This window comes from Natronococcus amylolyticus DSM 10524, from assembly GCF_000337675.1.
GTDB lineage: Archaea > Halobacteriota > Halobacteria > Halobacteriales > Natrialbaceae > Natronococcus > Natronococcus amylolyticus.
Genome location: NZ_AOIB01000020.1, coordinates 56587 through 112009 on the forward strand (window position 1 = coordinate 56587; position 55423 = coordinate 112009).

Annotated in this window: 57 protein-coding genes (1 of these 57 cut by a window edge); 37 read left to right on the forward strand and 20 right to left on the reverse strand. The window is 67.4% G+C overall.

The window, feature by feature from the left end:
* A protein-coding gene (gene dph2 / locus C491_RS08625; RefSeq protein WP_005555268.1) for a diphthamide biosynthesis enzyme Dph2 crosses the window boundary here: on the reverse strand, positions 1-508 show its beginning. Its footprint begins 542 nt before the window's first position; the window shows 508 of its 1050 coding nt (coding positions 1-508); the start codon lies at positions 506-508; its stop codon lies beyond the left edge, outside the window.
* Between the two features lie 137 nt (positions 509-645).
* Between dph2 and C491_RS08630 the strand changes: the two genes are divergently transcribed.
* The 4 genes from C491_RS08630 (at position 646) to C491_RS08645 (ending at position 3923) form a co-directional block, all read left to right on the forward strand.
* A complete protein-coding gene (locus C491_RS08630) occupies positions 646-1557 on the forward strand; it encodes a DUF7139 domain-containing protein (RefSeq protein ID WP_005555270.1) in 912 nt (303 codons plus the stop codon).
* Positions 1558-1637: 80 nt separating this feature from the next.
* Entirely contained in the window at positions 1638-2687 is a 1050-nt protein-coding gene (locus tag C491_RS08635) for a disk-shape morphogenesis protein volactin (protein ID WP_005555272.1), read from the forward strand.
* A 200-nt stretch (positions 2688-2887) separates the two neighbouring features.
* A complete protein-coding gene (locus C491_RS08640; RefSeq protein WP_005555273.1) occupies positions 2888-3289 on the forward strand; it encodes a hypothetical protein in 402 nt (133 codons plus the stop codon).
* A 10-nt stretch (positions 3290-3299) separates the two neighbouring features.
* Positions 3300-3923, forward strand: coding sequence for an METTL5 family protein (locus tag C491_RS08645; RefSeq protein ID WP_005555274.1), 624 nt, complete (start codon positions 3300-3302; stop codon positions 3921-3923).
* Here the strand turns inward: C491_RS08645 and C491_RS08650 are convergent.
* Positions 3920-5683, reverse strand: a complete 1764-nt coding sequence (locus tag C491_RS08650) for a rhomboid family intramembrane serine protease (protein ID WP_005555275.1) — start codon at positions 5681-5683, stop codon at positions 3920-3922. The genes C491_RS08645 and C491_RS08650 overlap by 4 nt on opposite strands.
* 92 nt (positions 5684-5775) lie before the next feature.
* Between C491_RS08650 and C491_RS08655 the strand changes: the two genes are divergently transcribed.
* Positions 5776-6060, forward strand: a complete 285-nt coding sequence (locus tag C491_RS08655; protein ID WP_005555276.1) for a DNA-directed RNA polymerase subunit L — start codon at positions 5776-5778, stop codon at positions 6058-6060.
* 57 nt (positions 6061-6117) lie between these two features.
* On the opposite strand, the gene C491_RS08660 is transcribed toward C491_RS08655, so the two are convergent.
* Complete coding sequence (locus C491_RS08660) at positions 6118-6942, reverse strand: hypothetical protein (RefSeq protein WP_005555277.1); 825 nt, start codon at positions 6940-6942, stop codon at positions 6118-6120.
* A gap of 128 nt (positions 6943-7070) precedes the next feature.
* On the opposite strand from C491_RS08660, the gene C491_RS08665 reads away from it, so the two are divergent.
* A complete protein-coding gene (locus C491_RS08665) occupies positions 7071-7499 on the forward strand; it encodes a TIGR03668 family PPOX class F420-dependent oxidoreductase (protein WP_005555278.1) in 429 nt (142 codons plus the stop codon).
* Here C491_RS08665 and hisF read toward each other — a convergent pair whose 3' ends face one another.
* Positions 7500-8318 carry an imidazole glycerol phosphate synthase subunit HisF gene (gene hisF / locus C491_RS08670; protein WP_005555279.1) on the reverse strand — a complete coding sequence of 273 codons (819 nt, stop codon included), beginning with the start codon at positions 8316-8318 and terminating at the stop codon, positions 7500-7502. It abuts the gene before it with no gap.
* 116 nt (positions 8319-8434) lie between these two features.
* Here hisF and C491_RS08675 point away from each other — a divergent pair, with 116 nt between their 5' ends.
* Positions 8435-8623 carry a DUF7550 family protein gene (locus C491_RS08675; protein WP_005555280.1) on the forward strand — a complete coding sequence of 63 codons (189 nt, stop codon included), beginning with the start codon at positions 8435-8437 and terminating at the stop codon, positions 8621-8623.
* On the opposite strand, the gene C491_RS08680 is transcribed toward C491_RS08675, so the two are convergent.
* The gene (locus tag C491_RS08680) at positions 8620-8844 is read right to left on the reverse strand and encodes a ribbon-helix-helix domain-containing protein (protein WP_005555281.1); all 225 of its coding nucleotides are present in this window, start codon (positions 8842-8844) and stop codon (positions 8620-8622) included. The genes C491_RS08675 and C491_RS08680 overlap by 4 nt on opposite strands.
* Positions 8845-9012: 168 nt before the next feature.
* Positions 9013-9312 (reverse strand): hypothetical protein, encoded by a 300-nt coding sequence (locus C491_RS08685; protein WP_005555282.1) that lies wholly within the window; start codon positions 9310-9312, stop codon positions 9013-9015.
* Positions 9313-9549: 237 nt separating this feature from the next.
* Here C491_RS08685 and C491_RS08690 point away from each other — a divergent pair, with 237 nt between their 5' ends.
* From C491_RS08690 to C491_RS08760, 15 genes are all read left to right on the forward strand, one after another.
* Entirely contained in the window at positions 9550-10149 is a 600-nt protein-coding gene (locus C491_RS08690) for a sulfite oxidase-like oxidoreductase (protein ID WP_005555283.1), read from the forward strand.
* A gap of 55 nt (positions 10150-10204) precedes the next feature.
* Positions 10205-11554: an isochorismate synthase gene (locus C491_RS08695; RefSeq protein WP_005555286.1), complete on the forward strand. Its 1350-nt coding sequence runs from the start codon at positions 10205-10207 to the stop codon at positions 11552-11554.
* Complete coding sequence (gene menD, locus C491_RS08700; RefSeq protein WP_005555287.1) at positions 11551-13332, forward strand: 2-succinyl-5-enolpyruvyl-6-hydroxy-3-cyclohexene-1-carboxylic-acid synthase; 1782 nt, start codon at positions 11551-11553, stop codon at positions 13330-13332. The genes C491_RS08695 and menD overlap by 4 nt, the downstream gene beginning before the upstream one ends.
* Positions 13333-13572: 240 nt before the next feature.
* Entirely contained in the window at positions 13573-15387 is a 1815-nt protein-coding gene (gene ggt, locus C491_RS08705; RefSeq protein ID WP_049891645.1) for a gamma-glutamyltransferase, read from the forward strand.
* Positions 15388-15477: 90 nt separating this feature from the next.
* A complete protein-coding gene (locus tag C491_RS08710) occupies positions 15478-15909 on the forward strand; it encodes a nucleotidyltransferase domain-containing protein (protein WP_152421297.1) in 432 nt (143 codons plus the stop codon).
* Positions 15909-16328 (forward strand): type VII toxin-antitoxin system HepT family RNase toxin, encoded by a 420-nt coding sequence (gene hepT, locus C491_RS08715; protein ID WP_083909296.1) that lies wholly within the window; start codon positions 15909-15911, stop codon positions 16326-16328. Before C491_RS08710 ends, hepT begins: the two co-directional genes overlap by 1 nt.
* A gap of 109 nt (positions 16329-16437) precedes the next feature.
* Complete coding sequence (locus C491_RS08720; RefSeq protein ID WP_005555295.1) at positions 16438-17331, forward strand: 1,4-dihydroxy-2-naphthoyl-CoA synthase; 894 nt, start codon at positions 16438-16440, stop codon at positions 17329-17331.
* A gap of 108 nt (positions 17332-17439) precedes the next feature.
* Positions 17440-18744: a DUF7405 family protein gene (locus C491_RS08725; protein ID WP_005555297.1), complete on the forward strand. Its 1305-nt coding sequence runs from the start codon at positions 17440-17442 to the stop codon at positions 18742-18744.
* Between the two features lie 13 nt (positions 18745-18757).
* Positions 18758-20164 (forward strand): DUF7350 domain-containing protein, encoded by a 1407-nt coding sequence (locus C491_RS08730; RefSeq protein ID WP_005555299.1) that lies wholly within the window; start codon positions 18758-18760, stop codon positions 20162-20164.
* A complete protein-coding gene (locus tag C491_RS08735; RefSeq protein ID WP_005555301.1) occupies positions 20161-20988 on the forward strand; it encodes a cohesin domain-containing protein in 828 nt (275 codons plus the stop codon). Before C491_RS08730 ends, C491_RS08735 begins: the two co-directional genes overlap by 4 nt.
* A gap of 104 nt (positions 20989-21092) precedes the next feature.
* On the forward strand, positions 21093-22034 hold the full coding sequence (locus C491_RS08740) for a 1,4-dihydroxy-2-naphthoate polyprenyltransferase (protein ID WP_005555302.1): 942 nt from the start codon (positions 21093-21095) through the stop codon (positions 22032-22034).
* Positions 22031-23080: a mandelate racemase/muconate lactonizing enzyme family protein gene (locus tag C491_RS08745; RefSeq protein ID WP_005555304.1), complete on the forward strand. Its 1050-nt coding sequence runs from the start codon at positions 22031-22033 to the stop codon at positions 23078-23080. Before C491_RS08740 ends, C491_RS08745 begins: the two co-directional genes overlap by 4 nt.
* Positions 23068-24636 (forward strand): class I adenylate-forming enzyme family protein, encoded by a 1569-nt coding sequence (locus C491_RS08750; protein WP_005555306.1) that lies wholly within the window; start codon positions 23068-23070, stop codon positions 24634-24636. Before C491_RS08745 ends, C491_RS08750 begins: the two co-directional genes overlap by 13 nt.
* Before the next feature lie 48 nt (positions 24637-24684).
* Complete coding sequence (locus C491_RS08755; protein WP_005555309.1) at positions 24685-25449, forward strand: NRDE family protein; 765 nt, start codon at positions 24685-24687, stop codon at positions 25447-25449.
* Between the two features lie 69 nt (positions 25450-25518).
* Entirely contained in the window at positions 25519-25869 is a 351-nt protein-coding gene (locus C491_RS08760) for a helix-turn-helix transcriptional regulator (protein ID WP_005555312.1), read from the forward strand.
* A gap of 18 nt (positions 25870-25887) precedes the next feature.
* On the opposite strand, the gene C491_RS08765 is transcribed toward C491_RS08760, so the two are convergent.
* The 3 genes from C491_RS08765 to gatC form a co-directional block, all read right to left on the reverse strand.
* Positions 25888-26301 carry a hypothetical protein gene (locus C491_RS08765; RefSeq protein ID WP_005555314.1) on the reverse strand — a complete coding sequence of 138 codons (414 nt, stop codon included), beginning with the start codon at positions 26299-26301 and terminating at the stop codon, positions 25888-25890.
* Between the two features lie 72 nt (positions 26302-26373).
* Positions 26374-27645 carry an Asp-tRNA(Asn)/Glu-tRNA(Gln) amidotransferase subunit GatA gene (gene gatA, locus C491_RS08770; RefSeq protein WP_005555316.1) on the reverse strand — a complete coding sequence of 424 codons (1272 nt, stop codon included), beginning with the start codon at positions 27643-27645 and terminating at the stop codon, positions 26374-26376.
* Positions 27642-27920: an Asp-tRNA(Asn)/Glu-tRNA(Gln) amidotransferase subunit GatC gene (gatC, locus tag C491_RS08775; RefSeq protein ID WP_005555318.1), complete on the reverse strand. Its 279-nt coding sequence runs from the start codon at positions 27918-27920 to the stop codon at positions 27642-27644. Before gatC ends, gatA begins: the two co-directional genes overlap by 4 nt.
* Positions 27921-28111: 191 nt before the next feature.
* Here gatC and C491_RS08780 point away from each other — a divergent pair, with 191 nt between their 5' ends.
* Positions 28112-29086 (forward strand): transcription initiation factor IIB, encoded by a 975-nt coding sequence (locus C491_RS08780; RefSeq protein ID WP_005555320.1) that lies wholly within the window; start codon positions 28112-28114, stop codon positions 29084-29086.
* Between the two features lie 46 nt (positions 29087-29132).
* Here C491_RS08780 and nirK read toward each other — a convergent pair whose 3' ends face one another.
* Entirely contained in the window at positions 29133-30239 is a 1107-nt protein-coding gene (gene nirK, locus C491_RS08785; RefSeq protein ID WP_005555322.1) for a copper-containing nitrite reductase, read from the reverse strand.
* 161 nt (positions 30240-30400) lie between these two features.
* Between nirK and C491_RS08790 the strand changes: the two genes are divergently transcribed.
* The 7 genes from C491_RS08790 to C491_RS08820 all read left to right on the forward strand — a co-directional run bounded on the left by C491_RS08790 (position 30401) and on the right by C491_RS08820 (position 37696).
* On the forward strand, positions 30401-31315 hold the full coding sequence (locus C491_RS08790; protein WP_005555323.1) for an alpha/beta fold hydrolase: 915 nt from the start codon (positions 30401-30403) through the stop codon (positions 31313-31315).
* Positions 31316-31448: 133 nt separating this feature from the next.
* A complete protein-coding gene (locus C491_RS08795; protein WP_005555325.1) occupies positions 31449-32126 on the forward strand; it encodes a helix-turn-helix domain-containing protein in 678 nt (225 codons plus the stop codon).
* Positions 32127-32407: 281 nt separating this feature from the next.
* A complete protein-coding gene (locus tag C491_RS08800) occupies positions 32408-34198 on the forward strand; it encodes a 4Fe-4S ferredoxin N-terminal domain-containing protein (RefSeq protein ID WP_005555327.1) in 1791 nt (596 codons plus the stop codon).
* Positions 34195-35574 carry an NrfD/PsrC family molybdoenzyme membrane anchor subunit gene (gene nrfD / locus C491_RS08805; RefSeq protein WP_005555329.1) on the forward strand — a complete coding sequence of 460 codons (1380 nt, stop codon included), beginning with the start codon at positions 34195-34197 and terminating at the stop codon, positions 35572-35574. Before C491_RS08800 ends, nrfD begins: the two co-directional genes overlap by 4 nt.
* On the forward strand, positions 35571-35885 hold the full coding sequence (locus C491_RS08810; RefSeq protein ID WP_005555331.1) for a hypothetical protein: 315 nt from the start codon (positions 35571-35573) through the stop codon (positions 35883-35885). The genes nrfD and C491_RS08810 overlap by 4 nt, the downstream gene beginning before the upstream one ends.
* Before the next feature lie 166 nt (positions 35886-36051).
* Positions 36052-37143: an Mrp/NBP35 family ATP-binding protein gene (locus C491_RS08815; protein WP_005555333.1), complete on the forward strand. Its 1092-nt coding sequence runs from the start codon at positions 36052-36054 to the stop codon at positions 37141-37143.
* A gap of 223 nt (positions 37144-37366) precedes the next feature.
* Positions 37367-37696: a cupin domain-containing protein gene (locus C491_RS08820; RefSeq protein WP_005555335.1), complete on the forward strand. Its 330-nt coding sequence runs from the start codon at positions 37367-37369 to the stop codon at positions 37694-37696.
* Positions 37697-37917: 221 nt separating this feature from the next.
* Here the strand turns inward: C491_RS08820 and C491_RS08825 are convergent, their stop codons facing one another.
* The 3 genes from C491_RS08825 to C491_RS08835 all read right to left on the reverse strand — a co-directional run bounded on the left by C491_RS08825 (position 37918) and on the right by C491_RS08835 (position 39959).
* Complete coding sequence (locus C491_RS08825) at positions 37918-38112, reverse strand: cold-shock protein (RefSeq protein ID WP_005555336.1); 195 nt, start codon at positions 38110-38112, stop codon at positions 37918-37920.
* An 84-nt stretch (positions 38113-38196) separates the two neighbouring features.
* On the reverse strand, positions 38197-39276 hold the full coding sequence (locus C491_RS08830; protein WP_005555338.1) for an asparagine synthase C-terminal domain-containing protein: 1080 nt from the start codon (positions 39274-39276) through the stop codon (positions 38197-38199).
* Positions 39273-39959 (reverse strand): PHP domain-containing protein, encoded by a 687-nt coding sequence (locus tag C491_RS08835; RefSeq protein ID WP_005555340.1) that lies wholly within the window; start codon positions 39957-39959, stop codon positions 39273-39275. The genes C491_RS08830 and C491_RS08835 overlap by 4 nt, the downstream gene beginning before the upstream one ends.
* 339 nt (positions 39960-40298) lie before the next feature.
* Between C491_RS08835 and purL the strand changes: the two genes are divergently transcribed.
* Both purL and C491_RS08845 read left to right on the forward strand, forming a co-directional pair.
* Entirely contained in the window at positions 40299-42566 is a 2268-nt protein-coding gene (purL, locus tag C491_RS08840; protein ID WP_005555342.1) for a phosphoribosylformylglycinamidine synthase subunit PurL, read from the forward strand.
* Positions 42567-42692: 126 nt separating this feature from the next.
* Positions 42693-43274 (forward strand): response regulator transcription factor, encoded by a 582-nt coding sequence (locus C491_RS08845; RefSeq protein ID WP_005555344.1) that lies wholly within the window; start codon positions 42693-42695, stop codon positions 43272-43274.
* On the opposite strand, the gene C491_RS08850 is transcribed toward C491_RS08845, so the two are convergent.
* Together C491_RS08850 and C491_RS08855 are read right to left on the reverse strand one after the other, a co-directional pair.
* Positions 43244-45082: a sensor histidine kinase gene (locus C491_RS08850; RefSeq protein ID WP_005555346.1), complete on the reverse strand. Its 1839-nt coding sequence runs from the start codon at positions 45080-45082 to the stop codon at positions 43244-43246. The two genes, C491_RS08845 and C491_RS08850, sit on opposite strands and share 31 nt — an antisense overlap.
* A 132-nt stretch (positions 45083-45214) precedes the next feature.
* A complete protein-coding gene (locus tag C491_RS08855) occupies positions 45215-46201 on the reverse strand; it encodes an ornithine cyclodeaminase family protein (RefSeq protein WP_005555348.1) in 987 nt (328 codons plus the stop codon).
* 110 nt (positions 46202-46311) lie between these two features.
* Here C491_RS08855 and C491_RS08860 point away from each other — a divergent pair, with 110 nt between their 5' ends.
* The 3 genes from C491_RS08860 to C491_RS08870 all read left to right on the forward strand — a co-directional run bounded on the left by C491_RS08860 (position 46312) and on the right by C491_RS08870 (position 48927).
* Complete coding sequence (locus C491_RS08860) at positions 46312-47406, forward strand: NAD(P)/FAD-dependent oxidoreductase (protein WP_005555351.1); 1095 nt, start codon at positions 46312-46314, stop codon at positions 47404-47406.
* Positions 47407-47448: 42 nt separating this feature from the next.
* A complete protein-coding gene (locus C491_RS08865; protein WP_005555353.1) occupies positions 47449-48615 on the forward strand; it encodes an NAD(P)/FAD-dependent oxidoreductase in 1167 nt (388 codons plus the stop codon).
* Positions 48616-48702: 87 nt separating this feature from the next.
* Positions 48703-48927: a hypothetical protein gene (locus tag C491_RS08870; protein WP_005555355.1), complete on the forward strand. Its 225-nt coding sequence runs from the start codon at positions 48703-48705 to the stop codon at positions 48925-48927.
* Positions 48928-49359: 432 nt separating this feature from the next.
* On the opposite strand, the gene C491_RS08875 is transcribed toward C491_RS08870, so the two are convergent.
* The 4 genes from C491_RS08875 to C491_RS08890 all read right to left on the reverse strand — a co-directional run bounded on the left by C491_RS08875 (position 49360) and on the right by C491_RS08890 (position 53035).
* Entirely contained in the window at positions 49360-50556 is a 1197-nt protein-coding gene (locus C491_RS08875; RefSeq protein WP_005555356.1) for a GNAT family N-acetyltransferase, read from the reverse strand.
* 45 nt (positions 50557-50601) lie between these two features.
* Positions 50602-51759, reverse strand: coding sequence for a pyridoxal phosphate-dependent aminotransferase (locus tag C491_RS08880; RefSeq protein ID WP_005555358.1), 1158 nt, complete (start codon positions 51757-51759; stop codon positions 50602-50604).
* A complete protein-coding gene (locus tag C491_RS08885) occupies positions 51756-52241 on the reverse strand; it encodes an Lrp/AsnC family transcriptional regulator (protein WP_005555360.1) in 486 nt (161 codons plus the stop codon). Before C491_RS08885 ends, C491_RS08880 begins: the two co-directional genes overlap by 4 nt.
* A 92-nt stretch (positions 52242-52333) precedes the next feature.
* Positions 52334-53035 (reverse strand): hypothetical protein, encoded by a 702-nt coding sequence (locus C491_RS08890; protein ID WP_005555362.1) that lies wholly within the window; start codon positions 53033-53035, stop codon positions 52334-52336.
* 169 nt (positions 53036-53204) lie between these two features.
* Here C491_RS08890 and C491_RS08895 point away from each other — a divergent pair, with 169 nt between their 5' ends.
* Entirely contained in the window at positions 53205-53768 is a 564-nt protein-coding gene (locus C491_RS08895) for a thioredoxin family protein (RefSeq protein WP_005555364.1), read from the forward strand.
* Between the two features lie 99 nt (positions 53769-53867).
* On the forward strand, positions 53868-55034 hold the full coding sequence (locus C491_RS08900) for a mechanosensitive ion channel family protein (protein WP_005555366.1): 1167 nt from the start codon (positions 53868-53870) through the stop codon (positions 55032-55034).
* 115 nt (positions 55035-55149) lie between these two features.
* Here C491_RS08900 and C491_RS08905 read toward each other — a convergent pair.
* The coding region (locus C491_RS08905) for a cupredoxin domain-containing protein (RefSeq protein WP_005555368.1) at positions 55150-55423 on the reverse strand (274 nt) is incomplete at its 5' end.

Here is a 55423-nt window from a genome sequence, read left to right on the forward strand (position 1 = left end):
TCTGTACCTCGTACCCTCGCTCTTCCAGGAACTCGGTCATCTCCTCGTAGCGGTTCATGTGCTGGGCGGTGGTGACGAGGCCGACGCCCTCCGTTTCGTCGGGATCCTCGAGCGTGTCGAGGGCTTCCTCCATGATCGGCTGGACCTCGACGTTCGAGAACAGCGGCACGTAGATCACCTTGTCCGTGTCCTTCATCGGCGAGTGGCCGAAATGAGCGAACACGTCGGTACGTTTCATCAGGTAGGTGTCGAGGTCGCAGGCGCCGTAGCAGGGCTGACCCGAGAGCATGAACGTCACGTCGTCGTCGGCCAGCTCCCGGAGGTCGTCGGCCACCTTCGGGCCGCGGCGTTTCAGTCCCTCGGGGAACTGCAGGCCGACGGTCTCGGCGTCTCGTTCCTCGATCGCCTCGATGATCCGCTCGAGTTCGTAGTCCCACTCCCGGTCGTGCTTGAGGCTCATCCCCACGTTTCTGAGGTCTCCCTCACTGTACTCCGACTCCTGGCTCATTGTCTCCGGTTACGGCCACGGACGTATAACGGCGGCGCTTCCCGGACGACTGCCGACTGCTCCGATGAGAGCACACTCTCTATTTTATATATTACTAAACCAAAAAGTCATGGTGGTGGAGTTAAAATCAGGGAGGCATGACAACGGAACAGCCCCCTGACGGCTACCTCCTCGAGCTCTACCGGCGGTACGTCGGCGAGCCCGAGGGGTACACCGACGTCTACGTCGGGTTCGGCCTCTTCTTCGGCGGAATCGGCATCGGAGCGACGGCCCTCCTGCTTTTCCTCTGGGGAAGCACTCACGAGGCACGGACCCTCGAGAGCGCCTACTACGACCTGCTCCAGCCGGCGTACGCGCTGGGGCTGCTGTCGCTGCCGGCGACGATGCTCGGCGTGGTCGTCCTGTTGCCCTCCGATCGGCGGACGCTGTACGCCGCGGCCGGCGGTGCGGCGATCACGGTCCTCGCCGCCGCCGGCTTCGTGTACGCGTACCCGTATCACTGGTACTTCGTCGGCGACGTCGACTACACGGTAGAGATCGTCACCGCGTACGCGGTCGGTCTTACCGGGCTCGTCGCCTCGACCGGGGCCGCGCTGGTCGGCCACTACCTCGAGCTGGCGCGCCGGGCGGAGTCGGCCAAAGCTGACGAGGACGACGAGGCCGACGACGGGCTCACGATGGCGGACATCCGCGAGGACATCGACGCGGCGATGGCCAGCGTCGACCTCTCCTGGGGCGGCGTCGAGAAGACCGACCACAAGCGCCTCGAGTTCGACGACGACGGGTTCGACGACGTCTCGATGGATCCCGGAGAGGGGACGACGACGACCCGTTCGTCGGGAGTCGACGACGCCGTCGCGGGTCTGAAGGGACTTCAGGGCCGGGAGACGAAGACGACGGCCTCGAGTTCGACCGTCGACGACCAGACGGCGAAGCTGACCGAGCTCCGCGAGCGAAAGCGAAAGGAGCGAAACGGAGCCGATACCGGCTCGAACGGCGTCCTCGGCGGGATCGTCGCTCGCGTCCGCACGCTGCTCGAGCGATCGTAGGCCGCCGTTCTCTCTGCACAATTCATAAATCAATACATTCTCGCCATTAAACTTATAACCTAATAGGTACGTTTGCCGGTATGGCCAAAGGCCTAGACGTCGGCACGATGAATATCCTGTCGGCACAGCAGGACGGAAACGACACGGTGTTCGTACAGCAACGCAACTCCTTCGTGGAGATCGGCTACTCGGATATGGCCGAGCAGATGCTCGCCAGAAGCGAGGTGTTGCACATCCGCAAGGACGACAAGGTGTACGTCGTCGGCGACGACGCCCTGAACTTCGCGAACATCTTCAACAAGGAGACCCGCCGCCCGATGAAACACGGGATCCTCTCGAACGACGAGCAGAGCGCGATCCCGATGATGAAACTCATCATCCAGCAGGTCGTCGGCGAACCCGACCGCCCCGGCGAGAAGGTGTACTTCTCGACGCCCGCGGATCCGATCGATTCGGAGCTCTCGACGCTGTACCACCAGAAGACGATCGAGTCGTTCCTCGACGATATGGGGTACGACGCCGAACCCATCAACGAGGGGATGTCCGTCATCTACAGCGAGCTCGCGGACAACAACTTCACCGGACTGGGAATCAGCTTCGGCGCGGGGATGACGAACGTCTGTCTCGCCTACTACGCGGTACCGGTGATGAAGTTCTCGGTCGCCCGCGGGGGCGACTGGGTCGACGAGCAGGCCGCCCGCGCGACGGGGACGCCGGTCGACAAGGTCACCTCGATCAAGGAGGACGACTTCGAACTCGACTTCACGACCGACGTCGGTGGCGTGGAGGGCGCGCTGTCGATCTACTACGAGAACCTGCTCGACTACGTCATCGAGAACATCGTCAGCGAGGTCGACGAGGAGGACATCGAGGAGGGACTCGACATCCCGGTCGTCGTTACGGGCGGAACTTCGAGCCCGCTCGGGTTCGAGAAGCTGTTCCGCGACCATCTCCGCGAGGCGAGCATCCCGTTCTCGATCAGCGGCGTCTCCCACGCCAGCGAACCGCTGTACAGCGTCGCTCGAGGGGGACTCGTCGCCGCCCGATCCGACGAGGACGTCGATCACGAGGAGTCCGAACCCGAACCCGAACCGGAGCCGGAAGCGGAACCGGCGCCCCCGAGCGAGTGAGGCCCTGCGGGCTGTCTCCGCACTGAACGTTTTCTCGAGCCGGCCCGTTCGTGCTCCGGGTCGGGTTCGACACGCCGTTTTTGCCGCCCGAGTAGCTCCGCTGTCGTCTCAGTGGCCGTTCGAAGCGTGCGGTCCCAGAAGAAGGTATTACTACTGTGCATCAGAAATGTTTTTGTATGCAGGCCATGTATGCACTCGCAATGAGCACGACGTCCGGCCCCGAACTCGAGTCGCCGATCGACCGCTGTCGACCTGCAGACGTCACGCCCGTCGCGATCGAGGCGACCGCACTGGAATCGACCGCGCCGGAGTACCTCCGGGATCTCAAGCGCGACCTGCACGGCGAGGGGCTCTCGCCGACCGAACTCACCCTCGAAGCCCGTTTCGACAAGGACTGCTCGCTCGCCACCCAGGACGAAGCTGACCGCATCCGGAGCTACGTCCGCGCGGGGGCGTTCCTCGGCGTCGACGCCGTGACGGTGTCGGCCGACACCGTCGCGAACGCCGAGAAAGTCCGACCCGCGCTCGCGGCCTGCGCCGAGCGTGCGGATCGCGAGGGGATCGCGCTCGAACTCGACGCACCCATTACGCTCGAGCGCTGACGCCGGCGTAATGTCCGGTCCCTCCCGGCGAACGCTCGCCCGACGGCTCGAGTCGCTAGTCGACTTCGCCGAGCCCTCAGCCTCGCTCGAGCAGTACCTGACGCCGCCGGAGATCGCCGCCCACATCTGTCACCTCGCCGGACTCCAGAACGACCTCGAGCGGCGCGTCGTCGACCTCGGTACTGGCACCGGGATGCTCGCGGTCGGAGCCGCGCTCTCGGGGGCCGACCGCGTCGTCGGGATCGACGTCGACGCCGACGCGCTCGCGCTGGCCCGCGAGAACGCCGGGCGTGTCGGTGTCGATGACCGCGTCGACTGGCTCCGTGGCGACGCGACGCGAGTCCCACTTGCTTTCGGGGGGGCGACCGTCGTCTCGAACCCCCCATTCGGCGCCCAGCGGGGCAACCGCCACGCCGATCGGGCCTTCCTCGAGACCGCCCGGGAGATCGGGGCCGTCTCGTACACGATCCACAACGAGGGGAGCCAGTCGTTCGTCGAATCGTTCGTCGCCGACGCCGGCGGTACCGTCACCCACGCGTTTCGCGCCGAGTTCCCGATCGAGAGGCGCTTCGACTTTCACACCGAGAGCGAGCGCACCCTCGAGGCCGAGGTCTTCCGGATCGAGTGGGATTAGTCGTACGTCTCCTCGGCCGCGACCGGAACCTCGGTTCCGTTCGAAACCGCGTAGATCGCCCCGTTCTCGCGTTCGAACGTGAGCCCGTCCGCGATTGTCGATTCGTTCTCATCGGGTACCGGCACGGTCGTACTCTCCTCTTCGTCTGACTCCGCTACCTCGAGCAGGAACTCGCCGTCCTCAGTCGCGACGGTCACACTCCGGCCGTCGATCCGCGCGTCGGCGCTCGACTCGCTCGACTCGTGGGCGAGCTGGCGGTCCTCGCCGCCGCCCTCGATCCAGACCTGGTAAACCGTCTCGTTGCCGACGGGTTCCCAGCCGGTTCGCTCGACCGTCACGCCCTCCCGCCAGCCCGGTCCGCCGACGTACACCGTCTCCTCGCCGCTGAACGCGAGCTGCTGGCTCGACACCGCGTCGAGCCAGACCTGATGGCGGTCGTTCGAGACGATCACCCCGCTCGACTCCATCGAGACGGCCTCCTCGAGCGGACCGACGGCGACGGGCGAGACGAGTTGGTTCTGAGCGCCCTCCTCGTAGGTGACGATGTAGCCCTCGATCTCGACGGCGGCGTCGGCGGTCGTCTCCCCGTCGATCACGAGGAGGTTCGTCGGGACGGCGACCCCCGCCAGCGAGGCGGTAACGAGCAGGACGGCCAGAAACGCCGCCCGCTTGTGGTGTCGGCGTCCGGCGTTCGCTCCCCCGGCGATCGCGGTGACGCGCTCGAGGCGGTCCCCGGTTCGGTCCGCACTCTGCCGGGCGAGCTCGAGCGCGCGGTCGGCCGTCGTTCGGTCGACCGATCCCTCGCTTCGGCGGAGGCGACGCGGGAGCAACGGGGTCGCGGAGCCGGTGACCGCAACCGTGACGATGACCGCGAGGATCGCCACGACGACGATCCCGGGGCCACGCAGCAGAACGAACGTGTTCTCGCCGCCGAACCAGTAGATCGCCCACAGCGACTTGCCGAAGCCGAACAGCAGGACGGCCAGCCAGAGATGGAGGGGGTTCGGGCGTCGGCTCCGTCGCTCGAGCACCAGCACACCGAGGACGATCCCGATGAAAAAGCCGAGGCCGTGGCCCTGGATGGCGATCGTCGCCCACGACGGCGGCTCTGGAGGGGTCGCCTCGGCGACGTGAACGGTGATCGGACTCTGAAGGGCCTGCAACACCGTCAGCAGCGCTCCCTGCAGGCCGACCGTCCCGATCAGGGTTGCGATCGGGTAGTGGACGATCGCGAAGCCGGCGAACGCGAAGACGATCCCCGAGAAGCCGATCACCGGGCCGAGTGCGAAGAGGCTGGTCGCGAGTCCGACGGCGACGACCACGAGGGGGAACACGACCAGCGCGCGCACTCGAGGGTCGGCCAGCCGCGAGTCGCGTTCGTCGGTTTCGGGGTAGTGTCCCCAGGCGTACTCGGCGATCGGCGCGACGACCGCGGCCCCGGCCAGGTTGCCCAACAGGTGGCTCGGGCCGGCGTGAGAGAACGACGCGGTGAGCATCCCCAGCGGGGCGAAGTACGACCAAGCACGGTAGGGGATCGTGACGGGATCGGCGAAGTCGGTGATCCCGTCCTGGACGAACAGGTAGACACAGCAGACACCCGTGAGAACGATGATCGACCCCCAGGGAACGCCCCACACGAGTCGGGCCCGTGCGGCCTCGCCCCAGGGCCGCTCCGGGCGGTAGAGCCGTCTGACGACCGCCACCGAACCCAGCAGCGTCGCCAGCACGACGAGTCCGAAGCCGACCGCGATCGGATCCATACCCAGTGGTTCGACCGAACCCGTATAGGAATTGCTGCCGTGCGGGGGTCGAAAAGGAAAGGTACAAGCGCCCGACGGCCCCACTGGCGGGTATGGAACTGCGGGTCACCGAGAGCAGTGAGAACGAACTCTCGATCGAGATCGCCGGCGAGGACCACACCTTCATGAACGTGCTGAAGGGGACGCTCCTCGAGCGCGAGGACATCGCCGCGGCGACCTACGACGTCAACCCCGAGCAGTCGGGCGGCCAGACCGAGCCGATCCTGACGATCAAGACCGAGGGCGGCGTCGACCCCCTCGAGGCGCTCGAGGCGGGCGCGACCGACGTCCGGGAGAAGACGACGGCGTTTCGCGACGCGTTCGAATCGGCCGCGTAGACCGGTTTTCGACTGCTCTCTTCGGTACTGCTTCCGAACGAGGAGCAACGCCTTCGATCAACAGGCCGCGTAGACGACGTGGACCGTCCCGTCGACGACGTGGATGTCGAGCCCCTCACCAGGCGGCCCGGCCAGGATCGCGTCGCCGTCGTCCGCTCCCGCTAGCGCGGCCGCGACGTCGTCGGCGAGTGCGGCCTCGTCGTCGTAGTCGTCGACCGGGGACTCGAGTGCGAACTGGACGCCGACGAACTCCGCCTCGCAGTCGACCCCGAACTCCCCGGGATCGGCGGGGCTCGGCTCGGCGTCGTCGTACTCGCTCGCGACGAACGCCCGATTCTGGTACTCCGCGAACGCCGCGAGATCGTCGCCGTACGAACTCGAGCCGTCGGTTCGTTCGGCCTCGAGTCGCTCGTGGACCACGAGTTCGGTCTCCTCGAGGTCGATCCCTGCCGTCTCGGTCCCCTCGCCGGGGGCGTCGGGCGGCGATGGCGAGCCGAGTCCCGGCAGCACCGACGGCGAGATGATCCCCGTTGCAAAGAGCAGGACGACGATGCCGATCACGGCGAACACCGGCAGGTAGGGTTTCGCCACGTCGAGCCAGCCGGGGACGTCGAGATCGCGGTCGACGCCGTCGTAGCGCTGCTCGACCTTCTCGAGGTCGTGGCCGTTACAGCGCGAACACGGCGGATTGTTCTTGACGTGGTCCCGACCACAGTTCTGACAGCGCCAGACGTACGTCGTCCCGGTGTCGACGGTATCCGTCCGCGGCTCTGCCTCGTCCTCTCGGACGACCGCCTTCTCGAAGCTGTTGTGTCCGCACTCGCGACACGGGGGGTTGTTCTCGTCGTGTGGTTCCCCACACCAGGTACACCGCCACTTCACTGGTAGAAGGGCACGACCGCGACGAGATAAGCGTACTGGATCGCGAGGTCTTCGCCCGGGACCGCCATCGCATCCGTGTGCTCGCAGCGCGGGAACAGCCTTTCGGCGCTCGCCGCCGTCCTCGGCGTATGCAACCGGAAGAACGGGCGTTCCTCGAGCGCGCCCGCGTCGGACGGCTGGCGACGGTCGACGACGGGGGCCGACCCCACGCCGTCCCGATCTGTTACGCCCTCCCCGACGGATCGCGGCTCGTCTCCGCGGTCGACGAGAAGCCGAAGTCGACCCGAGAGCTCCGTCGCGTTCGAAACGTCAGGTCGAACCCGCGGGTGGCGGTGGTCGTCGACCGGTACGTCGAGGACTGGGCGCGGCTCGCGTGGGTACAGGTCCGCGGTCGGGCACGCGTCCTCGAGTCGGACGCGGCGGACCACGACGCTGCCGTTTCCGCACTCGAGACGAAGTACGACCAGTACGCCGACCACGACCTCTCCGAACGACCCGTCCTCGAGATCGAGATCGGTTCGACGGTCTCGTGGGGGAGTCTCGAAGAGGCGCCGTAGCTACTCGAGCCGGATGGGGACGCCGCGCTCGTTCAGGTACTTCTTCGTGTCCTCGATCGAGTACTCGTCGAAGTGGAAGATCGAGGCCGCCAGCCCCGCGTCGGCGTCGGCCTCGGTGAACACCTCGTACATGTCCTCAGGGCCGCCACAGCCCGAGGAGGCGATGACGGGGGTGTCGACGGTGTCACAGACGGCCTTCGTCAGCGGTACGTCGTAGCCGTTCTTGGTGCCGTCCTTGTCGATCGAGTTGACGAACAGCTCGCCGGCACCCCGCTCTTCGGCCTCGGCGGCCCACTCGAGGACGTCGATCCCGGTCCCCTCGCGACCGCCCTTCTTGGTGCACTCGAACCAGCACGATTCGCCGTCGACCTCGACGTAGTGCTCGCCGTCCTCGTCGAACCGACGGCGGGCGTCGACGCTGATGACGATACACTGGCTGCCGAAGGCGTGGGCGCCCTCGGTGATGAGCTCCGGTCGCTCGAGGGCGCCGGTGGTGATCGAGACCTTGTCGGCTCCCGCTCGCAGCGTCTCCTTGATGTCGTCGGTCGTCCGGATCCCCCCACCGACGGTCAGGGGAATGAACACCTCGTCGGCGACGTCGCGGACGACGTCGAGCATCGTCTCGCGGCCCTCCGCCGACGCCGTGATGTCCAGAAAGACGAACTCGTCGGCGCCGGACTCGTTGTACGCCTTGGCCATCTCGACGGGGTCGCCGGTGTACTCGAGGTCCTCGAAGTGGACGCCGGTGTACACCGCCGGGTTCCCGTCCTCGTCGAGGTCGACGTCGATACACGGGATGACGCGTTTCGTCAGAGTCATTCGTTGTGCGAGGGTTGGCACCCCGGGTAGTAAAGCCGTCTGGATCGGGCAGTCACCGCTCTTCGTCGTCGGCGCGTGTAGGTGTCTTTAAGAAGCCGACTCGAGTAGACGCGAGTATGGCAGACGACAGCGAGACAGATCCGGCGGTCGATCACGACTCGGGAGCCGACGTCGGCCACGACCTCGAGGCCGAGCGAACTACTGCACCGATGGGTGAGTACACCGCACGCGACGTTGGCATCGGCTTCGTCGTCGCACTGGTTGGCCTTCTGGTGACGGTCGGGATTCCCCTGCTCGCGATCTAGAAGACGTACTCGTCGTCGTGGCCCATCATCCCGTCGTCCTCGAGGCCACTGCCCATACCCTCGTCTTCGTCTTCCATCGGACCGCTCGTCTTGTACGCCTTGATTCCCGTCGACAGGAGGTCCTCGATCGCTTCCTCTCGGTTGACGAACTCTCCCCGCTCGACCATCTGTGCGATCTGCATCTCGAGATGTTCGGGGATGGTGATCTCTACTTTCGGCATCTGATTCGGCTTTCGGCGAGGGGGTATTTAGCTCTGGCGGGGAATCTACGCCGACGTGAAAGAAAAGATCTCTCGGGTGCAACTATTGTTTCCGGTCCCGTGACGTCGAGAGGCGGTTCGCGGCGCCCGCTATCGGTTTCGTCGACGAACCGCCCGCAGTGGTGACGGTTACTTGTTACCCATCATCGAGTCGATGGCGCTCTTGAGCGTCGTTCCGGGTCGAGTGATCGCATCCATCTGCTGGCGCATCTTTCGCTGGTTGAAGTAGCTCGCGAACGCGAGGATGGTGGGCGGCCAGAGGCCGACGAAGATCCCTCTCTCTCGGTCGCCGCGCATGAAGAAGTAGTACCACGAGAGGCCCACCGAGGCGACGGCCGCCATGAACGCGGGTCCCATCGCTTGTTTGCCGACTTCCTCGGTTGCACGCCCGGAGACGTCCCGTTCCGTTAGCTGTTGTTTGCCTTCCATACACTGCTTCGGTCGACGAGGCCGTACTAAGGGGTGGCGAGGGTTTCGAGACGTACCATCGGATTACCGAACGATTTCGATCGTTTCGAACGGTTCCGGCGTCCCCGGCGTCCGTCGAATCGATCGTTTCCGTCGCGATAGGAACCACCCCGACCGAACCGTCGCCACCCTCGATACGGACGATCCGGCAACCGCCCGCAACGTCAGACCTACGTGATCGCAACTCAAGGATCGAACATGGACGACGTAACCGACGTCACGGAGCTCTACCTCGAGTTCGGCGACGAACGCCTCCCGCCGGGTCAGCGCGAGACGACGGCGTTTCCGGTGCTCTCGAAGAGCGGGACGCCGGAGTTCGACCCCGAGACGTGGGAGTTCACCGTCACGGGGGCCGTCGAGGAGGAACTCGCCCTCTCCTGGGCGGAGTTCCGCGAGCTGCCGACCGTGACCCAGCGTCAGGACTTTCACTGCGTTACCGGCTGGAGCAAGTTCGACTGCGAGTTCACGGGCGTTCCCTTCACCGAACTCGCCGAACGCGCCGGAGTGCGAGACGATGCCGTCCACGTCATGTTCTCGGCGCTGGACGACTACACGACCGACCTCCCGCTCGAGGACTGCATGCGCGAGGAGGTGTTGTTGACCTGGGCGTACGACGGGGAGGAGCTGCCGGCCGACCACGGCGGCCCGCTCCGTGTCGTCACGCCTCACAAGTACGCCTACAAGGGCGCCAAGTGGGTCGACGGGATCGAGTTCCTCACCGACCCCGAGCCGGGGTACTGGGAGCGACGCGGCTACTCCGAGACGGCCGATCCCTGGAACGAGGAGCGATACAGCTAGACTCGTTTCTGGCGAATAGTTAGGCTGAAGGCGGGCCAGTCCTGACGTTCCGTCGATGGACCGAACGTTGGGCGGGCGACAACCGACTGGCGACTCGAGGCCCGCAGACGGGAGCGACGACACCGGGCTGGCGAGTCGGAGTCGCGAACTCGAGGACGTTTCCTTCGGCGCGATCAGCGAGGCCGACGGCACCTGTCGCGTCCAGTGGGCGACCCCGGAGGGGCTCGAGGTCGTCGGACGCGGCGTCGCGGCTCGGCTTACGGCCCGCGGCCCCGAGCGGTTCGAGACGATCCGCGAGCGGGCCGCCTCGGTCTTCGAAGGGCTGGATCACACCGGCCCGGACGCCGCCCGCCCGCGCGCGTTCGGAGGCTTTTCGTTTCACGACGGCCACGAGTCGGTCGCTCCCTGGACAGGGTTCGAGGCCGCCTCGTTCGTCGTCCCCGAAGTACTGGTGAGTCGGAGCGACGAGGGGACGTGGCTCACCGCGGTTGGCGACGACGCCACAGAAGCGACGCGCCGACTCGAGGAGTGGCACGACGGCCTGCTCGAGCTGCCGGCGATGCGTCCGAGCGGCACGGGTCCCGGCGTCGCCTCGACCCGGCGGACCACGCCCCTCGAAAGCTGGCGAGAACAGGTCGAGCAGGCGCTCGATCGGATCGAGGACGGCGAGCTCACGAAGGTCGTCCTCGCGCAGGCGCTGTCGGTCGACCTCGAGGGACCGATCGACGTCCCCGCGACCGTCGAACGGCTGCGCCGGCAGTATCCGAACTGCTACCGGTTTCTCGTCGGCAACGCGACCGGCGGCACGTTCTTCGGCGCCCCGCCGGAGCGGCTGGTGTCGAAACGCGGTGACCGGGTCGAGACCGAGGCACTGGCCGGTTCGGTACCCCGCGGCGAGACTCCCGAGGAGGACGACGAACACGCCGAGCGGATGCTCGACAACGAGAAGTTCCGGCGCGAGCACGGACTCGTCGTCGAGTCGATCCGCGACCAGCTCGCTCCCCTCGCGAGCAAGCTCACGGTCGACGACCGGACGATCCGCCGCCTGGCGACGATCCAGCACCTGCAGACCCCGATCGAGGCGACCCTCGAGGCCGATCAACACGTCCTCGAGCTCGTCGAGGCGTTGCATCCGACGCCAGCTGTCGGTGGCGTCCCCCCCGAGACGGCTCTCGAGACGATCCGCGAGACCGAATCGTTCGACCGGGGCTGGTACGCCGCGCCGATCGGCTGGTTCGACGCCGACGGCGACGGCGAGTTCGCAGTCGGCCTTCGATCGGGCGTGGCGACCGACGAAACCGTGACGCTGTTCGCGGGCAACGGGATCGTCGCCGACAGCGATCCCGACGAGGAGTGGGAGGAAGTACAGCTGAAGTTCCGCCCCATCCTCGACGAGCTGCGATGAGTGCGCCCAACCGCGCGACGCTGTGGGGTCGGACGCTCGTCGACGAGCTCGCGAAAGGCGGGCTCGAGGCGGTCTGCATTTCACCGGGGAGCCGATCGACGCCCCTGACGGTCGCCTTCGCCGAGAGCGATATCGAGGTCTTCTCGCACTTAGACGAGCGCTCGGGGGCCTACTTCGCACTCGGTCGGGCCCGACGCACGGGGGAGCCGACCGCGCTGGTCTGTACCTCCGGCACTGCGGCCGCGAACTTCCACCCCGCGGTCATCGAGGCCGACCAGGCCAGGGTCCCGCTGCTCGTGCTGACCGCCGACCGCCCCCACGAGCTGCGCGACAGCGGCGCCAACCAGACGATCGACCAGGTCAAGCTGTACGGCGACGCCGTCCGCTGGTACGCCGAACTCCCCGACCCCGAGGCCGACGAGCGGAAGGTCCGGAGTCTGCGGACGACCGCGGCCCGCGCGCTCGCCGAGACGGTCGGGAGCCCCGCGGGCCCGGTCCACCTCAACTGCCCGTTCCGGAAACCCCTCGAGCCGACCGAGACGGAGGAGATCCCCGACTCGTTCGCCGAGACGCTCGCCGGACGGGGGCGGGAGAGCGCGTTTGTCGAGGCCCATACCGGGCGGCCGACCCTCGAGCCCTCGAGCGACGCGGTCGGCGACCTCGCGGACGCGCTCGCGACGGCCGACCGACCACTGATCGTAGCGGGTCCGGCCGACCCCGTCGACCTCGTCGAGCTCGAGCCTGCGACGGTCCTCGCCCTCGCCGACCGCGTCGGCGCCCCGGTGCTCGCCGACCCGCTCTCGGGGCTGCGGTTCGGCGAGGATGTCTCGGACGGTCCGGTCTACGGCGGCTACGACGCCTACGTCGACGCCCTCCCGGAGCCCGATGTCGTCGTCCGGTTCGGCGCCTCGCCGACCTCGAAACCGATTCGACAGGTCCTCGCGGCGGCCGATGCCGACCAGTACCTGCTCGACCCCGCCGGGGAGTGGCGCGAGGCGACGTTTACCGCGACCGATCTACTGGCTGCAACGCCGGAGTCGGTTTTCGAGGGCATTCTCGAGCGCCTCGAGGAGGTCGACGAAGCCGTCGGTTCGGACGACGAGTGGCTCGAGCGTTTCGAGCGGGCCGAACGCGCCCACTGGGAGGTTCTCGAGGGCGGTCTCGAGGCCGACGCGCTCGAGCGCGACCCCTTCGAGGGGGCCGTCCTCGCGACCGTCTTCACCGAGGCGCCCGACCCCGCGACGATAGTCGTCGCCAACAGCATGCCGATTCGGGATGCAGACCGGTTCGCTCGGCCTCGCGCGGCCGATCTCACCGTACTCGGAAACCGCGGCGCCAGCGGGATCGACGGCACCGCGAGCACGGCCCTCGGTGCCGGCAGCGCGACCGACGACCCGCTCGTGCTCGTCACCGGCGACCTCTCGTTCTATCACGACTCGAACGGGCTGCTGGCCGTCGATCGCTGCGGCGTCGACGCGACGATCGTCCTGCTGGACAACGACGGCGGCGGCATCTTCCAGAAGCTGCCGATCGCCGACTTCGAGCCGCCGTTCACCGACCAGTTCGAAACGCCTCACGGCCTCGAGTTCGAGCCCCTCGCGGCGCTGTACGGCCTCGAGTTCGAGCGCGTCGCACCCGCCGACTTCGCAACGGCGTACCGACGGTCGCTCGAGCGGGCTGGAACGCAGGTGCTCGCTCTCGAGTTCGATTCGCAGGCGAACCACCGGCGCCGCGAGGAGCTGGAGACGCGGCTCGAGGCCGCGCTCACGACCGACTGAGTCTCGACGTGTGGTCGAAACGGATCGAGTACACCGTATTCCGGTATACCGACTCCAGTCGATCGGCTCCGAACGCTGACGATCGAATTCAACCGTCGGTTTTGCTTCAGGGCAGGATAGGGCCGGACAACTGTAGCTGCTCGAGCGGTCTCGACGGCGGATTTTCTTCCCGATCGGGAGGTCGTAGTTTCCGAAACGGTTTTGCGTACGAGTAGTGAGTGTCCGGATGGCAGAAAAGTCATGTCACGAGATGACAACCCACGGCGAGCGGAGGGACAGACGGGCAAACGGGCGACCTCCTCGAGGCTTCGGCGTCGGGCCTTCCTCTCGAGTGCGGGGGTCGCCGCGGGGGCGATGGCGTTCGGGACGCCGACGGTCGCGGCCGACGACTACCAGTCGGTTACCGACGTTCCCGGTTTTAGCTGCGACGATCCGCAGTTCACCTGCGGACGGGAGGTCACCGCAGCGGACGGGATGGTCTCGACGGTCGACCCGATCGCCTCGGGGGTCGCAGCGCAGATCCTTCGGGAGGGCGGGAACGCGATCGACGCGGCCGTCGCGATCCAGTACGTCCTGACCGTGACCCAGCCCCACGGCTCGGGGATCGGCGGCGGCGGGTTCATGGTCGTCTACGACGCCGACTCGGACACGGTCGAGTGTGTGAACAGCCGAGAGCGCGCCTCCCAGACCGCGTCGCCGGAGCTGTACCACTACGACGGCGAGTACGACCAGGATATCGAGACCGGCGAGGCGATGGGGACGCCGGGGACGGTCAAGGGCCTCGAGACGGCCCGCGAACGGTACGGGAGCTGCTCGCGCCGGCGGCTGATCGACCCGGCGATCCGCCTCGCACGCGACGGGTTCACCGTCGACTGGTTCCTCGCCGAGGAGATCGCCGAAAACACCGACAAGTTCAACGACGCGGCCACCGAGACCTACAGCGACGACCAGGGGAACCTCTACGAGGAGGGCGACACGATGACCAACCCCGACCTCGCCGAGACCCTCGAGTGTATCCAACGGCGAGGGGCCGACGGCTTCTACGAGGGCCCGGTTGCGGCGGACATCGCCGCGACGATTCGGGAGTACGCCCGCGACCCCGACCAGGTCGTCGACGAGGACGACCTCTCGAGGTACGACGTCACGATCGACGACCCGGTCCGCAAGGAGTGGCGCGACGTCGAACTCGTCGGCCAGCCGATGCCGAGCTCCGGCCCGACGGTCGTCGCGATGGTCCTGCGGATGCTCGAGTTCCTCGAGGTCGAGGAGTACGATATCCGCTCGGCGGAGAAGTATCACCTGATCGCCGAGTCGATCTACTCCGCCTGGGCCGATCGGATGGAGTACATGGGCGACGACGAGTTCGTCGACGTCCCCGTCGACGCCCTGCTCGACGACGACTACCTCCGGTCGCGGGCCGACCCCATCGAGTTCGGGGGGACGGTCTTCCCCGACGACGACGAGATGGGGCCGGGCCAGCCCGGCGAGACGACCCACTTCTCGGTCATCGACAAGTGGGGCAACGCCGTCTCCTACACGTCGACGATCGAGCAGTTCATGGGCTCGGGCAAGATGGTGCCCGGACGCGGGTTCCTGCTCAACAACGAGCTCACCGACTTCGACGACGAGCCGGGCGGCCCGAACGAGCCCGACGCCTGGAAGCGCCCGCTGAGCAGTATGAGTCCGATGATTGTGCTGCGGGACGGGAAACCGGAGTTTACGGCCGGCTCGCCGGGCGGCTGGGCGATCGTCAGCGCGACCTTCCAGTCGATCCTCCACCGCTACGACTACGGACTGAGCCCGCTCGAGTCGATCACCGAGCCGTCGATCTACACCCACCACTTCGGTGGTATCGAGTGGGACGAAGGTGTCCCGTCCGAGGCGCGGGAAACGCTCGTGGACTGGGGCCACGAGGTCGACAACGAGCCGAGCGAGATCGGCAACGTCCAGGTCATCGCCAGCGAGGACGGCGTGCTGACGGGTGCGGCAGATCCGAACCGCGACGGACAGGCCGTCGGCTTCGACCGCGCTCCCGGGCAAAGAAGCGACGACTGACGGACAGGGCGTCCCCGGTCGGATAACACCGACTGTGTAGCGCACATCACTGGCGGAATTCTTTTGTGGAGATATGCCGTCTATTCGGATATGAACGGGAATGACGGGCGTTCACGAGTGCTCGCCGCTCTAGAGGAGTCCGTCTGCTCCGATACGGATATCGAGTTCGTAGTTACCTTCGGCTCGCAGACTACTGGCAAATCGACTCCCGCATCCGACTTCGATGTCGCCCTCAAATTCACGGACGATCTTTCCTCTCACGAACGGTTCAAGAGGCGGTGTTTCCTCTCCGGCGACCTCCAGCAAGACGACGCGCCGTTTGTCGACCTTTCCGATATCGAGGAGCTTCCGCTAGATGTGGCGAACGATGCTGTCAACGGCAATCTCGTCTGTGGTGACGAACAGGTGTTTCGACAGTTCAAAACGGACATCGAAGCGGCGTTCTCTCAACAGCGGGACGATCTCCGACAACAACAACACGACGTAATCGATCGGATCGCGGAGGGCGGATTGCGTGGCTGATGAACGGGTCGTCTCGATCAAACTCGAGCAGATCGAGCAGTACCACGGCGAACAGAGAGAAGCAGGAGACTCTCTCTCGGAGCGATATCCTCACTGATACGACCGAACAACGCGCAGTCGAGCGGATGTTCGAGAACGCGATTCAGGCGTGTGCCGATCTCGCTCAACACATCGCCTCGCACGATTTCGATTTCGACGGAAACACTTCCAAGGGGGCGATCCGCGTTCTCGGAGAGGAAGGGGTTATCGACGAGCAAACGATGAATACGCTCGTCGCTGCCGTTGGATTCAGGAACGTTCTGGCCCACGAGTACGGACACGTCGACTATGCGGAGGTCTATGAGACGCTTCGGAGTGGGTTGGCGGTTTACGACACGTACAGTCAGCAGGTCGCTCAGTGGATCCGAAACAATCAGTGAGAGATCCGTAACGAATTGATCAATCGTTTGCCGTCTCTCGGGATAGACGGACGTTCCTCTCGACCGGCGACGCGAACCTATTTGGCGCGACGGCGACCACACTCGAGCGATGGTTTCGGAACTCTTCGACGAGGAGCGCTGGGAGCCGATCGAGGACGTCGATCGGGACTTTCGCGACATCACGTACCACCGGGCGGTCGACTCGGGAACGGTCCGGATCGCCTTCGATCGGCCCGACGTTCGCAACGCCTTCCGGCCGGGAACGGTCGACGAGCTGTACGACGCCTTAGAGCACGCCAAGCGCCAGACGGACGTCGGCTGCATCCTGCTGACGGGCAACGGCCCCTCGCCGAAGGATGGCGGCTGGGCGTTCTGTTCGGGCGGGGATCAGACGATCCGCGGCGAGGACGGCTACCAGTACGAAGGTGACGAGGAACGAGCCTCCGAACAGGGCCGGCTGCACATCCTCGAGGTCCAGCGGCTGATCCGCCACATCCCGAAGGTCGTGGTCTGTGTCGTTCCCGGCTGGGCCGTCGGCGGGGGGCACTCGCTGCACGTCGTCTGCGACCTCACGCTCGCGAGCGAGGAACACGCGAAGTTCCTCCAGACCGACCCCGACGTCGCGAGCTACGACGCCGGCTTCGGCTCGGCGTATCTCGCCAAACAGATCGGTCAGAAGAAGGCCCGCGAGGTGTTTTTCCTCGGGAAGACCTACGACGCCGAGGAGGCCGCAGAGATGGGAATGGTCAACGAGGCTGTTCCCCACGCTGAGTTAGAGGAGACCGCCCTCGAGTGGGGCGAACGTATCAACTCGAAGAGCCCGACGGCGATGCGGATGCTCAAGTACGCGTTCAACATGACCGACGACGGGATGGTCGGCCAGCAGGTGTTCGCGGGCGAGGCTACCCGACTGGGCTACATGACCGACGAGGCGGCGGAGGGCCGGGACGCCTTCGTCGAGGGCCGCGAGCCCGACTTCGACGACTACCCCTGGCACTACTGAGGAAAGATTGCCGCTATCGGCAACGATCGTCTCCATACCGTCGCCGACGGCGGTCGAAACCGACGGCGTGAGAAACCCATATGGCGCCTACGCCCCGACACTGGGGTAGTGTCCCTCCCCGATCGATCCGCGCTCTCCCGCCGCGAGTACGTTCGCGCGCTGGTCGCTACCGGCGGAGCGACGGCGCTGAGCGCCTGTCTCGAACTATCGGACAGCGAGAACGAGGACGAAGACCAGGTTCCCGCGGGCGTCGACGACCCGTCGTCGCTGCCCGAACGCCAGCACGCCTGGGACGAGTCGCTCCCGGCAGACGGGGACGAGAACGTTCGCCCGGCCGAACACCACGTCCTCGTCGCGCTGTCGCTGGACGACGGCGTCGCGAACGGAGACGGTATCGATCCCGATGCCCGGGAGACCGTCGAGGACGCCCTCCGGACGCTCGAGCGGGCCTACGAGCGAAGCAACGACGGCCTGTTGTTCACGGTGGGGTACACGCCGTCGTACTTCGATCGGTTCGAGGAGCCGCTGCCGGAGTCGGTCCACCTCCCCGAGCCCGAGCCGCTCCGCGAGGGTGAGACGCCCGCGTTCGACGAGTTCGACGCTCTCCTGCACCTCGCGAGCGATCGGCCCGAGGTCGTCCTCGAGGCCGAGGAGGGGCTGTTCGGCGAGCGGGAGTCGGTCAACGGGGTCGAACCCGAGGCGGAACTCTCGGGAGTTTTCGACCGCGAGGACGACCGCCGTCGGACGGGATTCGTCGGTGACGGGCTGCCGGCCGAGCGGACAGACGTCCCCGGCGTTCCGGAGACCATCCCCGAGGACGCACCCTTCTTCATGGGGTTTCGCTCGGGGTTCGTCGACAGCCAGGCGAGCGAGGACCGCGTGACGCTCGAGTCGGGGCCGTTCGCGGGCGGGACGACCCAGCAGGTGTCCTCGATGGAAATCAACCTCGAGCAGTGGTTCGACCAGGAGAACCACTACCAGCGCGTCTCGAAGCTGTTCAGCCCCGAACACGCCGACGAGGAGGCCGTCGGCGAGGTCGGGGAGGCACTGGGCGCGACGAACGGGCTGACCGACGAACGCATCGCGGCGACCGAGGACGACGCTCGAGGGCGAGGCGTCGTCGGCCACGCTCAGAAGGCCGCGCGGGCTCGAGAGGACGGCGAGCCCCCGCTCCTGCGACGGGACTTCAACACCGTCGACGGCGATCGACCCGGTCTCCACTTCCTCTCACTGCAGCGGGAGATCGCCGACTTCGTCCGGGTTCGCGAGGCGATGAACGGGACGGATCTGGACGTCGCGACGGCGAACAACGGCATCCTGCACTACCTCTTCGTCGACCGGCGCGGGAACTACCTCGTCCCGCCGCGATCGCTGCGAGCGCTCCCGCCGGCCGATCCGAACGGCGATAGCTGATACGGTGCGATACATGAAACAGGAACGATACGATACGCAACGAACGATCGACCGCCGGACGCTCGTCCGGCGAACTGGCGCGCTCGCGGGAACGGTCGCGCTCGCCGGCTGTACCGGAACCGACGGGGAAGACGACGAGAACGGAGCCGACGACGGAACCGACGACGACGTCGAGGCCGTCCCCGAGATCGTCGAGGTCGAGGACCCGCCCGAGGCCGTCTACGTGCCGACTCACCGCGAGCAGATGCGAACGCTCGAGCCGATCGAGGACGGCGACGTCGCGATCGCACCGATGCTGTCGTACCCCCATCCGTTCTGGATCGTCGCCGGCGGCGGCGAGGATTCGGTCGAGCGCGTCGATCCGGAGGAAGGCCACGGCGTCCACATGATGTTCACCGCCTGGGACCGGGAGACGGGGACGGTCCTCCCGGTCGACGACGGGGTACAGCTGCGGGTATTCCAAGACGGCGAGCAGGTCGGCTCGCCGCTGTCGCCGTGGACGATGATCTCCCAGGAGATGGGCTTTCACTTCGGCGACAACGTCTCCTTGCCCGGCGACGGCAGCTACGCCGTCGAGGTCGAGTTGCCGGCGCTCTCGACCCGGAAGACGGGTGGCCTCGAGGACCGACTGACCGAGGCTGCGAGCGCCAGTTTCGAGTTCGAGTACGACGAGGCGTTCCGCGAGGAGGTCGTCGGCGGGGTCGAGTACCTGGACGAGGAGCTGTGGGGCGAACGGGGCGCGCTCGAGCCGATGGACCACGGGGATCACGACCACGCCGGCGAGGCTGACGATCACGGTCATGAAGAACACAGCCACGACGACGAGGCTGACGATCACGGTCATGAAGAACACAGCCACGACGACGAGGACAACCATGACCATGACGGCGCCGACGATCACAGTCACGGCGACCACGACGACCACGAACACGGCGACGAGAACGAGCACGCCCACCACGAGATCCCCTACTCCCAGCTCCCGCCGGCCGAGGAGTACCCCGGAACGCTGCTCCGCGAGGACGGCGCCGACGGGACCGAACCGACTGACGACGCCGACCTCCCCCGAAGCGGTGACGCGGCGGTCGTCGCGACGCTGCTCGAGTCAGAGTCGCGGCTTGCGAGCGACGAGCGGTACCTGCTGGTCTCCCCGCGAACGCCATACAACCGGGTGCCACTGGCGGACGCGACGCTGGCCGCAACGGTCGAGCACGATGACGAGTCCGGCACCGACACCGTCCTCGAGCAGACCCTCGACGGCGAGTACGGGCTCCACTACGGAGCCGACGTCGCGGCCGAACCGGGCGACGACGTGACGGTATCGTTCGAGGCGCCCCCGCAGGTCGCCCGCCACCAGGGGTACGAGACCGCCTTCCTCGAGATGGAGTCCCTCGAGCTGACGGTCCCGGAGGAGACGGAATGAACGCCGATCGGACGCGACGGGCGCTCGCGGTCGCACTGGCCGCGCTCCTCGCTGTCGGTGTCCTCCTCCCGGCGACGGCCCTGGCCGGCGACAACGCGACGAGCTTCTACTTCGAGGACGACGAGATCGCGGCCGATCCGGGCGAGACGATCGAACTGGAGCTGATCGCCAGCGACCACGGCGACCTCCACGGCAACGGGATCGACGAGCTCGAGGCGACCCTCGCCTACGAGAACGACGTCTTCGAGGTCGTCGACGTCGAACACGGCCCGATGCTCGCCGCGGGCGACGCCGACGCCGAGGTCGAGGGCTCGAGCAGCGTCGACGAGGAGGCGGGAACGGTGACGATCGAACAGGAGCGAACGCCATCCGGCGACGGCGCGACCGCGTCCGACGTCGCGGCGACGATCACCCTCGCGGTCGCCGAGGACGCGGAAGCGACGAGCGAGACGATCGAGATCGCCGACGCGTCGACGACGCTGGTCACGGACTACCCGCAGGCGTCGTTCGAGTACGACGCAACCATCCACGTCGCCGGCGGTGACGGAGATGTGGCGGACGACGAGGCTGACGACGCCGAGACCGACGGCGTGACCCTCGCCGACGACGCCGAGGACTCGGACGACGACGCGGACGCGGACGAGGACAGCACGGTCGACTCGAGCGATACCGACGGAGCCGACGAGAACGGGACGACCGACGACGCTACGGACGACACGGAGTCGAGCGCCGACGCCGACTCCGTGCCCGGTTTCGCCGTTCCGGTCGCCGTCGTCGGACTCACGCTCACGATCGCGCTCCTCGTTGCTCGCCGCCGAGTCTGAGAGACGAGGCCGCGTCGGGAGCGAGGGCGGTTCGACCGCGAGCTGAACGTCCGGTCGGCGTCAATGCCAACGTTGACACTTCCTCGAGTCGGAGTAGTCGGACAATGAGTACGGCGGAGTTCGACATCTCGCGGACGAAGGCGTGGGTGATGGCCGCGCGCCCGCAGACGTTGCCCGCGGCGGCGGCGCCGGTCATCGTCGGGGTCGCGATCGCGATTCACGAGGGCGTGTTCGCCCCGCTGCCGGCGCTGATGGCCTTTATCGGCGCGGCGCTGATCCAGATCGGTACCAACTTCGCGAACGACTACTACGACGCGATCAAGGGAGCGGACACGGCGGACCGTGAGGGATTTACTCGAGTCACCCAGTCTGGGCTGATCCCGGCCGAGCGGGTCAAGCTGGCGACGGTTGTCACCTTCGGGCTGGCGATCCTCTCGGGGACCTACCTCGTCTACGTCGGGGGCGTGCCGATCCTCGTAATCGGCCTCGTCAGCGTTCTCTGTGGCTGGGCCTACACGGGCGGTCCCTACCCGCTTGGCTACCACGGCCTCGGGGACCTGTTCGTCTTCGTCTTCTTCGGACTCGTGGCTGTCGTCGGTACGTTCTACGTCCAGGCTGCGGCCCAGCTCGAGCCGTTCATCACGACGCTGCCCGAGGGAACGGTCACTCGCGAGGCGATCCTCGCGAGCCTCCCGATCGCGGGGCTCTCGACGGCCATCATCGTCGTCAACAACGTCCGCGACAGGGAGACCGACGCCGAGACCGGGAAGCGGACCCTCGCCGTTCGGCTGGGGTACCGGTGGAGTCGCCTCGAGTATCTCGCCCTGCTCGGGCTGGCGTATCTCGTCCCGCTGTGGTTCTGGTTCGGCGAGGGGTTCGGCCCCGCGGTCCTGGTGCCGCTGGTTACGCTCCCTTACGCCGCGATGATCGGCCGCACGATGCTGACCCGCACCGATGGGGAGGCGCTCAACCCCGCCCTCGAGCAGACCGGGAAGCTACTCGCGCTGTACGCCGTCCTGTTCGCCGGAGGGCTGGTGCTGGGATGAGCCGATACGACCTCGAGTACCGCCCGTTCTCGCTGTCACTCGTCGAACCGCTCGAGACCGCCAGCGGCACGATCGACTCCCGAGACGGCTTCCTCGTCCGCGTAACCCGGGCCGACGACGGCGCCGTCGGCTACGGCGAGGCGACCCCGCTTCCGGGGTGGACCGAGTCGCTCGCGGACTGCGAGGCCGCCCTCGAGCGCGCGCAGGCGGCGTTCGATTCCGAGGAGGACGACGTCCTCGAGGCCGTCGACGAGGCCGTCGCCGCCCGGTACGGCGTCTCGCTGGCACTGGCCGATCTCGAGGCCTCGAGCGAGTCGACCCCGCTGTACCGGTACTACAGCCCGGACGCGCTGGTCGCCCGGGTGCCGGTGAACGCGACCGTCGGCGACGGCTCGACCGAGGACACCGTCGCCGCCGCCCGGGACGCCGTCGAGCGCGGCTTCGGCTGCTGCAAGCTCAAGGTCGGTCGCCGGAGCGTCGATGCCGACGTCGAGCGGATGCGACGGGTCCGAGAGGCCGTCGGTCCGGAGATCGAGCTCCGGGCCGACGCGAACGGCGCCTGGAACTACGAGGAGGCGCTCGAGGCGGTCGAGGCCTTCGACGACCTCGAGGTCTCGCTCGTCGAACAGCCCCTGCCCGCGGGCGCTCTCGAGGGTCACGCCGACCTCCGGGGCCGGGGTGTCGGGATCGGCCTCGACGAGGGGTTACTCGAGCACGGAGTCGACGCGATCTGCGAGGCGCAGGCCGCCGACGCCGTCGTCCTCAAGCCGATGGCGCTGGGCGGGCTCGACATTGCCCAGCAGGTCGCGACGTGGGTCGACCAGCTCGGCGTGACGCCGCTGGTGACGACGACGATCGACGGCGTCGTCGCCCGCGCCGGCGCCGTCCACCTCGCGGCGTCGCTGCCTGACCCGCCGGCCTGCGGGCTGGCGACCGGCGACCTGCTCGCGGAAGACCTCGGCCGGGATCCCGTCCTGTTCGAGAACGGCGCGGCGGTCGTCCCCCAGGCCAAGGGACTGGGCGTCGAGGGGGTGTGGGCGGAGTGACGCCCCTCGAGTGGCCCGCCCGCGACCTCGCGAGCCACCGCGTCGCCTCGACGCCCGGACGGACCGCCGTGATCGACGCCGACGCCGACGAGTCGTGGACGTTCCGCGAACTCGATCGGCGGGTCGAGACGGCCGCACGCGAGTTTCAGGAGCTCCTCGAGGACCCCCTCGAGGACCGTCTCGGACTCCTACTCGATACCCGGCCCGCGTTCGCGACGCTGTTTTTCGCCGCGATGCGACTCGGTACGACCGTCGTTCCGCTGAACGTCCGCGAGACGACCGCCGAACTGGCCGGAAAGGCCGAGCGAACCGGGATCGACGCCGTCGTCTGCGAGGGCGAGACGGAGTCGGCCGCTCTCGAGCTGGCCGACAAACTGGATGGAGTTCCAGTTCGTTCGGTCGACGAACCGACCTCGGGTCGGGTGCGGACGCTCGCGGTCGGCGACGCGGGCGACGACGCCGCCCCACCAGTCGAGCCCGCCGCCCGCGAGCCCGACGACACCCAGCTGATCCTGTTTACCTCCGGCACCTCCGGCGAGCCGAAGGGGGTCAGACTGACCGTCGGCAACCTCGTCGCCAGCGCGACGGCGTCGGCGTTTCGCCTCGGCGTCGACCGCGGGGACCGGTGGCTGTGCTGTCTCCCGATGTACCACATGGGCGGGCTCGCGCCCGTCGTCCGTTCGGCGCTGTACGGCTCCCCTGTCGTGATCCAGCGGGAGTTCGAGCCCCGGGAGACGGCTCGAGCGCTCGAGCGCTCCGAGGCCACCGGGATCTCGCTGGTGCCGACGATGTGCACGCGGCTGCTCGAGGCCGGCTGGGAACCACCAGAATGGCTGCGGTTCGTCCTCCTGGGGGGTGCACCCGCCTCGAGCGAGCTGCTCGAGCGCTGTCGCGAGGCCGACGTTCCGGTCCACCCGACCTACGGGATGACCGAGACGGCCTCCCAGATCGCCACCGCGACGCCCGCCGAGACCGCGGCCCACAAGGGAACCGCAGGCCAGCCGCTCCTGTTTACCGACGTGACCGTCGTCGACGAGTCGGGCGAACCGGTTCCTCGGGGTGAGATCGGGGAGTTCGTCGTCTCCGGGCCGACGGTGACACCGGGCTACCTCGAGGCCGAGCGCACCGAGGCGGCGTTCGGCGACCGGGGACTCCACACCGGCGACGTCGGTTACGCGGACGCCGACGGCCGACTGTGGGTTCTCAACCGCCGGAGCGACCGGATCGTCACCGGCGGGGAGAACGTCGATCCGGGTGCGGTCGCCGACGTCCTCCGGAGCCATCCCGGGGTCGACGACGCGGCCGTCGTCGGGCTCGAGGATTCCGAGTGGGGCGAGCGCGTCGCTGCGCTGCTCGCCGCCGAGGCGGGATCTGTCGGGCTCGAGTCGGTTCTCGGCCACTGCGACGACCACCTGGCAGGCTTCAAACGGCCGAAGACGATCGCCGTAGCCGAATCGTTACCGCGAACTCACTCGGGGACCGTCGACCGCGAGGCCGTCCGGACGCGGCTGCTCGAGTCGGGGACGGACGTCTCGACGTGGTCGCGCAGGGAGTGAGGCTCAATCGGACGCGAAGTTAAGACCCTCCCGTTCTTACCCCCGCCCGTGTGTACGCTCACGCTCGCCTGGCAGGTCTTCGAGGACGCGCCGGTGGCGGTCGCCGCCAACCGCGACGAATCGCTCGAGCGCGAGTCCATTCCTCCCGAGCGCTACCGCGAGAACCCGCGGGTCGTTGCACCCCGAGACGCCGAGGCCGGGGGCACCTGGATCGGCTACAACGAGCACGGCCTGTTCGTCGGGGTTACGAACCGCTGGGGAACGCCCGAGCTCGCCGCCGAGCGCTCCCGCGGACTGCTCGTTGCCGACGCCCTCGAGGCCGAGTCGGCGGCCGAGGCAACCGCACTCGTCGAAGAGGAAACCGCAGCACGGGAGTACGACGGTTTCTACCTCGTCCTCGCCGACGAGCGCGACGCGGTTTGCCTGCAGTGGAACGGCGCCCTCGAGCGAACCGACTTCGAGCCGGGGGTCCACGTCGTCGTCAACGCTGCGGTCGACGACGACGTTCGCCTTCCGCCCGACCGAACCGAGGTCGCCCGCGAGCAGGCCCGAAACGCCCGCAGGGTGCGCCGGGAGCTGACCGTCGATCCCGGGGAGCGCGTCGGGGAGTGGCTCGAGCGGGCGGGCGGCGTCCTCGGCGATCACGACTACGGCGTCTGCGTCCACGGCGACGGCTACGGTACCCGCTCCTCCTCGTTGATTACGCTCGGCACGAACTCGCGATACCTGTTCGCGCCGGGACCGCCCTGCGAGACGCCCTACGAGCCCGTCGGCGTGGCAGACTTCGACAGGGAGCGCGAAGGGCACATTTAAGCGGCTCGCTCCACCTGATACAGGTATGCACGCACTTGCGCCCGTAGCGGCGAGCACGGGGTGGTCGCAGTGAGCGTCTCCGAAATCGAGGCCGAGCTCTCCGCGGACGAGCGAGCCGGGCTCGAACTCGTCCGCGACAGCGGCGGGATCCACCAGAGCGACTTCTGGAAGGAGCTCGACGTCTCATCACGGAAGGGGAGCCGGATCGTCGAATCGCTCGTCGAGAAGGGGCTGGTCGACCGCGAGGACACGATCTACAACGGGCACAACACCTACTACATCACGCCAATCGCCCGCGACCTCGACTTTACGCTGCTGATGGCCGGCGACATGCTCTCGCCGTTTATCGGCGAGGACGAGGTCGACCCCAACAGCGACGCCTTCTCGCAGTGGATCATGAACCTCGCCTACGAGGAGTGACGACCCTCGAGGACTCGCTTAGCCGTTTCGTTCGAACCGTTCGATGAGCACCAACGGCTCTTTCTCGCGGTTCGTCGCCGACGGTTCGCCGACGATCGCCTCGAGCAGCCGTCGGTGAACGTCTCGGGCCGCCCGCCGTTCCGCGGCCTCGAGGCTGTGGTGTTCCTGAATCTCGGCCCAGAATCCCGGCCCGAGCCGCAGCACCGTTTCGTCGTTCGAGTGGTAGCAAACGTCGCGATCCGGGAGCGTGCCGTCGATCGCGGACTGCCGGCCGCTGAGCTGAACCCGGGCGAGCACGGCGACGAGCTGCGGACGCGAGACGGGGGTCTCGAGCGCGACGGCGTCGATAGTTTCACCGAAGTACGCCGCGACGAGATCGCAGGCTCGAGCGAACTCGTCGAACCGAACCGTCTCGTTTGCCGTGAGCTTCATTGGAATCGACCGGCGACGCGCCGATGGTACTCCGGTTGTCAGTGGATTAGCAAAAAGCTGCGGGCCGATCGTCTATTCGAGAGCGCTCGCGGTCCTGATCAGCCGCTCCTCGCCGAAGGCGGGGCCGACGAGCTGCAGCCCGACGGGGAGGCCGTCGGTCTCGCCCGCGGGGACCGAGATCGCCGGCAGGTCGGCGAGGTTGACCGGGACGGTGTTGGCGTCCGCGAGGTACATCTGCAGCGGGTCCTCGAGGCTCTCGCCGCGCTCGAACGGGGGAACGGGCATCGTCGGCGAGGCGAGCACGTCGGCCTCCTCGAGGGCCTCGTCGAAGTCCTGTTTCACCCAGGCGCGGGCGTCCTGGGCCTTCTTGTAGTACTTGTCGTGGTAGCCAGCCGAGAGGGCGTACGTGCCCAGCAGGATTCGGCGTTTGACCTCGTCACCGAATCCCTCCTTGCGGGCCTGCGAGAACGTCTCGTTCCAGTTGCCCCCGCTCTCGACGTCGTGGCCGTACCGGACGCCGTCGAACCGGGCGAGATTCGAGGAGGCTTCCGACATCGCGATCACGTAGTAGGCCTCGACGGCGTGGTCGACCGACGGTAAGGAGACCTCGCGGTACTCCGCGCCCTGCGCCTCGAGGTCGGCGATGGCGTCCCAGAACGTCTCGACGACGCCCTCGTCGGCACCCTCGAGCAGCTCGGTGGGGACGCCGATCGTGAGCCCGTCGACGTCGCCAGTCGCGGCGTCGGCGTAGCTCGCCCCCTCGAGTTGCGGCTCGCGGGTCGTCGCGTCCCGCTCGTCGCTGCCCGCGACGACGTCGAGCAACGCGGCGGCGTCCTCGACGGAGTTCGCGAACGGGCCGATCTGCTCGAGACTGTTGCCGTAGGCGACGAGCCCGTACCGGGAGACCAGTCCGTACGTCGGCTTGATGCCGACGACGCCACAGAAGGCGGCGGGACAACGGATCGACCCACCGGTGTCGGAGCCAAGCGCGAGGTCGGCCTCGCCGGCTGCGACCGCAGCCGCGGAGCCGCCCGATGAGCCGCCGGGAACTCGCCCCGGCGCGGCCGGGTTCTCGGTCGCGCCGAAGTGCGACGTTTCGGTCGTCGATCCCATCCCGAACTCGTCCATGTTGGCCTTGCCGACGATCGTCGCGCCGGCCTCCTTGAGCCGCGAGACTGCGGTCGCGTCGTAGGGAGGGACGTACTCCTCGAGCATCCGCGAGCCGCAGGTCGTCCGGACGCCTTCGGTGGAGATGTTGTCCTTGACGGCGACGCTCTTCCCTACGAGAGGGCCGTCGTCGGCGCCCTCGATCGTCTCCTCGGTGATGAAGACGTTCTCGCTCATGAGACGTTCGGCCCCTTGAAGTAGCCGTCCTCCGTTTCGGGCGCGTTCCGCAGCGCCTCAGCCCGATCGAGGGAGTCGCGTTCCTCGTCGGGTCGCATCACGTTCGTGAGGTCGGCCTCGCGGTCGACCTCGGGCACCTCGTCGAGGCTGTCGAAGTACTCGAGGACGTCCGCGAACTGTCGGGTGAACTGGTCGACCTCCTCGTCGGTCAGGTCGACGCGAGCCAGCTCCGCGACGTGGCGGACCTCCTCGGCACTGACGGCGTCGTCGGTCATACCAGATCCCACCGGCCTCCGGAGAGTAAGGGTTTCGATACCGCGGGAACGGCGATCGGTGTCCCCCGCCCATCGTAATCGCGTATTACCGTTCGGGCGCGGCAGAGACGATCGGAGTACTTAACTCCGTCGAATCCTTGGAACGGGAACGGAACGGTCTCCGGCCGGCACACCGGCCGGATTCTCCCACGATGACAGACTCACGAATCCGATCCCGGAGCGACGAGCGACGCTCGAGCGAGCGTGAGGAGTCGACCGAACAGGACGAACGCGAGCGGTGTCCCGAATGCGGCGGCCGGCTGCGCTCCGACAGCGAACACGCCGAGACGGTGTGTCAGGACTGCGGGCTCGTCGTCGACGAGGGCGAGATCGATCGCGGCCCCGAGTGGCGCGCCTTCGACTCGAGCGAGAAAGACGAGAAGAGCCGTGTCGGCGCCCCGACGACGAACATGATGCACGACCAGGGGCTCTCGACGAACATCGGCTGGCAGGACAAGGACGCCTACGGCCGCTCGCTCTCGAGCCGCCAACGCCAGAAGATGCAGCGTCTTCGCACCTGGAACGAGCGCTTTCGCACCCGCGACTCCAAGGAGCGCAATCTGAAGCAGGCCCTCGGCGAGATCGACCGTATGGCGTCGGCGCTCGGCCTCCCCGAGAACGTCCGCGAAACTGCAAGCGTCATCTACCGGCGGGCCCTCGAGGAGGATCTCTTACCGGGGCGCTCGATCGAGGGCGTCGCCACTTCTGCGCTGTACGCCGCGGCTCGTCAGGCCGGTACTCCTCGTAGCCTGGACGAGATCGCTGCGGTGTCGCGGGTCGAGAAGGACGAGATCGCCCGCACCTACCGCTACGTGATCCGCGAACTCGGTCTCGAGGTCCAGCCCGCCGACCCCGAGAGCTACGTGCCCCGGTTCGCCAGCGAGCTCGAGCTCTCCGACGAGACCGAACGGCGCGCCAGACAGCTCCTCCAGACGGCCAAGGAGGAGGGCGTCCACTCGGGGAAGTCGCCGGTCGGCCTCGCGGCCGCCGCCGTCTACGCCGCGGCCCTGCTCACCAACGAGAAGGTCACACAGAACGACGTCAGCGAGGTCGCCAGCATCTCCGAAGTGACGATTCGGAACCGGTACCACGAGCTGCTCGAGGCCGAGGGCGGCGCGCCGGTCTAAGGTTCTGCCGTCGGGACGAAATGAGGACGGAGACCGCTCGGTCCGATCACGACTCGTCGTCGTACACGGCGGGGTTCGGCTCGCCCTCGACGTCGATGACGCCGATCATCCCCTTCCGGACGACCCGCGAGAGCGCGTGGTCGACCAGCTTGACCGGTCCGGGAACGGGCAGTTCCATCTCGCCCGCGACGACGGTCCCAGGGGCGACCGGGTTCGTCTCGACGTTTCGGCCGGGCTCCGAGAGCAGGTCACCGTCGCGGTAGTAGCGGCTCCAGACGTTTCCGATGGGGTGGAGCGCGCTGGTCAGGTTCGGCCCGCCGTTGGCGAAGTACACCCGGACCGTCTCGCCGACCTCGGCGTACATCGGGCCGTGGCCGTCCTCGGTGAGCGCGCCGACCTCGCCGTTCAGGAGGACGTAGGTCGGATCCTCGTCGGCCGTCGCGTCGAAGTCGTAGGCATGGTGGCCCTCCTCGCCGGCCTCGCCGTCCGTGTAGAGCTCGTGCTGGCCGACGTAGAACTCGCGGTCGACCTCGGGGAGGCCTTCGGCGGGCTCGACGAGGATCGCACCGAACATCCCCAGGCTGATGTGCTGGTCCATGTTCGGGACCGCGCAGTGGTAGATGTGGACCCCGGGGAACTCGGCGCGGAAGGTGAGCCGTGCGGGCTCGTCGCCGGGCGAGAGGGTAGTCGCCTCGGCGCCCCCGCCGGGGCCGTAGATCGCGTGGGCGTCGACGTTGTGGACGTCCACGTTGTGTTCCTCGGGCACCGCGAAGGTGAGTTCGACGGTGTCGCCCTCCCGGACCCTGACCATCGGGCCGGGGATCTGGCCGTCGTAGGTCATGAAGTCGACCGTGACGCCGGGTTCGACCTCGGCGGTCACCTCGATCGATTCGAGGGTGATCTCGTGGGTCCGGGGCTCGTCCCAGTCGACCGGTGGTGGGATGTCCATCGGGTCAGCCGCGATGCGATCGAGGTCGACGGGTTCGGCCGCCGGGCGCTCCTCTTCGGGGGCAGTGTCGGCCTCGGATTCGACGGAATCGGCTTCGGGCGGGTCGTCGCTCAGACAGCCCGCGAGCGCGATCGCGCCGGCTCCACCGATCGTATGGATGACTGCGCGTCGGTTCGTCGTCGGTTGGGTGGCTACGGTGGTCATTACGGTTTCCTCGGTTCTAGGGACGAGTGTCAACTGGTTCACATCTTCGATGATTCCTCCGTAGAGGGAATCGTGGGGCGTGTTCGCAGCCGAAGCCGGCCGTCGAGAGCCGGCGTTCGCCGACCGGTACGCAGATAGAAGTCCGGCCCCGACGTCTCGACGTGACCACGACACCATCGCCGCTCGAGACGGACGCCTCGCTGCTCGCGTTCGACGGCGCACGATCGACCTCGCGGGTCGTCAACGGACTCAGAGAACACGTCGTCGTCGCCGGCGAGACGGACGATCCGCTGGTCGTCCTCCTCCATGGGTTCCCGGAGTTCTGGTACGAGTGGCGCGAGCAGATCGAGCCGCTGGTCGAGGCGGGCTACCGAGTCGTGGTGCCCGACCAGCGGGGGTACAACTTGAGCGAGAAACCCCGGAAGGCCCGGGCGTATCAGCTCCGGGATCTCTCACGTGACGTCGCCGATCTGATCGCGAGCGAGGGTCGGGAGCGTGCCCACGTCGTCGGCCACGACTGGGGCGGCGTCGTCGCCTGGGACCTCGCGCGTCGCTACCCCGACCGGGTCGACCGCCTCGGGATCATCAACGCACCCCATCCGACCGCCTACCGCCGACAGCTCCGGTCGAACCTCGAGCAACTCCGTCGAAGCTGGTACGTGATGGCGTTTCAGCTCCCGTGGCTGCCCGAACGACTCTGCCGGTACGACGACTTTCGCCTCCTCGAGCGGGCCCTCCGGGACACCGCGGCTGAGGGGACGTTCACCGAGCGGGAGCTGACCCACTACCGACGGGCCTGGGCCCGCGAGGGCGCATTGACGGGCTCGCTGAACTGGTACCGGGCGATGGCGCGACATCCGCCCGAGGCGTCCCGGGATCGAGTCGAGCAGCCGACGCTCGTAATCTGGGGCGAGGCCGACGACGCGCTCGTTCCGGAACTCGGTCCGGCGAGCGTCCGGTTCTGTGATCGGGGGCGTCTCGAGCGCCTGCCGGAGACGAGCCACTGGGTGCCCCACGAACGCCCGGCCCGGACGACCGAACTGCTGTGTGACCACCTCGACGGGAGCGAGGACTGAACTCGACAGCCGTCGGGACCGGTACTCCACGATATGTGGCGGGAACACGCCCGTACGTTCCATTCCCACGCGATAGGAATCGTGGGGGATATCTTGCTCCCGTGTCCCATAGGTTCTACCCGAACTGGTTCGCATGGCCCAGGCAACACTCACCATCACGCTGCCCGAACAGGTCTGGATCCAGCAGGTGTCGACGGCGTACCCGGAGGCGACGTTCCGTGTACTCGCCGCCGTTCCCGGCAACGAATCCGGGTTCGCGCTCGTTCGCCTCGCGGGGTCGGCGGTTCCCGAGATGATCGACGAGATCGAGGCCCACCCGCAGGTCCTCGAGATCACGGTCGTCCAGCGGAGCGAACGGGAGGCGACGATCCACTTCGAGACGACGGCACCCCTGCTGTTGTTCTCCTCGCGGGAGTCCGGCATCCCGATCGAACTCCCCGTCGAGATCCGGGGCGGCGAGGCGACCATCGAGGTCACCGGCTCGCGCGAGCGTCTCGCCGAGCTGGCCGAACAGCTCGAACAGTTCGGCCTCCAGTACCGCATCGAACAGGTCCAGGAGCGACTCCACCAGAGCCAGCTCCTCTCCGAGCGCCAGCTCGAGGTCGTCGCCGCCGCCGTCGACGAGGGGTACTACGACACGCCGCGGCGCTGTTCGCTGACCGAGCTGGCCGGCCACCTCGGGATCGCCAAATCGACCTGTAGCGAGACGCTACATCGGGCGGAGGAGGCAATTGTCAAACACTTCGTCGAGGACCTCCCGGCGCTCCACGACGACGACGAGATGATCGAGAGACCGCTCGCGGGAGACTGACCGAGATCGCCTTCCGACCCCGGATCCGCACCCGAGTTCGATCCGTCCAGCGAACGCCGTCGCGAATCGCGATACCGAACCGAACGGGTAGTAAAGGGTTTTCGGTCCCAGTCAGTAATATACTAGCGAACATGTTCGCACCCGTTCTCAGAAGTTGGAAATCGCCTCGATGGTTCAACACCATCTAGTTGCGAGTGCGGGATAGAGGCTACAGATATGGCTGTATTCAACTTCGTACCGACGTGTAATCGAACCGTTCCGACGAGAGGTGTTCTCGGGGAATGAGTGCGGACGACGAGTCGTTCCACCCGCTCGGCGAGGAGTGGGAGAACGACCTCGAGGGGATGCTCGACGACACCGAGTACGACACCGATCTCGGGATGGCGATGGCAGAGGACGCGATGCGGGTCACTCGCGGCGAACTCTCGGAGGCCGACTTCCACGAGAAGTACCATGAGGACGTTCTCGAGGAGTTCGGCGAGGACAACCGTCCGACCCAGGAGGCCTACGAGAAGGCCCAGGAGGAAGCGAAGGGAACCGTCGGCAGGATGCTCTCTCGCTTCGACGGCGACGGCGAGGAACCCCGCCGCGACGTAATGAAGAAGATGGGTGCCGGCGCGGCCGCGGTCGGTCTCGGCGCCTGGGCGACCGTCGACGACGGCGAGCAGCAAGCGGCCGCCGCCCAGGACGACGAGGACGACGAGTCCGGCGCGCCCGAGGGCGGCGAGGGCGACGTCCAGTGGGGGATGGCCATCGACCTCGAGCGCTGTGACGGCTGTCTCTCCTGTGTGACTGCTTGCTCCTCGGAAAACAACCTCGACCAGGGTGTCAACTGGATGTACGTCCTCGAGTTCGAGGACCCCGGTGCGTCGAGTTCGACGAGCCGGAACCGACTCGTCCGTCCGTGTCAGCACTGCACCGACGCGCCGTGTGAGAAGGTCTGTCCGACGACGGCCCGCCACACGCGGGATTCCGACGGCCTCGTGCTGACCGACTACGACGTCTGTATCGGCTGCCGATACTGCCAGGTCGCCTGTCCCTACGGCGTCAACTACTTCCAGTGGGACGAACCCGACATCTCGACCGACGAGATCGCGGAGTTCCACGAGGACATGGACGGCGATCACATGACGACCGACGACGGCTACGGCAGCGAGCGCTGGGTCGACAGCCGCGCGCCGCGAGGCGTCATGAGCAAGTGTACCATGTGTCCGACCCGCCAGGACGGCCAGATGGGCGACGAGATGGTCGGGACGACCGCCTGCGAGGAGGCCTGTCCGCCGGACGCGATCCAGTTCGGCAACATGCACGACGAGTCGAGCGACCCACAGACGTACGCTGCCAACCCGGCCCGCGGCCGGACCCTCGCACAGATCAACCCGCCGTCGGCCGACGAACTCGAGGAGGAGCTCGAGGGTGCCGACGACGACCTCGAATCGGTCCTCGAGGCAGCCGACCTCGACGAGGAGGAACTCGGCCTGATGATCGCGGTGCAGATCACCGGCGGCGACGAGATGGGCGACGGCGACGGCGACGTCGCCGACCTCGAAAACGACGTCACCGAGGCGCTGGCTGCGATCGAGAGCCACGGTCTCGGCCTCGCGAACCAGGAGGTCCTCGCGGAACTCAACCTCGCCGACGAACCCGACCTCGACGAGCCGGCCGACGGCGACGAGGAAGGTGTCGACGTCGACGAGGAAGAGGAGAACGGCGACGATAACGACGACGACGAAGACGAGGACGAGGAGAACGGCGACGACGAGGACGATAACGACGACGACGACAACGGGTTCGAGCCGGACGAGGAAGCCGCGCAGTTCCTGCTCGAGCAGTTCGCCGGCACGCCGGCCTCGAACTTCAAGCTCCTCGAGGAGCAGGGAACGAACCCCAACATCATCTACCTCGGCAACGAGCCCGGCCCGCAGGCCGAACAGACCGAGCCGACGGGATCGGGCGTCAACTACGAGGACATCAGCTACGAGCGCGCCGACGGCGAGTCCGTCGAAGCCGTCGACAACCGCAAGGACGTTCTCGACGAGGGCACCGTCGGTGACGCCGGGGTGTCCCTATGAGCACCAAGTCGCCGACCGAGGCGGACATTCTGCGTCCGATCCAGAACGTCTCGAAGCTGTACTTCATCATGTTCGCGGTCGCCGGGCTGGCACTCGGCGCGTTCCTGGTCGCCTGGGGCTACCAGCTGTACCAGGGACTCGTCGTTACTGGACTCTCCGACTGGGGGAGCGGTGGCGGCGTCACCTGGGGACTGTACATCGGCGCGTTCATCTGGTGGGTCGGGATCGCCCACGGGGGGATCATCCTCTCCGCGGCGGTCAGACTCCTCGGGATGGACCGCTACATGCCCGTCGCCCGCCTGGCCGAACTGCTGACGCTGGCCGGCCTCTCGGCGGCCGGCTTCTACATCCTGGTCCACATGGGCCGCCCGGACCGGATGGTCACGAGCGTTCTCGGTCACTACCACATCACGGTCAACAACTCGCCGCTGGTGTGGGACGTTACCGTCATCACTGCCTACTTCGTGCTGACGGCGACCTACCTCGCGCTGACGATCCGCTACGACGTTACGCGGCTGCGCGACCAGCTGCCGGACCGCTTCGATCCGATCTACGACGGGCTGACCCTCGGTTACTCCGAGAAGGAGGACCAGATCATCGATCGGATGGTCTGGTGGGTCGCCCTCGCGATCATCATTATGGCCCCGCTCCTGCTTCACGGCGGTGTCATTCCGTGGCTGTTCGCGGTGCTACCGAACTACCCCGGCTGGTTCGGCGCGGTGCAGGGCCCGCAGTTCCTCACCATCGCGCTGACCTCCGCGATCAGCGGCGTGATCCTGCTGTCGGCCGCCTTCCGGCGCGCCTACGACTGGGATCACATCATCACGGACGACATCTTCCGCGGCCTCCTGCTGTGGCTCGGGTTCTTCTGTCTGCTGTTCCTCTGGCTCCAGCTCCAGCAGCTCACCGCCGGGAGCTTCCACCCGACGGTCGACCACGGCGCGGCGACCGCCTCGAAGTTCACGCACCCGCTGTACGTCATCCCGATTCTGGGCGTCCTCGGCGTGCTGGGCTTCATCTTCGCGACGACGGTCCGTCCCGCGCTGTTTACGAAGCTCCGAGCGATGATCGCCAGCGTGATCGTGCTGACGGCGACGCTGGCCGAGAAGCTCTACTTCGTCCTCTCGGGCTTCTGGTACCCCTCGTTCAGTATCTACGAGGCGACGCCCGGCGACTACTTCCCGAGCGCGATCGAACTCTCCTCGCTGCTTGGCACGATCGGACTGGTCGTGTTGTTCTTCCTGGTGGTCGCGAAGGTGATCCCCGTGGTCGAACTCCACGCGATCGAACACCTTCGTGGCGATCACGGACACGGTCACGAACACGAGCACGAACCGGTAGAGGAAAGTACGAAGCAGCCGGAGGTTGAAGCATGATCTCGGCACCGGCTGTCGCAAACGCCCTCTCCCATATCATGTACCACGGGTACGATGGTACCGAGGGTCTCACCGGGTTCCCCAACATCGGGACCTACCTGATCTTCGGGGTCGTCCTCGTGCCGGTCTACGTGATGGTCGCCGCGTGGTTCCTCGGCGAACCCCGCGATACGAGCACCGGGCTGCTCGGTGTCGGCTACCTCGTCGGAATCACGGCCCAGATGTGGATCGGGATGTTCATCCTGACCATGATCATCGGGGTCCTGTTCTACGGCGGACTGCCGGAACCGCTGGCGTCGCCGGGTCCGTAACCCGGACGATCGCCCCGACCGAACCGACGTTCCGTTCTTTGCGGCGATACCGACCGAGCCCCGCGTTCGCCCCCGCTGGTCGTTCTCAGCCACCGTTTCGCCCACCGAACCATCACACGTATCCCGTTGCACACCCTACCGATCGTCGAACACGCCTCCACCCAGTATGAGCATCACAGAATACGAACTCAAGATCGAACTCGAGGGCATCGAGGACCCGGACATCGACGAGGACATCGTCACGCTCGGCCTGGTCAACGACGTCACGATCGACGACGAGACCGCCCGGATCTCGCTCGCGTTCAACACGCCCTACGCTCCCGCCGAGATGGAGATCGGCAACCGGATCCGCGAGGTCGTCCAGGAGGCCGGCCTCGAGCCCGACCTGCGCGCCCACGCCGGCGCCGAGCACGGGTTCGACGACGAGGTCCTGCCGCGGGTTCGTAACGTTATCGCGGTCTCCTCGGGGAAAGGCGGCGTCGGCAAGACGACTGTCGCGGCCAACCTCGCGGCGGGCCTCGAGAAACGCGGCGCGATGGTCGGTATCCTCGACGCGGACATCCACGGCCCGAACATTCCACGCATTTTGCCCGTCGAGAGCGACCCCGGCGTCACGCCCAACGAGGATATCGTCCCACCCCGTTCGGACGGCGTCCGCGTGATCAGCATGGGCTTCATGATGGAAGAGGAGGACGACCCGGCGATCCTCCGGGGGCCGATGGTCAACAAGTTCATGATGAAGTTCTTGGACGGCGTCGAGTGGGGCCGACTCGACTACCTCATCGTCGACCTCCCGCCGGGCACCGGGGATGCCACGCTGAACCTGCTCCAGTCGATGCCCGTCACGGGAGCCGTCGTCGTCACCACGCCACAGGAGATGGCCCTGGACGACACCCGAAAGGGGATTCAGATGTTCAACAAACACGACACGCCCGTCCTCGGCGTCGTCGAGAACATGAGCACGTTCATCGCCCCGGACACCGGCAAGGAGTACAGCCTCTTTGGCACCGACGGCGCCCAGCAGATCGTCGACAAGTACGACGTCCCGCTGATCGGCCAGATCCCGATCCACCCCGACTTCGGCGCCGACGGCAGCAAGGGGACCCTCGTCAAGGACGACGACAGCGAGGTCCAGGAGACGCTCGAGGAGCTGGTCGCCAACGTTGCCGACCGCGTCAGCGAGTCCAACCGCCGGACCGTCTCGGAGAACACCTCCGATACGCCCGACGACGCCCTGCCGACCGAACTCGAGGACTAAACGGACTGTCGGAACGATTTCTCCGGGTTACTGCTCGTTGCCGTCGTCAGGCTCGTCGATCGCAGTTGCCGGAAGCGCGAACCGCCAGGCGTCGGTAAACTCGCTACCGGAGAACGACTGCAGGGCGTGGCTCGCGACGCGCGGGCTCTTGCCGCCAATCTTGACGTGTTCCGTGCCGAGTCATGACCGACACTTTTGGCCGCGGGGACCGAATCCGAACCCGATGACACTCGATAGCTACACCGACGCGGTCGCCGACCTCGAGCCCGCAGACGGCGAGGTCGAGAGCACGGAACTGGTCGTCGAGGACGACGTTCTCGTCAAGGCCTTCGCCCTCGGGCCGGGCGCGACCCTCGAGCCACACGAACACGGCGACAGCACGAACGTCTTTCACGTCCTCGAGGGGACGGTGACGGTGCTGCGGGACGACGAGCGCGAGGAGATCGAGGCGCCGGGCGTGGTACTCAACGAGCGGGGCGTCGAACACGGCGCCGAGAACGAGACCGGCGAGACCGTGATCTTCACCGCGAGTCTCTGCCCGCTGCCGTCCTGACGGACGCGATTCCTGTGGTTCGGTCGCGCCGCTCCTCGAGAGCGGGTTCGTCGACCGAACCGTCGTCGCTGCCGACAGCGCCGGCTGTCGTGTGTGAGTTCTCAAAAAACGAATCGCCGTTCACCNCCGCTCAGAGATGTGTATACGAGACAGCGGCTGTCGTGTGTGAGTTCTCAAAAAACGAATCGCCGTTCACCGTTTCACAACGGAGAGAAGCGAGATTAGTTGCGGACGACGTTCGTCGCGCGGGGGCCCTTGGGGGCCTGGTCGATGTCGAATTCGATCTCTTCGCCTTCCTCGAGGTCCGGGCCGCCGACGTCTTCCATGTGGAAGAAAACGTCCTCGTCCGCGTCGTCCGTGGAAATGAAACCGTAGCCGCCTGTGTCGTTGAAGAAGTCAACGTTACCTTTCGCCATTACAAACAACTGTAGGGCCAGTTCCCGCATAAGGGTTCCGAGAGTCGCGGTATCACGACCGCCGCCTTCGGTTCCCACGTCTTCTCAGGTCTCGAGCAGCGACTCGACGTACTTCGTGACGTGGTCGTCTATCCGCCGTTTGTACCCCGCCTGGCGGGCCAGCCGATCGAGTTCGCGGGCGACGAGGCTGCCGTACTGGACGGCTTTCTTGTCCCGCATCGCGACCACCTCGGGCAGGGACTCGCTCGCCACCCGCCGGAAGCCCCGCTTTCGGACTTCCTCGTCGGCGAGCAACTCGTCGGGCAAACGGAGCGCGGCGTCGATGACACTGTCGTGGAGCAGGGGCGCGACGGGCTCGAGCCCCGTCGCCTCGATGGCGCGGACGTCTCGGGGAAGCTGCTCGGGGAGGCTGCGGACCTGCTCGCGGACCGCGCCGCGGGTGGTCTCGGCTTCGACTCTGTGGTCGAGGCGAACCACTTTCTCGTAGCCGCCGAACAGCTCGTCGGCGCCCTGGCCGACCGCCAGCGCGTCGAAGCCGTCCGCGGCGACGTACTCGCCGACCAGATAGAGGGGAAGTGCGATCTGGACGTCCATCGCGTTCGTTCGCCCGATCGCGCGGGCGACGTCGGGGACCGCTCGCTCGAGGTCGGCGGGCTCGAGTTCGACGACGGTGAGCTCGCGGTCCATCGCCGCGGCTGCCGTGCGGGCGGCCTCGACGTCGTGGCTGTCCGGGAAGCCGACGACGTAGATCGGAGCGTCGAGGAGCTCGGCGACCAGTGCGGAGTCGACGCCGCCGGAGAACGCAACCGCAATATCGAGGTCGCGCTCGCGGACGCGGTCGATCGCCGTCCGAAGCGCACGATCGAGGCCCTCGAGGGCGACCTCGGGCTCGTCGGGCGTCGGTTCGGGGAGCGACCAGACGCTCGCGGGCGCCTCGCCGGGAGCCGCGACCGAGCCCGCGGGGAAGAGCGCCGGATCCTCGAGCGAGCCGGGCTCGAAGGCCCACGCGTCGGCCGCGTGGTCGACGAACAGCGGAACCCGTCCGAGAACGTCCCGGACGAGCCGGCCGTCGACCTCGCCCGCGAAGCCGAACGTCCCCGGCAGCGACTCTCCGGTCTCGAGGACTCGGCGGACGGTGTCGGAATCGGTCCCGCGAAGGGTCATCGAAGCAGTCCGAGGGCGGTGTTTCTGATGCGGCGCGTGACGCCCCCGCCGAACTGGCGGAAGCTGATGTGCCACGGCGTCCGTTTTCCCTCGACCGACGTCTTGCCCTCGCGGATCGCCTCGAGGATCGCCGCGGCCGAGCGCTCGTCGGCGTCGACGCGGGTGACCGCCTGCCCGACCATCTCGCTGATGTGGGCGTCGCTACCCGCGGTCATCGGCATCCCGTGGTCTCGGGCGAACCGCCTGGCCTGGCGGTTGGCCCGTCCGGTCAACAGCCGCGAGTTGTACACCTCGATCGCGTCCGCCTTCGTGAGCTCCGCGGACGCGATGCGGGCGGTCACGCCGTGGCGCGACTGCTGGAACGGGTGGGGGATCACCGCCAGCCCGCCCTGCTCGCGGATTCGCTCGAGGGTCGTCTCGTAGGACAGCCCCGGCGGCACGGCCTCCTCGATGCCCAGCCCGAGGATGTGTCCGGCCGCACTCGAGATCTCGATCGCCGGAACGCCGACGAGTCCGTACTCGGGGGCGCGCTCTGCGGCCTCGAGGCTCGCGTCGATCTCGTCGTGATCCGTAATGGCGATCGCGTCGAGGCCGACGGCCTCCGCTTGTTCGAGGATGAGCTCGACGGAGTCCCGGCCGTCGTAGGACAGCGACGAGTGGGCGTGAAGTTCGACCGACAGCACGAGTACGTCTTTCCGCCGGTCGGTCAAAAACACCCCGATCGTCGGCTCGAGCCCGTCGGCCGAAGCGACGCACGACGGGCACCGGTCGGCCACGAACCCAGGACTCACCTCGAGCGGGATCGGCTTTGCCGATCCAAAGAGCGGTACGAGTGGGCGTCTTGGACCGTCGGTCCCTCTCACTGATAAAAACGCAAACGCAAGCGTAAACGAAATCGAAAATAAAACCGCTCTTGTGACGTTCGTCGCGAAGCGGCAAGGGAAAGCACCTTCGAGCCATTCGGTAGTCACGAACGTGCATATAGAAACCCATATACTGCCCGACTTTCACCACCTAGATGAATGAGCCTTGCCGATTCGGACCGCGAACTCGTCGTCGAGGAGCTCGGACGGGAGCCGACGCCGGCCGAGGCGGCGCTGTTCGAGAACCTCTGGAGCGAACACTGCGCGTACCGCTCCTCGAGACCCCTGCTGTCGGCGTTCGACAGCGAGGGAGAGCGGGTCGTCGTCGGGCCGGGCGACGACGCGGCCGTCGTCGCGCTGCCGGACCCCGAGACGGGCGAGAACGGCGACACCTACGTCACGCTGGGAATCGAGAGCCACAACCACCCCTCCTACGTCGACCCGTTCGACGGCGCCGCGACCGGCGTCGGCGGGATCGTCCGGGACACGCTCTCGATGGGTGCCTACCCGATCGCGCTCGCGGACTCGCTGTACTTCGGGAGCTTCGACCGCGAGCACTCGAAGTACCTGCTCGAGGGCGTCGTCGAGGGGATCAGCCACTACGGCAACTGTATCGGGGTCCCAACCGTCGCGGGTAGCGCCGACTTCCACCCCGACTACGAGGGAAATCCGCTGGTGAACGTCGCCTGCGTCGGACTCACCGACGAGGACCGACTCGTAACCGCCGTGGCCCAGGAGCCGGGCAACAAGCTTGTCCTCGTGGGCAACGCCACGGGACGGGACGGGCTGGGTGGCGCGAGCTTCGCCAGCGAGGACTTAGCGGAGGACGCCGAGACGGAGGACCGACCTGCGGTCCAGGTCGGCGACCCCTATGCGGAGAAGCTGCTGATCGAGGCCAACGAGGTCCTCGTCGAAGAGAACCTCGTCGAGTCGGCCCGTGACCTCGGCGCGGCCGGACTGGGCGGCGCCTCGAGCGAGCTCGTCGCCAAGGGCGGGCTCGGCGCCGAGATCGAACTCGAGCGGGTCCACCAGCGCGAGCCGAACATGAACGCCTTAGAGATCCTGCTCGCGGAGTCCCAGGAGCGGATGTGTTACGAGGTCACGCCGGAGAACGTCGACCGGGTCCGCGAGATCGCGGAACGGTTCGATCTGGGCTGTTCGGTCATCGGCGAGGTCACCGACGGGAACTACACCTGTACGTTTGAGGAGAGCGAGGCGCAACGCGCCTCGGATGACTCGACCGGCGAGCAGAGTGAGCCGGGAGAGCGCGACACGGTCGTCGACGTCGACGCCCACTTCCTGGGCGAGGGGGCGCCGATGAACGACCTTCCCGCCGAGGAGCCCGAGGTGCCGGAAACCGACCTGCCCGAGGTCGACCTCGAGGACGCCCTCGAGACCGTCGTCTCGAGCCCGAACACGGCCTCCAAGCGGTGGGTCTACCGCCAGTACGACCACGAGGTTGGGGTTCGGACGGCCGTCGGGCCGGGCGACGACGCAGCGATCGTCGCCATCAGAGAGGCAAGCGCGGAGCCACGCTCCGCGGACGAGTCGAGCGGTGGTAACCGCGAGACCGACACCGGGCTCGCGATCTCCTCGGGTGCCGCCCCGAACTGGACCGCAACGGCACCGTATGAGGGCGCTCGAGCGATCGCCCTCGAGAACGCGACGAACGTCGCGGCCAAGGGTGCGACCCCGCTCGCGGCGGTCAACTGTCTCAACGGCGGCAACCCCGAGAAGCCCGGCGTCTACGGCGGCTTTACGGGGATCGTCGACGGCCTCGCCGAGATGTGCGCCGAGCTGTCGACGCCGGTGGTCGGCGGGAACGTCTCGCTGTACAACGACTCCGTCGCGGGGCCGATCCCGCCGACGCCGACGCTGGCGCTCGTCGGTACGAAGGCGGGGTACGACGCCCCGCCGCTGTCCGTCGAGTCCGATGGCACCCTCCTGCTCGTCGGCGACCGTGGCCTCGAGGCCGACGAGTTCCGACTGGGCGGTTCGGAGTACCTCGCACGGTTCGACGGCAGCGATCGCTTCCCCGCCCTGCCCGAGGAGCCAGCCGCCCTCGTCGAGACGCTCGCCGACGTCGCGAACGCCGACTCGACGCTCGCGGTTCACGACGTCAGCCACGGCGGGCTCGCGGTCGCACTCGCCGAGATGATTACGGAGACGGCGGGCCTCGAGGTCACCGTTCCCGGCGACGACTCGATCGGCGCGCTGTTCCACGAGCAGCCGGGTCGCGCGCTGATTCAGACCGACGACCCGGACGCCGTCCGCGAGGCGTTCGACGACGTGGCCCCGGTCCGCGAACTCGGCGCCGCGACGACGGACGGGACACTCACCGTTCGGGACGCCGACGGCGAACTGTTCGAAGTCGGCGCGGCCGCGGTCGCCGACTGGCGGGCGACGATTGAGCGCGAACTCCACTGATCCCTCGGCTGAGGACGTGGACGTCCGTGCTGCAGCCGCATCCCGCTCCGTAGACGGGCCCGGTATCTTGATATACGATCGGGCCGAACGCTACGACGAACTGATAGCTTCAGGTGCGCCCGTCAAATGGATACCGACACCCCCTCCGTGCTGATCGTCGAGGCCGAGCCCGACCTCGCCGAGCTGTACGCCTCCTGGCTCGAGGACGCTTACCACGTCGAGACGGTCCGCGACGAGTCGGCGGTCGGTGCGGTCGTCGACGGGGGGTTCGATGTCGTCATTGTCGACTGTCACCGCCTGCCGGACGGGCCGAGCAGCGAGCTGTGCGATTCGATCAGCTCCCGGGGGATCGACAGCCAGGTTGTGGCCGTTACGGGAGTCGAACCCACTGTCGACCCCGAAGACGCGGCATTCGACGACTATCTCCTCAAGCCGATCTCGCGGGACGACCTCCGACACAGCGTCGAAAACCTGCTGTTGCGACGCACCTACGACGAGCAACTCGGCGCGTACTTCGAACTCGCCTCGAAGAAGGCATCCCTCGACGGACGGCTCAGCGAGGCCGAACTCCAGTCGAGCCAGGAGTACGCCGAGCTCGAGGATCGGATTGCGGTTCTTCGCACCAGGGTCAACGAGACGCGCTCGCAGCTCCTCGAGCGCGACCACAATCGGCGGCTCTATCGGGACGTCTCGTCGGCCCCCGACTGACCGCCCTCCTCGCTACACTCGAGCGTCGCGATCCCCGCGAGTTCGATCCGTCTTCTACCCCGGTCGTCGCGCCCGATAGCGGGTCGCCAGCCGTGAGCGCGGGCGATCGCCTCGAGGACCGCCAGCTCGAGCCCGCGGGTATCGTCGACCCGGTCTTTGGGCTGGGTCGCGTCGTCGCGAACGACGAGTCCGCGCGACTCGGACTCGAGCAGCCCGATCTCGACTGTCACGTTCGCGCCGTCGGCACGGGCCGCAATCTCGTCGAACGCCGACTCGAGGAGGTGGCCGAACCGCTCGCGGTCGGCCCGAAGCGTTGCCGGTTCCTCGAGGGTGACCGCGTTAGCGTCGAGTCGCGAGGACGCGACCGCCGACTCGATCGCGGCCCCCAGATCGATCCGGGATCGCGCGCCGACGGCGGAGGCCTCACGGGCGAGTTCGCGAACGTCGTCGACGAGCCGATCGGTTCGCTCGAGGGAGGCCTCGACCTCGGATTCGGCCAGCGGAAGCTCCCGGTCGTCGTCGGCGTCGAGGATCGAGGCCACCTGCTCGAGCTGGTGTTGCAGATCCCCCGAGAGGATCCGCGCGATCTCCTCGAGACGTTCGGTCTGGCGTTCGATCCGCTCGGTTCGCTCCCGAAGGACCCGTTCCCTGTCGGTTCGATCGAGCGCGGCGCGGGTGTTCTCGATCAGCGTCGAGAGCAACTCGACGTCGGTCTCGTCGAACGCTTCCGGTTCGAACGAGCCGGTCATGAGCACGCCGTGGGTACCGATCGGCGCGATGATCTCCGATCGCAGCGGCGTGTCGGGGTTGTACAGATCATCGACGGTTCGGAGGTCGTCGAAGCGCTCGATTTCGCCGTCCTCGAAGACGTCCCAGACGATCCCCTCGCCCGGTCGGAACCGGGGAAACCCCCCGAACTCGTCGTACGCCTCGGCCGTCCCGGCGACCGGCTCGAGGTAGCCCCGTTCCTCCTCGAGCAGCCAGACGCCGCTGATCGGCAGGTCGAGCAGGTCGCTGCCGGCGCGGACGGCGACGGCACAGATCTCCTCGGGGTCGTCGGCCTCGAGGAGCCAGCGGGTCACCTCGTGGAGGGATTCGACGACCCGTTCGTACTCGCGGCGATCGGTGACGTCCCTGACGACCGCCGCGGCGGTCGCGGTTCCGTCCCGCACCGGAACGATCCGCAGCTCGCCGATCCGTTCGCTCCCGTCGCCGTCGGTGATCGGGAGCTCGAACCGCCGCTGTCGGGCCAGTCCCGACTCGACGTCGCCGATGCCCCGGCGGATCGCCTCGCAGTCGTCCTCGCTGATGCCGGCGAGCTCGGCCAGCGTCTCGACGCGTTCACCGACGATCGAGCCGCGGTCGGCGTCTAGGAACTCGATCATCGCCCCGTTGACGGCGACGATCCGCCGGTTGCCGTCGATCGTCACGACGCCGTCGTCGATCGCCTCGATGACCGCGGCGTGGTGGTCGACGCTTCGGCGTCGGTCGTCGAGCTCGAGCACGAACGCGGAGAGCCCCTCCTCGGAAGGGTACGCTCGCAGCTCGAACCGCGCCTCGCGCTCGTGGTGATAGAACTCGAACGTCGTCGGAAGCTCGTCGTCGATCGTCCGGTAGAACGCCTCGGGGAACTGACTCTCGAGGGTTGCGGGAACTCCCTCCCGAACGGAACGACCCAGCAGCTCCTCGCTCGAGGCGTCGAACAGCGCCGCCGCCTCGTCGTTGAGGTAGGTAAATCGGAGCGACGCGTCGAGCGCGAAGACGCCGTCGGCGATCCGATCGGCGAACGGAACCGAGCGAACCGTCACGGCCGATCCCCCCGTCGGCTTCGTCCCCGGCCGCCGTCCCGAGCCGAACGGGTTTGGATTCCGATCATCGATACAAAAAACCGTTCGGGACGGGGGGATTTGAGTTCCGCGGCCGCACCTGCCACGTCGGGCCTACAGCGGGTTCTCGGTCCCGAGGTCGGCCTCAAGCGCTCGGTCGTAGACGAACCCCGCCGTCGCGGCGTCGAGCACTGCGGAGCCGACGCTCGCGGCGACGACGATATCGTCGGGCGACTCCCGGTCGAACTCCCCCGCGAGGACGCCACCGAGAGGCACCAGCTCCCGGTCGCCGTGTTCGCGAAGATCACCCGTCTCGGCCGCCTCCTCGGGAACGTCGGCGACGATCATCGCCGCGCGGTCGACCGTCATCGCGTCCAGCTCTCGCATCTCTGGCGTGTAGGCTCCGACCGCGACGACCAGTGTCCCCGCCGAAAGCGCCTCCCCCGGGAACACCGGCTCGGTGCTGGTCGTCGCCGTCACGACGACCGAGGCCTCCGCGACCGCCTCACGGGGCGTCCCGACCGCGCTCGCCGGAACGTCGATTTCGGCCTCGAGCTCCTCGGCGCAGGCGACCTTCGAGTCGCTCGGCGAGTACACCCGAATCGACTCGAGCCGGGAGCCCACTGCGGCCGCGATCGCCCGCGTCTGCCAGCGGGCCTGCGTCCCCGCGCCGATCACGCCCACCTCGACCGGTCCCGACGGCGCCAGCTCGCGGGCGGCGAGCCCCCCGATACAGCCCGTTCGGGCGCTGGTGATCCGGTTCGCGGCCATGTACGACAGCGGCTGACCGGTCTCGGCATCGGTGAGCGCGAGCTGGGCGGTGACCGTCGGCAGCCCGCGGTCGGGGTTGTCCGGACAGACCGTCGCCAGCTTCGTGACGGCGTAGGGCTCGCCGTGGATGTACGCGGGCATACAGAGCCCCGTCCCGGTCGGCTCCGTCGGGTCGTCGGGATCGAGCCCCGTCCCGATCGGGTAGTGGGGCCGCTCCGGGCGCTCGACCTCGCCCGCGTACTGCCTCTCGAAGGCCTCGGCGAGCACCGGAAGCAGCTCCTTGAGCTCGAGCACCGACGCCACGTCCGAATCGGAGAGTACGCGTACCATGTGCCGACTATCGTCGGCCCCCTACTTCATACGGACTGCTGTACGTCATCGACGGCACACTCGCGAGCGCGGCGGGAAACGACTGTATTCCCGGCCCCCGAAGGGAGCGTATGCACACCGTCATCGTCGGCGGCGGGATCGTCGGTACCGCGATCGCCGCCCGCCTCGGCCCGACCGACCGCGAGGTCACGCTGCTCGAGCGAGCCGAAATCGGCGAGGAGACGACGGCCGCCTCCGCGGGACTGCTGATGCGGACCGTCGTCGACCCCGGTCCGTTCGACCTCCGAATCCGGGAGCGCGCCCACGCCCGGTACCGGGAGCTCCGCGAGGACGGCGACCTCGAGGCCGATCGGATCGGGATCGTCTACGTCGCGGAAACTGCTGCGTTCGCCGACCGTCTCGCCGACTCCGCGAGGGCGCTTCGCGAGGCCGGAATCGACGCCTCGTTTCTCGAGCCCGACGAACTCGTCGGAGTCGGTATCGAGCCCGGCGGCCTCGAGGGCGGGCTCTACACGCCCGAGGACCGGGTCTGCGATCCCGCAGCCGTAGCGACCCTGTTCGCCGACCGCGCTCGGGTGGCGGGCGTCGACGTCCGGACCGGCGTTTCGGTCACGGACGTCGAGACTCGAGACGGCGCCGTGACGGCAATCGAGACGAACGAGGGTCGGCTCGCGGCCGATCGGGTGATCAACGCGACCGGTCCGTGGGCGCCGCAGCTGAACGACGCGGTCGGGATCGAACTCCCGCTGTGTCACACCCGCGGACCGATGCTCGCCGTCGAGACGGGCGAGCGCCTCGAGGGGCCGACGGCGATCTTCGAGTCGAAACGGTACGTCCGACCCACCGAGACGGGCGCCTGGCTCGGCGCCTACCGAACCGACTACGTCGAGGGCCAGCGCTACGATCTCGCGAACCGATCGATCTCCGCGTCGTTTCGCGACTTCGCCGGAGAGCTCGAGACGTTCGTCCCTGGCCTCGAGGGCGCGACTGTCGTCGACGACTGGGTCGGCTACCGAACCGTCACGCCCGACGGCCGCCCGCTCGTCGGCGAGACCGAAATCGACGGGTACCTCGTTGCAGTCGGCCTCAGCGGCCAGGGGATCACGCTGGCGCCCGCGGTCGCCGACGTCGTCCACGGGCTCCTCAAGGGCGACGTCGACCCCGAGTACCGGCGGCGACTCTCGCCGACCAGGTTCCGAGACTAACGACGACGAACGCTTATCCCGTCCCGTGCCAACGTACCCCGTATGCACACCGTCGTCGTCGGTGGCGGGATCGTGGGGCTCGCGAGCGCGCTCGAGCTCGCCGAGCGCGGGCTCGAGGTCGTCGTCTGCGAGAAGGGGTCGATCGGGAGCGGCAGCACCGAACGGGCCGCCGGCGGGATTCGGGCGCAGTTCTCGACGCCGACGAACGTCGAGCTCTCGCTCGCGAGCATGGCCGTCTGGAGCGCGTTCGAGGAGCGGTTCGACGTCGATATCGACTACCGACGGAACGGCTACCTGTTTCTCGCTCGAACCGACGAGACCACCGCAGCCCTCGAGACGGCCGTCGAGATGCAGAACGAACGGGGGGTGCCGAGTGAGGTGCTCGAGCCCGAGGCTGCCCGCGAGCGCTGTCCGGGGATCGATTCCCAAAAATTCGTGGCAGCGACATACTCACCGACCGACGGCTTCGCGGACCCCCATCTCGCGCTGCAGGCCTACGCCCGAGCCGCTGGCGACGCGGGCGTCGACGTCAGGACGGGAACGCCCGTCACCGACGTCCTGCGCGAGGACGACGGAACCGAATCGGGCGGACGCATCGTCGGCGTCGAGACGCCCGACGCCCCCCTCGAGGCCGAGTACGTCGTCAACGCCGCGGGGCCGTGGGCGCGTCGGGTCGCCGCGATGGCCGACGTCGACTTGCCGATCGCGCCCAAGCGACGCCAGATGATGGTCGTCGACTCCGAGACGCCCGTTCCCGAGAGCGATCCGCTGACGGTCGACCTCGAGACGGGCACCTACTTCCGGCCCGAACGCGACGGCGAGGCGCTGGTCGGGGGTCACCTCGCGGGCGACGATCCGGACCGGGACCCCGACGGCTACGACCGCGGGATCGACTTCGACTGGGCGGCTGATGTCCTCGAGACTGCGTCCGAGTGGGCGACCTACTTCGGGCCAGAGTCCCGGATCAAACGGGGGTGGGCGGGGCTGTACGCCGTCACCCCCGACGACAACGCCGTCCTCGAGGAGACGGTCCCCGGCCTGATCACGGCCGCGGGCTTCTCGGGCCACGGCTTCCAGCACGCCCCCGCGACGGGGCGGCTCGTCGCCGAGTTGATCGCCGACGGCGAGGCCTCGCTAGTCGATATCGGGGCGCTCTCGAGCGATCGGTTCGGGACCGAGCGCGAACGACTCGAGCGGAACGTCGTCTGAGCGTCGAGGGGATGAACGGTGTGCGCTGGAACGCGATTCGCAGTTCGCTCCGGAAAGCACTTGCACTCGTATCATACTGATTTTATCATGCTCGGTGATACGGTCACTACCGGCGGTTACAGCGCAATGCAGGCGGTAGGGATGGGCGTCGCCGTCCTGGCGATCGTCGGCACGCTCGTCCTGTCGCTTCTGGGGCTCTCGGGTGGCGCCCTCGGTGCCTCGTTCATCCTTCTCTGGACGGGCCTGATGGTGCTGGCGTGGCCGTTGTTCAAGAAGGCCCATCCGCGAGAGGGCTCGAGCGCTCGGAAGTAACGTCTGTCCCCTACTACACCGCTCTTCACGGTCGATACGTGGAGACGCGTATGGAACGTTTGGACTCGAGTCTGCAGCTCTGACTGACCACCGCTGGGTGGGACTGAAAGGGACCAGGGGCTTTCGCGGTAATACCGACGAGTAGCAGTCCTGCTCGCACGAACACAGGGGATCGGCCACGTCCTCCCCAGCCGACTCACTCGCTTGTGGGCTCACGGCCGTTGGCCGTTCGCCTGTCCGCGGCGCTACGCGCCGCGCTCCGCTCGTTCATCCCTCGCGCGGCATCATTGACCGCCCTCGCTTTCGCTCGGTCGGTCGACAGCGCACGCCACCGCAGGAAGAACAATCGGACCGAACTGATACATGGTCCGCCTATATATCGAATTCGAGTGACAGCGTAGTCGATACGAGATCTGTTCGATGAGGATCTCGCTAGAAAAAATGCCCGAAGTAGACGTCCGTCTCCGGAAAGAGCGTCTCGAGCGACCCCACTGTCCCACTGTCAGCCTCGAGTCGACCCGCGTACGCGAGGTCGCTCGCCGAGCGGGCGCCGACGGCAAGCTGCGAGAGCGCGCCGACGTCGAGAGTCGCGTCGGGCTCGCCGTCCGGGTCGTCGGCTCGCTCGCAGGTCACGATTCCGTCTGCCGTCTCGAGGACGAACCGATCGTCGTTCCAGTCGGCCAGCGGGTCCGCGACCTCGAGCGTTAGCGCCGCATCGACCTCGCTCGCTGTCAGCGCGGGGAGCCCCTCGGCGACGTCGACGAGCCGGACCATCGGGCCGTTCTCGACGGTCGTCTCGATCTCGTCGGGCTCGAGTGCGAGCTCCCGGACGGGGACCGCCTCGGAGACCCGCAGCTCCACGCGCTCGACCTGCGAGTCGTGGTCGGCACAGAAGGCAAACAGCGCGAGCAGCGCCTCGCCGTCGACCGCCGCCAGCTCCGAAACCTGCATCGTCCGCGCGCCGTCGTCGCGTTCGATGCGGTAGACGAGGTATCCCGCGGGCTCGCCGTCGCGCTCGTAGACGTAGACGAACGGATCGGCGTCGTGGCCCGCGAAGATCCGGTGGCGCCACCACGCCTCGTCGCGCTCGAGCGCCAGGCCCTCGCGCGCGGCGTCGTACACCGGCTCGAGGACGTCGTACTCGTCGGCCCCGAGGGAGCGGAACGAGCCCTCGTCTGCGCCCCTGGCGAACGCGAACACGTCGGGCGACGCGGCGTGGGTGACGATCCGGTTGGCGGTCTCCCAACCGTACTTCCGGTAGAAGCGGTACTGGAACGGCCAGAGGATCGAGAGGCGGTCGCCCCGATCGCGGTACTCCTCGAGCGAGCCCGCCAGCAACTCGCGGACGTTGCCCTCGCGGCGGAACTCGGGAGGTGTTGCGACCGACGCCAGCCCAGCCACCGGATAGGTGTCGTCCCGGACGCGGGCCTCGAGCCAGTAGTGACGGCAGACGGTTCGCGGTCGGTCGTCGCCCGCTACGAAGACACCGCGGCGAGCGCCCCGCGTCGACCGGGGATCCTCGTGCTCGTCGGGATCGTAGGATGGGACGCCCCCCTCGGGCCTGAACGCGTAGCTGCGGTACTCGTGGAAGCGCTCCCGTTCGTCCGGGATCGGACGGTAGTCGGCCATACGAACGACCGCGTCGCCGGCGAAAAAGAAGGTTCTGGAGCGGGCCTACGTGTTGTTCTCGACGAACGATTCGATACGGGCCAGGGCCTTCCGGAGATCCTCGAGCCCCGTCGCGTAGGAGATCCGGAGGTGGCCCTCCCCGCCGGGGCCGAAGACGTCGCCGGGGACGACGGCGACCCCTTCCTCGCGCAGCACTCCCTCGGCGAACTCCTCGGCGGTCCAGCCCTCGGGCACCTCGGGGAAGCAGTAGAAGGCGCCCTTGGCCTCGAAGACGTCCATCCCGATCTCCCGAAAGCGCGAGAGGACGAACCGACGTCGGCGGTCGTACTGGTCGACCATGTCGCGAACATCGTTCTCACAGGACTCGAGGGCCTCGAGCGCGGCGTGCTGGGCGGTCGTCGGCGCCGACAGCATCGTGTACTGGTGGATCTTGTTCATCGCACCGATCGCCTCGCTCGGTCCGAGCGCGTAGCCCAGTCGGAGCCCGGTCATCGCGTGGGCCTTCGAGAACCCGTTGAAGACGATCGTTCGCTCGCGCATCCCGGGCAGGGTCGCGATCGAGGTGTGGTCTCCATCGTACGTCAACTCGGCGTAGATCTCGTCGGAGAACACCGTCAGATCGTGTTCGCGGACGAACTCGGCGATCGGCTCGAGATCGCTCTCGCGCATGATCGCCCCCGTCGGGTTGTTCGGGTAACAGAGCACGAGGACGTCGGCCTCGTCGGCGCCCGCCGCCTCGAGGGCGTCGACGGTGAGCCGAAAGTCGTCCGTCTCTTTCGTCGGCACCGACAGCACCTCGCCGCCGGCGAAGATCACGCCGGGTTCGTAGGAGATGTATGAAGGCTGGGCGACGGCGACGGTGTCGCCGGGATCGACGAAGGCTCGAAAGGCCAGGTCGACGGCCTCGCTCGCGCCCGCAGTGACGAGGATCTCCTCGGCCGGATCGTACTCGAGGTCGAACCGGTCGGCGACGTACTCGTCGATAGCCTCGCGGAGTTCCCTCGTCCCGCGGTTTGCGGTGTAGGAGGTCCGCCCCCGCTCGAGGGAGGCGATGGCGGCGTCGCGGGCGGCCCACGGCGTCGAGAAGTCGGGCTCGCCGACGCCGAGCGAGATGACGTCGTCGCGCTCCTCGGCGATCTCGAAGAAGCGCCGGATACCCGACGGCGGGACGGTCTGGACTCGCTCGGAGAGTTCGAACGTCATGGCGAGAACGAGAGCCGGTCGTCCTCCTCGCCGTCGCCGAACTCGATCCCGTTCTCCTTGTAGGAGGTCATCACGTAGTGGGTGACCGTCTGCGTGATCTCGGGGACGGGAGCGACCTTCTCGCTGACGAACTGTGAGACCTCCCGGATCGACTCGCCCTCGACCTCCATGTCGAAGTCGTAGTCCCCGCTGACCAGCCGCAGGGCGGTCACCTCGGGGAACCGTGCGAGGCGCTCGGCGATCTCGCCGTAGCCGGTCTCGCGGTCGAGGTGGACGTTGAGTTCGACCTCGGCCCGGACGCGCTCGTCCTCGAGTTTGTCCCAGTCGACGACGGCCTGGTAGCCACGAACTACGCCCGCCGCCTCGAGTTCCTGGATGGTCTCCTCGACCTCGCGCTCCTCGAGGTCGGTCATTCGCGCGATGTCGTCGGCCGAGTACCGCGCGTTCTCACGGAGCAACTCGAGCACCTCGCGTTCGCTCATATCCCTCCCAAGCGCGAGGGTGAAGTAAAACGTTGTCCATCCCCGGTTTTTTGCGTTCGGCGAGGCCCGGACGAGCCGGCGGAGTCGTCGCCCTACCGATAGTTCTTGAACAGCAGCGCGCGAACGTCGTCTTTCGTCTGGACCGTCTCGACCGAGCCGCCTGGGAGCGTGACCGCGTACCTCGCCTCGCCCGACGGCGCCTCCTCCCACTTGTCGTCGTGGGTCCGAAGGAGGTTCATCATCTCGTCTAACATCTCGTCGTCGTTAGCGGCGCCGTCCGCTCCGTCGCCGAGCAGTTCGGGGTCGTCCTCGCCGTCGGCTCCGTCGCCAGGCGGTTCGGAGTCGTGGTCGCCGGAATCGCCGTCGGCCGGCACGCCTGGCGTTCCCGCGAGCCCCTCGTCAGCGGAGGTGGCCGTGTCGTCGGCTTTCCGGTCGACGGACGGTCCCGGTTTCGCGTCGCCGTCGCCGGTGATCGGTTCGTCGGAGTCGACGGCGGAGGCATCCCGGCTCTCGGCGGGTTGGCCGTCGCGTCCCTCGTTGACCGACTCCGCCTCGTCGTACGAGACCGTCTGCAGGTCCGCGTCGTCGGCAGCAGTGACGTCCTCGCTCACCTCCACGTCGTCGCCCGCGGTTCCGGGTTCGAGCTCGAGTTCGTCGTGAAGGTTGTCGATCAGGAACTGCACGGCGTCGCGTTCCCGGACGTGGCCGTACTTGCCGACGACGTGGTCGCCGATCTCCTCGCGTAGCTGCTGGACGATCGCGTACTGGTCGTCGGTTACCTCGAATGTCTTCATACCGAACCAGTCACCCCGCTGGTACAAATATATTCCTGGAACTTCAGTGCAGAATACTATAACGTAAGGGGCACGGCGTTCGCGAGGAGACGGCCGTTCCCGACGCGGTGACGGCGACTCGACAGCAGACGGCGTATCCTATAAGGGCGAATGGCTGTTACGTTCGGGTATGGCACTCCAGTCCGATTCCGAACTCGAGGCCGGTGACGTTGCCCCCGACTTCGAACTCGAGGGCGCGGACGGCGAGACGCACGCGCTCGAGGAGTTCGCCGACAGCGAGGCGCTGCTCGTCGTTTTCACCTGCAACCACTGTCCGTACGCGGAGGCGAAGTTCGACCTGCTGAACGAGCTGGCCGACGAGTACGACGACGTCTCGGTCGTCGGGATCAATCCCAACGACGCCGAGGAGTACCCCGAGGACTCCCTCGAGAAGATGCGCGAGTACGTCGCCGACGGTCGCATCGCCTACGACGCCTACCTCCGCGACGAGAGCCAGGACGTCGCCCGAACCTACGGTGCGGTCTGTACGCCGGATCCGTTCCTGTTCAGCCGCGAGGACGGTACGTTCCGGCTGGTCTACCAGGGCCGACTCGACGACGCGTTGAATCCCGAGGACGAGCCGACCCGATTCCATATCCGTGAGGCCATCGAGAGCGTCCTCGCCGACGAGGAGGTCGACCTCGAGTGGCAGCCCTCCCAGGGCTGTTCGATCAAGTGGACCGACGACGCATAGGACCGAAACCGTCGGTGAACGACTCCGGACGATCCGACCGCCGCCGGACCACAAGAGATTCGTGTCCGGACCACCGTTCGTCTGACAGACTCCGCTCGCATGGCCGTCGATCCCTCCCTCCTTCCGTCGTCGCTCCCGCTCGACCTCGTGCTCCAGCCCGACGTCGTCGAGTGGATCCAGGAGACCTACCTCGACACGCTCGGTCCGAAACTGCTTGCGACGGCTCTGCTTCTCGTGCTGATTCTGATCGGCGCCGCAAGCGCCTCTCGGGTCTACGACGCGCTCCGCCAGCGATACGGGCCGAAGCTCGGCGAGGTCGTCTCGCTTCTCATCCTCGGTATCGTTACCATGGTCGTCGTCTACAGCTTCAGCGCGATCTGGGAGGTGCTGTTCGTCCTCGAGTTCACCCTCCAGGCGGCGACGATCGACCGGTGGGAGGCCGCCCAGCAGATCATCACGCTCGGCATCGCGGCCACCGCGTATCTGGCGATCCGGTTCGTCAATCGCTCGATCGACACGCTCGCGGAGACGAGCGCGGTTACGAAACACCAGAGCGAGGTCGCCCACCACGTCGCCGACGTCGCGATCATCGCCGCGGCGGCGACGGTGATCCTCTCGCTGTGGGGGATCAACCTCACGAACATCTTCCTCGGCGCGGGGGCGATCACGGCGATCGTCGCACTGACCGCCCGTGAGACGCTGGCGGCGATGCTCGCGGGCTTCGTCCTGCTGTTCTCACGTCCGTTCCACGTCGGCGACTGGATCGAGGTCAACGAAACCAGCGGAATCGTTACCGACGTCACGATATTTACGACCAAGATCCAGACATTCGACGATAAACACGTCCTCGTCCCCAACGACGAGGTGACGAGCAGTCAGCTGACGAACTACTCGCGGAACAACCAGCTCCGCGTCGAGGTCGAGGTCGGCGTCGACTACGACGCCGACGTCTCACGGGCTCGAGAGATCATCGTCGAGGCGGTCGACGACCTCGAGATGATCAAGAGTTCGCCGAACCCCCAGGTCGTCACGAAGGCGTTCGGCGACTCCTCGATCCTGCTCGAGTGTCACGTCTGGATCGGGAACCCGACGAAGCGCCGCACCCACGACGCCCGCACCGCGGTCATCGAGGCCGTTGCGGACGCGTTCGACCGAGAGGGGATCTCGATCCCCTACCCCCATCGCGTTCACTCCCCGCGCGGGGACGGGTTCCGGATCGAGAGCGGGACTCGCGAGGAGGCGGGACTCTCGACGACCGACGACTGAGGCCCCTGCCCGGTCGCCGTCACGGACCATCCGTCTCGGATCGTTTGGCGTCGCGTGCCGGTCGATTTGTCTCGGAACTTGGATCGGATAAGCACCCCATCCGGCCGGAAAAGCGCTACTCGACGCGGATCTCGCCTTCCATGCTGCCGTGGGGCCGACACCGGTAGGCGGCCATCTCTTCGGTGGCCGTGATCGTGAGGATCTGGTCGTCGCCGGGGTCGTCGGTGAGGTCGGTCTCGTAATCGTCGACGACGTCACCGTCCTCGTCCCAGATCTCGATATTGTGCCGGACGCCGTCTCCCTCCGGCCAGCCGATTTCGTACTCTTCTCCCTCCTCGAGGATCAGCGTCGGGTTCTGCTCGCCCTCGATCGCTTCGGGCTCGATACCG

Excerpts from the sequence above, each read along its gene's own strand:
- C491_RS08800 (WP_005555327.1), top strand. The coding sequence starts at position 32,408 with ATGAGTGCGGACGACGAGTCGTTCCACCCGCTCGGCGAGGAGTGGGAG.
- C491_RS08695 (WP_005555286.1), top strand. The coding sequence starts at position 10,205 with ATGGACCGAACGTTGGGCGGGCGACAACCGACTGGCGACTCGAGGCCC.
- C491_RS08655 (WP_005555276.1), top strand. The coding sequence starts at position 5,776 with ATGGAACTGCGGGTCACCGAGAGCAGTGAGAACGAACTCTCGATCGAG.
- C491_RS08895 (WP_005555364.1), top strand. The coding sequence starts at position 53,205 with ATGGCACTCCAGTCCGATTCCGAACTCGAGGCCGGTGACGTTGCCCCC.
- C491_RS08865 (WP_005555353.1), top strand. The coding sequence starts at position 47,449 with ATGCACACCGTCGTCGTCGGTGGCGGGATCGTGGGGCTCGCGAGCGCG.
- C491_RS08875 (WP_005555356.1), bottom strand. The coding sequence starts at position 50,556 with ATGGCCGACTACCGTCCGATCCCGGACGAACGGGAGCGCTTCCACGAG.
- C491_RS08765 (WP_005555314.1), bottom strand. The coding sequence starts at position 26,301 with ATGAAGCTCACGGCAAACGAGACGGTTCGGTTCGACGAGTTCGCTCGA.
- C491_RS08825 (WP_005555336.1), bottom strand. The coding sequence starts at position 38,112 with ATGGCGAAAGGTAACGTTGACTTCTTCAACGACACAGGCGGCTACGGT.
- C491_RS08820 (WP_005555335.1), top strand. The coding sequence starts at position 37,367 with ATGACACTCGATAGCTACACCGACGCGGTCGCCGACCTCGAGCCCGCA.
- C491_RS08880 (WP_005555358.1), bottom strand. The coding sequence starts at position 51,759 with ATGACGTTCGAACTCTCCGAGCGAGTCCAGACCGTCCCGCCGTCGGGT.
- C491_RS08855 (WP_005555348.1), bottom strand. The coding sequence starts at position 46,201 with ATGGTACGCGTACTCTCCGATTCGGACGTGGCGTCGGTGCTCGAGCTC.
- gatA (WP_005555316.1), bottom strand. The coding sequence starts at position 27,645 with ATGAGCGAGAACGTCTTCATCACCGAGGAGACGATCGAGGGCGCCGAC.
- C491_RS08735 (WP_005555301.1), top strand. The coding sequence starts at position 20,161 with ATGAACGCCGATCGGACGCGACGGGCGCTCGCGGTCGCACTGGCCGCG.
- C491_RS08640 (WP_005555273.1), top strand. The coding sequence starts at position 2,888 with ATGAGCACGACGTCCGGCCCCGAACTCGAGTCGCCGATCGACCGCTGT.
- C491_RS08900 (WP_005555366.1), top strand. The coding sequence starts at position 53,868 with ATGGCCGTCGATCCCTCCCTCCTTCCGTCGTCGCTCCCGCTCGACCTC.
- C491_RS08885 (WP_005555360.1), bottom strand. The coding sequence starts at position 52,241 with ATGAGCGAACGCGAGGTGCTCGAGTTGCTCCGTGAGAACGCGCGGTAC.
- C491_RS08665 (WP_005555278.1), top strand. The coding sequence starts at position 7,071 with ATGCAACCGGAAGAACGGGCGTTCCTCGAGCGCGCCCGCGTCGGACGG.
- nirK (WP_005555322.1), bottom strand. The coding sequence starts at position 30,239 with ATGACCACCGTAGCCACCCAACCGACGACGAACCGACGCGCAGTCATC.
- C491_RS08645 (WP_005555274.1), top strand. The coding sequence starts at position 3,300 with ATGTCCGGTCCCTCCCGGCGAACGCTCGCCCGACGGCTCGAGTCGCTA.
- C491_RS08740 (WP_005555302.1), top strand. The coding sequence starts at position 21,093 with ATGAGTACGGCGGAGTTCGACATCTCGCGGACGAAGGCGTGGGTGATG.
- C491_RS08650 (WP_005555275.1), bottom strand. The coding sequence starts at position 5,683 with ATGGATCCGATCGCGGTCGGCTTCGGACTCGTCGTGCTGGCGACGCTG.
- purL (WP_005555342.1), top strand. The coding sequence starts at position 40,299 with ATGAGCCTTGCCGATTCGGACCGCGAACTCGTCGTCGAGGAGCTCGGA.
- C491_RS08680 (WP_005555281.1), bottom strand. The coding sequence starts at position 8,844 with ATGCCGAAAGTAGAGATCACCATCCCCGAACATCTCGAGATGCAGATC.
- C491_RS08630 (WP_005555270.1), top strand. The coding sequence starts at position 646 with ATGACAACGGAACAGCCCCCTGACGGCTACCTCCTCGAGCTCTACCGG.
- C491_RS08890 (WP_005555362.1), bottom strand. The coding sequence starts at position 53,035 with ATGAAGACATTCGAGGTAACCGACGACCAGTACGCGATCGTCCAGCAG.
- C491_RS08720 (WP_005555295.1), top strand. The coding sequence starts at position 16,438 with ATGGTTTCGGAACTCTTCGACGAGGAGCGCTGGGAGCCGATCGAGGAC.
- C491_RS08830 (WP_005555338.1), bottom strand. The coding sequence starts at position 39,276 with ATGACCCTTCGCGGGACCGATTCCGACACCGTCCGCCGAGTCCTCGAG.
- nrfD (WP_005555329.1), top strand. The coding sequence starts at position 34,195 with ATGAGCACCAAGTCGCCGACCGAGGCGGACATTCTGCGTCCGATCCAG.
- C491_RS08635 (WP_005555272.1), top strand. The coding sequence starts at position 1,638 with ATGGCCAAAGGCCTAGACGTCGGCACGATGAATATCCTGTCGGCACAG.
- C491_RS08795 (WP_005555325.1), top strand. The coding sequence starts at position 31,449 with ATGGCCCAGGCAACACTCACCATCACGCTGCCCGAACAGGTCTGGATC.
- menD (WP_005555287.1), top strand. The coding sequence starts at position 11,551 with ATGAGTGCGCCCAACCGCGCGACGCTGTGGGGTCGGACGCTCGTCGAC.
- hepT (WP_083909296.1), top strand. The coding sequence starts at position 15,909 with ATGAACGGGTCGTCTCGATCAAACTCGAGCAGATCGAGCAGTACCACG.
- C491_RS08675 (WP_005555280.1), top strand. The coding sequence starts at position 8,435 with ATGGCAGACGACAGCGAGACAGATCCGGCGGTCGATCACGACTCGGGA.
- C491_RS08780 (WP_005555320.1), top strand. The coding sequence starts at position 28,112 with ATGACAGACTCACGAATCCGATCCCGGAGCGACGAGCGACGCTCGAGC.
- C491_RS08810 (WP_005555331.1), top strand. The coding sequence starts at position 35,571 with ATGATCTCGGCACCGGCTGTCGCAAACGCCCTCTCCCATATCATGTAC.
- C491_RS08815 (WP_005555333.1), top strand. The coding sequence starts at position 36,052 with ATGAGCATCACAGAATACGAACTCAAGATCGAACTCGAGGGCATCGAG.
- C491_RS08845 (WP_005555344.1), top strand. The coding sequence starts at position 42,693 with ATGGATACCGACACCCCCTCCGTGCTGATCGTCGAGGCCGAGCCCGAC.
- C491_RS08685 (WP_005555282.1), bottom strand. The coding sequence starts at position 9,312 with ATGGAAGGCAAACAACAGCTAACGGAACGGGACGTCTCCGGGCGTGCA.
- C491_RS08870 (WP_005555355.1), top strand. The coding sequence starts at position 48,703 with ATGCTCGGTGATACGGTCACTACCGGCGGTTACAGCGCAATGCAGGCG.
- C491_RS08730 (WP_005555299.1), top strand. The coding sequence starts at position 18,758 with ATGAAACAGGAACGATACGATACGCAACGAACGATCGACCGCCGGACG.
- gatC (WP_005555318.1), bottom strand. The coding sequence starts at position 27,920 with ATGACCGACGACGCCGTCAGTGCCGAGGAGGTCCGCCACGTCGCGGAG.
- hisF (WP_005555279.1), bottom strand. The coding sequence starts at position 8,318 with ATGACTCTGACGAAACGCGTCATCCCGTGTATCGACGTCGACCTCGAC.
- C491_RS08690 (WP_005555283.1), top strand. The coding sequence starts at position 9,550 with ATGGACGACGTAACCGACGTCACGGAGCTCTACCTCGAGTTCGGCGAC.
- C491_RS08860 (WP_005555351.1), top strand. The coding sequence starts at position 46,312 with ATGCACACCGTCATCGTCGGCGGCGGGATCGTCGGTACCGCGATCGCC.
- C491_RS08745 (WP_005555304.1), top strand. The coding sequence starts at position 22,031 with ATGAGCCGATACGACCTCGAGTACCGCCCGTTCTCGCTGTCACTCGTC.
- C491_RS08710 (WP_152421297.1), top strand. The coding sequence starts at position 15,478 with ATGAACGGGAATGACGGGCGTTCACGAGTGCTCGCCGCTCTAGAGGAG.
- ggt (WP_049891645.1), top strand. The coding sequence starts at position 13,573 with ATGTCACGAGATGACAACCCACGGCGAGCGGAGGGACAGACGGGCAAA.